Annotated in this window: 56 protein-coding genes and 1 pseudogene (2 of these 57 cut by a window edge); 23 read left to right on the forward strand and 34 right to left on the reverse strand. The window is 73.5% G+C overall.

The features are described from left to right. The 6 genes from O7618_RS13740 to O7618_RS13765 all read right to left on the reverse strand — a co-directional run. Nucleotides 1–1,179, reverse strand: partial view of an ABC transporter substrate-binding protein gene (locus O7618_RS13740; RefSeq protein WP_278106475.1) — the 5' portion only. The gene continues 78 nt to the left of window position 1, outside the view; 1,179 of the gene's 1,257 nt are visible here — the first part of the coding sequence; its start codon is at nucleotides 1,177–1,179; its stop codon lies off the left edge, out of view. 42 nt (nucleotides 1,180–1,221) lie between these two features. Continuing rightward, nucleotides 1,222–1,914, reverse strand: a complete 693-nt coding sequence (locus O7618_RS13745; protein WP_091067300.1) for an ABC transporter ATP-binding protein — start codon at nucleotides 1,912–1,914, stop codon at nucleotides 1,222–1,224. Continuing rightward, nucleotides 1,901–2,662, reverse strand: coding sequence for an ABC transporter ATP-binding protein (locus O7618_RS13750; RefSeq protein ID WP_278106476.1), 762 nt, complete (start codon nucleotides 2,660–2,662; stop codon nucleotides 1,901–1,903). Before O7618_RS13750 ends, O7618_RS13745 begins: the two co-directional genes overlap by 14 nt. Nucleotides 2,663–3,006: 344 nt before the next feature. Further along, nucleotides 3,007–4,083, reverse strand: a complete 1,077-nt coding sequence (locus tag O7618_RS13755; protein ID WP_278106477.1) for a zinc-binding dehydrogenase — start codon at nucleotides 4,081–4,083, stop codon at nucleotides 3,007–3,009. Further along, nucleotides 4,080–5,522 (reverse strand): aldehyde dehydrogenase family protein, encoded by a 1,443-nt coding sequence (locus O7618_RS13760; RefSeq protein WP_278106478.1) that lies wholly within the window; start codon nucleotides 5,520–5,522, stop codon nucleotides 4,080–4,082. The genes O7618_RS13755 and O7618_RS13760 overlap by 4 nt, the downstream gene beginning before the upstream one ends. 41 nt (nucleotides 5,523–5,563) lie before the next feature. Beyond that, nucleotides 5,564–6,217, reverse strand: a complete 654-nt coding sequence (locus tag O7618_RS13765) for a TetR/AcrR family transcriptional regulator C-terminal domain-containing protein (RefSeq protein WP_278106479.1) — start codon at nucleotides 6,215–6,217, stop codon at nucleotides 5,564–5,566. Nucleotides 6,218–6,306: 89 nt separating this feature from the next. Between O7618_RS13765 and O7618_RS13770 the strand changes: the two genes are divergently transcribed. Then, complete coding sequence (locus O7618_RS13770) at nucleotides 6,307–7,479, forward strand: acyl-CoA dehydrogenase family protein (protein ID WP_278106480.1); 1,173 nt, start codon at nucleotides 6,307–6,309, stop codon at nucleotides 7,477–7,479. On the opposite strand, the gene O7618_RS13775 is transcribed toward O7618_RS13770, so the two are convergent. Then, a complete protein-coding gene (locus O7618_RS13775; RefSeq protein WP_278106481.1) occupies nucleotides 7,480–8,517 on the reverse strand; it encodes an aminotransferase class V-fold PLP-dependent enzyme in 1,038 nt (345 codons plus the stop codon). A 218-nt stretch (nucleotides 8,518–8,735) separates the two neighbouring features. Then, on the reverse strand, nucleotides 8,736–9,722 hold the full coding sequence (locus tag O7618_RS13780; RefSeq protein WP_278106482.1) for a LysR family transcriptional regulator: 987 nt from the start codon (nucleotides 9,720–9,722) through the stop codon (nucleotides 8,736–8,738). Nucleotides 9,723–9,907: 185 nt separating this feature from the next. Between O7618_RS13780 and O7618_RS13785 the strand changes: the two genes are divergently transcribed. Both O7618_RS13785 and O7618_RS13790 read left to right on the forward strand, forming a co-directional pair. Beyond that, on the forward strand, nucleotides 9,908–10,675 hold the full coding sequence (locus tag O7618_RS13785) for a hypothetical protein (protein ID WP_278106483.1): 768 nt from the start codon (nucleotides 9,908–9,910) through the stop codon (nucleotides 10,673–10,675). 9 nt (nucleotides 10,676–10,684) lie between these two features. Next, nucleotides 10,685–10,870: a hypothetical protein gene (locus tag O7618_RS13790; RefSeq protein WP_278106484.1), complete on the forward strand. Its 186-nt coding sequence runs from the start codon at nucleotides 10,685–10,687 to the stop codon at nucleotides 10,868–10,870. 81 nt (nucleotides 10,871–10,951) lie between these two features. Here the strand turns inward: O7618_RS13790 and O7618_RS13795 are convergent, their stop codons facing one another. Continuing rightward, nucleotides 10,952–11,845 (reverse strand): hypothetical protein, encoded by an 894-nt coding sequence (locus O7618_RS13795; RefSeq protein WP_278106485.1) that lies wholly within the window; start codon nucleotides 11,843–11,845, stop codon nucleotides 10,952–10,954. A 37-nt stretch (nucleotides 11,846–11,882) separates the two neighbouring features. Beyond that, on the reverse strand, nucleotides 11,883–15,416 hold the full coding sequence (gene dnaE, locus O7618_RS13800; RefSeq protein WP_278106486.1) for a DNA polymerase III subunit alpha: 3,534 nt from the start codon (nucleotides 15,414–15,416) through the stop codon (nucleotides 11,883–11,885). Nucleotides 15,417–15,600: 184 nt separating this feature from the next. On the opposite strand from dnaE, the gene O7618_RS13805 reads away from it, so the two are divergent. From O7618_RS13805 to O7618_RS13830, 6 genes and pseudogenes are all read left to right on the forward strand, one after another. Beyond that, the gene (locus O7618_RS13805) at nucleotides 15,601–15,942 is read left to right on the forward strand and encodes a PadR family transcriptional regulator (RefSeq protein WP_278106487.1); all 342 of its coding nucleotides are present in this window, start codon (nucleotides 15,601–15,603) and stop codon (nucleotides 15,940–15,942) included. Next, a complete protein-coding gene (locus tag O7618_RS13810) occupies nucleotides 15,939–16,883 on the forward strand; it encodes a permease prefix domain 1-containing protein (protein ID WP_278106488.1) in 945 nt (314 codons plus the stop codon). Before O7618_RS13805 ends, O7618_RS13810 begins: the two co-directional genes overlap by 4 nt. Nucleotides 16,884–17,035: 152 nt before the next feature. Further along, nucleotides 17,036–18,317: pseudogene (locus O7618_RS13815) on the forward strand (sensor histidine kinase). Further along, the gene (locus O7618_RS13820) at nucleotides 18,314–19,000 is read left to right on the forward strand and encodes a response regulator transcription factor (protein WP_278106489.1); all 687 of its coding nucleotides are present in this window, start codon (nucleotides 18,314–18,316) and stop codon (nucleotides 18,998–19,000) included. The pseudogene O7618_RS13815 and the gene O7618_RS13820 overlap by 4 nt, the downstream one beginning before the upstream one ends. 81 nt (nucleotides 19,001–19,081) lie before the next feature. Beyond that, nucleotides 19,082–19,975, forward strand: coding sequence for an ATP-binding cassette domain-containing protein (locus O7618_RS13825; RefSeq protein WP_278106490.1), 894 nt, complete (start codon nucleotides 19,082–19,084; stop codon nucleotides 19,973–19,975). Beyond that, entirely contained in the window at nucleotides 19,972–21,033 is a 1,062-nt protein-coding gene (locus O7618_RS13830; protein WP_278106491.1) for an ABC transporter permease, read from the forward strand. The genes O7618_RS13825 and O7618_RS13830 overlap by 4 nt, the downstream gene beginning before the upstream one ends. Before the next feature lie 66 nt (nucleotides 21,034–21,099). On the opposite strand, the gene O7618_RS13835 is transcribed toward O7618_RS13830, so the two are convergent. From O7618_RS13835 to pgsA, 7 genes are all read right to left on the reverse strand, one after another. Continuing rightward, nucleotides 21,100–21,849, reverse strand: coding sequence for a YebC/PmpR family DNA-binding transcriptional regulator (locus tag O7618_RS13835; protein WP_091067368.1), 750 nt, complete (start codon nucleotides 21,847–21,849; stop codon nucleotides 21,100–21,102). Between the two features lie 123 nt (nucleotides 21,850–21,972). Beyond that, on the reverse strand, nucleotides 21,973–22,578 hold the full coding sequence (gene pdxT / locus O7618_RS13840; RefSeq protein WP_278106492.1) for a pyridoxal 5'-phosphate synthase glutaminase subunit PdxT: 606 nt from the start codon (nucleotides 22,576–22,578) through the stop codon (nucleotides 21,973–21,975). A gap of 76 nt (nucleotides 22,579–22,654) precedes the next feature. Then, complete coding sequence (pdxS, locus tag O7618_RS13845; RefSeq protein WP_278106493.1) at nucleotides 22,655–23,575, reverse strand: pyridoxal 5'-phosphate synthase lyase subunit PdxS; 921 nt, start codon at nucleotides 23,573–23,575, stop codon at nucleotides 22,655–22,657. Nucleotides 23,576–23,720: 145 nt separating this feature from the next. After that, nucleotides 23,721–24,224, reverse strand: coding sequence for a hypothetical protein (locus O7618_RS13850; RefSeq protein ID WP_278110003.1), 504 nt, complete (start codon nucleotides 24,222–24,224; stop codon nucleotides 23,721–23,723). A 32-nt stretch (nucleotides 24,225–24,256) separates the two neighbouring features. Then, a complete protein-coding gene (locus tag O7618_RS13855; protein WP_278106494.1) occupies nucleotides 24,257–25,417 on the reverse strand; it encodes a glycosyltransferase family 4 protein in 1,161 nt (386 codons plus the stop codon). A 9-nt stretch (nucleotides 25,418–25,426) separates the two neighbouring features. Further along, the gene (locus O7618_RS13860; protein WP_278106495.1) at nucleotides 25,427–26,362 is read right to left on the reverse strand and encodes a phosphatidylinositol mannoside acyltransferase; all 936 of its coding nucleotides are present in this window, start codon (nucleotides 26,360–26,362) and stop codon (nucleotides 25,427–25,429) included. Further along, nucleotides 26,359–26,979: a phosphatidylinositol phosphate synthase gene (gene pgsA / locus O7618_RS13865; protein WP_278106496.1), complete on the reverse strand. Its 621-nt coding sequence runs from the start codon at nucleotides 26,977–26,979 to the stop codon at nucleotides 26,359–26,361. The genes O7618_RS13860 and pgsA overlap by 4 nt, the downstream gene beginning before the upstream one ends. A gap of 254 nt (nucleotides 26,980–27,233) precedes the next feature. Between pgsA and O7618_RS13870 the strand changes: the two genes are divergently transcribed. After that, on the forward strand, nucleotides 27,234–29,390 hold the full coding sequence (locus tag O7618_RS13870; RefSeq protein WP_278106497.1) for an elongation factor G-like protein EF-G2: 2,157 nt from the start codon (nucleotides 27,234–27,236) through the stop codon (nucleotides 29,388–29,390). A 4-nt stretch (nucleotides 29,391–29,394) separates the two neighbouring features. Here O7618_RS13870 and O7618_RS13875 read toward each other — a convergent pair whose 3' ends face one another. After that, entirely contained in the window at nucleotides 29,395–30,453 is a 1,059-nt protein-coding gene (locus O7618_RS13875; RefSeq protein WP_278106499.1) for an aldo/keto reductase, read from the reverse strand. 228 nt (nucleotides 30,454–30,681) lie between these two features. Then, nucleotides 30,682–31,374 carry a hypothetical protein gene (locus O7618_RS13880; RefSeq protein WP_278106501.1) on the reverse strand — a complete coding sequence of 231 codons (693 nt, stop codon included), beginning with the start codon at nucleotides 31,372–31,374 and terminating at the stop codon, nucleotides 30,682–30,684. Nucleotides 31,375–31,455: 81 nt separating this feature from the next. Here O7618_RS13880 and O7618_RS13885 point away from each other — a divergent pair, with 81 nt between their 5' ends. After that, entirely contained in the window at nucleotides 31,456–31,992 is a 537-nt protein-coding gene (locus O7618_RS13885; RefSeq protein WP_278106502.1) for a hypothetical protein, read from the forward strand. A gap of 1 nt (nucleotide 31,993) precedes the next feature. On the opposite strand, the gene O7618_RS13890 is transcribed toward O7618_RS13885, so the two are convergent. After that, nucleotides 31,994–32,539, reverse strand: coding sequence for an HIT domain-containing protein (locus O7618_RS13890; protein ID WP_278106503.1), 546 nt, complete (start codon nucleotides 32,537–32,539; stop codon nucleotides 31,994–31,996). Between the two features lie 50 nt (nucleotides 32,540–32,589). Next, nucleotides 32,590–34,599: a threonine--tRNA ligase gene (thrS, locus tag O7618_RS13895; RefSeq protein WP_278106504.1), complete on the reverse strand. Its 2,010-nt coding sequence runs from the start codon at nucleotides 34,597–34,599 to the stop codon at nucleotides 32,590–32,592. A gap of 199 nt (nucleotides 34,600–34,798) precedes the next feature. On the opposite strand from thrS, the gene O7618_RS13900 reads away from it, so the two are divergent. Then, nucleotides 34,799–35,701 (forward strand): DUF1775 domain-containing protein, encoded by a 903-nt coding sequence (locus O7618_RS13900; RefSeq protein ID WP_278106505.1) that lies wholly within the window; start codon nucleotides 34,799–34,801, stop codon nucleotides 35,699–35,701. Between the two features lie 151 nt (nucleotides 35,702–35,852). Here the strand turns inward: O7618_RS13900 and O7618_RS13905 are convergent, their stop codons facing one another. After that, complete coding sequence (locus O7618_RS13905) at nucleotides 35,853–36,782, reverse strand: ADP-ribosylglycohydrolase family protein (protein WP_278106507.1); 930 nt, start codon at nucleotides 36,780–36,782, stop codon at nucleotides 35,853–35,855. Nucleotides 36,783–36,855: 73 nt separating this feature from the next. Between O7618_RS13905 and O7618_RS13910 the strand changes: the two genes are divergently transcribed. From O7618_RS13910 to O7618_RS13920, 3 genes are all read left to right on the forward strand, one after another. Further along, on the forward strand, nucleotides 36,856–37,545 hold the full coding sequence (locus O7618_RS13910; protein ID WP_018784999.1) for a response regulator transcription factor: 690 nt from the start codon (nucleotides 36,856–36,858) through the stop codon (nucleotides 37,543–37,545). A 29-nt stretch (nucleotides 37,546–37,574) separates the two neighbouring features. After that, nucleotides 37,575–38,963: a HAMP domain-containing sensor histidine kinase gene (locus O7618_RS13915; RefSeq protein WP_278106508.1), complete on the forward strand. Its 1,389-nt coding sequence runs from the start codon at nucleotides 37,575–37,577 to the stop codon at nucleotides 38,961–38,963. Between the two features lie 229 nt (nucleotides 38,964–39,192). Beyond that, entirely contained in the window at nucleotides 39,193–39,468 is a 276-nt protein-coding gene (locus O7618_RS13920; RefSeq protein ID WP_278106509.1) for a hypothetical protein, read from the forward strand. Between the two features lie 191 nt (nucleotides 39,469–39,659). Here the strand turns inward: O7618_RS13920 and O7618_RS13925 are convergent, their stop codons facing one another. Beyond that, a complete protein-coding gene (locus O7618_RS13925) occupies nucleotides 39,660–40,679 on the reverse strand; it encodes an adenosine deaminase (RefSeq protein ID WP_278106510.1) in 1,020 nt (339 codons plus the stop codon). Then, a complete protein-coding gene (locus tag O7618_RS13930) occupies nucleotides 40,676–41,467 on the reverse strand; it encodes a trans-aconitate 2-methyltransferase (protein WP_278106511.1) in 792 nt (263 codons plus the stop codon). The genes O7618_RS13925 and O7618_RS13930 overlap by 4 nt, the downstream gene beginning before the upstream one ends. 86 nt (nucleotides 41,468–41,553) lie before the next feature. On the opposite strand from O7618_RS13930, the gene O7618_RS13935 reads away from it, so the two are divergent. Together O7618_RS13935 and O7618_RS13940 are read left to right on the forward strand one after the other, a co-directional pair. Then, nucleotides 41,554–42,537: an aldo/keto reductase gene (locus O7618_RS13935; RefSeq protein WP_278110005.1), complete on the forward strand. Its 984-nt coding sequence runs from the start codon at nucleotides 41,554–41,556 to the stop codon at nucleotides 42,535–42,537. A gap of 73 nt (nucleotides 42,538–42,610) precedes the next feature. Next, nucleotides 42,611–42,799, forward strand: a complete 189-nt coding sequence (locus O7618_RS13940; protein WP_278106512.1) for a hypothetical protein — start codon at nucleotides 42,611–42,613, stop codon at nucleotides 42,797–42,799. An 85-nt stretch (nucleotides 42,800–42,884) separates the two neighbouring features. Here the strand turns inward: O7618_RS13940 and O7618_RS13945 are convergent, their stop codons facing one another. The 7 genes from O7618_RS13945 to O7618_RS13975 all read right to left on the reverse strand — a co-directional run bounded on the left by O7618_RS13945 (nucleotide 42,885) and on the right by O7618_RS13975 (nucleotide 47,249). Beyond that, nucleotides 42,885–43,088, reverse strand: a complete 204-nt coding sequence (locus O7618_RS13945) for a cold-shock protein (protein ID WP_030338233.1) — start codon at nucleotides 43,086–43,088, stop codon at nucleotides 42,885–42,887. Nucleotides 43,089–43,376: 288 nt separating this feature from the next. Then, the gene (locus O7618_RS13950) at nucleotides 43,377–43,649 is read right to left on the reverse strand and encodes a DUF4235 domain-containing protein (RefSeq protein WP_278106513.1); all 273 of its coding nucleotides are present in this window, start codon (nucleotides 43,647–43,649) and stop codon (nucleotides 43,377–43,379) included. Then, nucleotides 43,646–43,999, reverse strand: a complete 354-nt coding sequence (locus tag O7618_RS13955) for a DUF3618 domain-containing protein (protein WP_278106514.1) — start codon at nucleotides 43,997–43,999, stop codon at nucleotides 43,646–43,648. The genes O7618_RS13950 and O7618_RS13955 overlap by 4 nt, the downstream gene beginning before the upstream one ends. Further along, nucleotides 43,996–44,430: a phage holin family protein gene (locus O7618_RS13960; protein ID WP_043325014.1), complete on the reverse strand. Its 435-nt coding sequence runs from the start codon at nucleotides 44,428–44,430 to the stop codon at nucleotides 43,996–43,998. The genes O7618_RS13955 and O7618_RS13960 overlap by 4 nt, the downstream gene beginning before the upstream one ends. Before the next feature lie 285 nt (nucleotides 44,431–44,715). Then, nucleotides 44,716–45,912: a mechanosensitive ion channel family protein gene (locus O7618_RS13965; RefSeq protein ID WP_278106515.1), complete on the reverse strand. Its 1,197-nt coding sequence runs from the start codon at nucleotides 45,910–45,912 to the stop codon at nucleotides 44,716–44,718. A 76-nt stretch (nucleotides 45,913–45,988) separates the two neighbouring features. Beyond that, nucleotides 45,989–46,810 (reverse strand): DUF1206 domain-containing protein, encoded by an 822-nt coding sequence (locus O7618_RS13970; protein WP_278106516.1) that lies wholly within the window; start codon nucleotides 46,808–46,810, stop codon nucleotides 45,989–45,991. Nucleotides 46,811–46,889: 79 nt separating this feature from the next. Further along, the gene (locus O7618_RS13975; protein WP_278106517.1) at nucleotides 46,890–47,249 is read right to left on the reverse strand and encodes a hypothetical protein; all 360 of its coding nucleotides are present in this window, start codon (nucleotides 47,247–47,249) and stop codon (nucleotides 46,890–46,892) included. A 129-nt stretch (nucleotides 47,250–47,378) separates the two neighbouring features. Here O7618_RS13975 and O7618_RS13980 point away from each other — a divergent pair, with 129 nt between their 5' ends. Beyond that, nucleotides 47,379–48,605, forward strand: coding sequence for a cysteine desulfurase-like protein (locus O7618_RS13980; protein WP_278106518.1), 1,227 nt, complete (start codon nucleotides 47,379–47,381; stop codon nucleotides 48,603–48,605). Continuing rightward, complete coding sequence (locus tag O7618_RS13985) at nucleotides 48,602–48,889, forward strand: GNAT family N-acetyltransferase (RefSeq protein WP_278106519.1); 288 nt, start codon at nucleotides 48,602–48,604, stop codon at nucleotides 48,887–48,889. Before O7618_RS13980 ends, O7618_RS13985 begins: the two co-directional genes overlap by 4 nt. Before the next feature lie 46 nt (nucleotides 48,890–48,935). On the opposite strand, the gene O7618_RS13990 is transcribed toward O7618_RS13985, so the two are convergent. Further along, a complete protein-coding gene (locus O7618_RS13990) occupies nucleotides 48,936–50,423 on the reverse strand; it encodes a glycoside hydrolase family 3 N-terminal domain-containing protein (protein ID WP_278110006.1) in 1,488 nt (495 codons plus the stop codon). A 158-nt stretch (nucleotides 50,424–50,581) separates the two neighbouring features. Here O7618_RS13990 and O7618_RS13995 point away from each other — a divergent pair, with 158 nt between their 5' ends. Continuing rightward, on the forward strand, nucleotides 50,582–50,704 hold the full coding sequence (locus O7618_RS13995) for a hypothetical protein (protein ID WP_278106521.1): 123 nt from the start codon (nucleotides 50,582–50,584) through the stop codon (nucleotides 50,702–50,704). A 35-nt stretch (nucleotides 50,705–50,739) separates the two neighbouring features. On the opposite strand, the gene O7618_RS14000 is transcribed toward O7618_RS13995, so the two are convergent. After that, the gene (locus tag O7618_RS14000) at nucleotides 50,740–51,180 is read right to left on the reverse strand and encodes a hypothetical protein (RefSeq protein ID WP_278106522.1); all 441 of its coding nucleotides are present in this window, start codon (nucleotides 51,178–51,180) and stop codon (nucleotides 50,740–50,742) included. Between the two features lie 85 nt (nucleotides 51,181–51,265). Between O7618_RS14000 and O7618_RS14005 the strand changes: the two genes are divergently transcribed. From O7618_RS14005 to O7618_RS14015, 3 genes are all read left to right on the forward strand, one after another. Continuing rightward, nucleotides 51,266–52,897: a RecQ family ATP-dependent DNA helicase gene (locus O7618_RS14005; RefSeq protein WP_278106523.1), complete on the forward strand. Its 1,632-nt coding sequence runs from the start codon at nucleotides 51,266–51,268 to the stop codon at nucleotides 52,895–52,897. 63 nt (nucleotides 52,898–52,960) lie between these two features. Continuing rightward, nucleotides 52,961–53,464, forward strand: coding sequence for a hypothetical protein (locus O7618_RS14010; RefSeq protein ID WP_278110007.1), 504 nt, complete (start codon nucleotides 52,961–52,963; stop codon nucleotides 53,462–53,464). Between the two features lie 137 nt (nucleotides 53,465–53,601). Next, nucleotides 53,602–54,627 (forward strand): helix-turn-helix domain-containing protein, encoded by a 1,026-nt coding sequence (locus tag O7618_RS14015; RefSeq protein WP_278106524.1) that lies wholly within the window; start codon nucleotides 53,602–53,604, stop codon nucleotides 54,625–54,627. Between the two features lie 169 nt (nucleotides 54,628–54,796). Here the strand turns inward: O7618_RS14015 and O7618_RS14020 are convergent, their stop codons facing one another. After that, nucleotides 54,797–55,590: the 3' portion of a DNA topoisomerase IB gene (locus tag O7618_RS14020; RefSeq protein ID WP_278106525.1), read on the reverse strand. Its footprint extends 196 nt past the window's final position; 794 of the gene's 990 nt are visible here — the last part of the coding sequence; its start codon lies off the right edge, out of view; it ends in the stop codon at nucleotides 54,797–54,799.

The following is a 55,590-nucleotide window of genomic DNA, read 5'->3' on the forward strand; positions in this document are numbered from 1 at the left end:
CGGCTCCTTCACCTCGGCCTGCGGCTTCACCTGGGCCAGGTAGGCGTCGTGCACGACCCGGTGGTCCTCCGCGCGGATCTTGCCGTTGCGCAGGAAGAGGTCGTTGACGTCCTTGCCCTCCAGCTGCTTGACCACGGCGTCCGCGTCGTCGGTACCGGCGGCCTGCACCGCCTCCAGGTACTGCATGGCGGCGGAGTAGTTCGCCGCGTGCGCGAACGACGGCCGGGTGCCGGTCTCGGACTGGAACCGGTCCGCCCACTCCCGGTTCTGCTGGTCGAAGTTCCAGTACCAGGCGTCGGTGTAGGTGGTGCCGGCCAACGCGTCCGGGGTGAGCGAGTGGATGTCGGTGATGAACATCAGGCCGACCGCCAGCCCGACGCCCTTCTCCCGCAGCTTGAACTCGTTGTACTGCTTGACCACGTTGACCAGTTCGGCGCCGGCCTGCATGGTGCCCAGCACCTGCGGCTTCGGGTTCAGCGTCGGCGCCTTGAGCAGGAACGACGAGTAGTCGCCGCTGGTGTTCGGGAACGGCGCGCCGTCGGAGCCGACCACCTTGCCGCCGGCCGCGGTGATGGCGGTGGAGAAGCTCTTCTCCATGTCCTGCCCGAACGCGTAGTTCGGGTAGAGGATGTACCAGTTCTTGCCGACCTGCTCGGTGGTCACCGTGCCGGTGCCGTGGGCCAGCATGTAGGTGTCGTAGGCGTAGTGGAACGTGTACCTGTTGCAGCTCTTGCCGGTCAGGTCGGTGGTCGCCGCGCCGATGTTGAAGTAGAGCTTCTTCTTCTCCTTCGCCACGTCGGCGACCTTCAGCGCGGCCGATGAGGTCGGCACGTCCAGGATGGCGTCGACGCCCTTGCGGTCGTACATCTCCTGGGCCTTGCTGTTCGCCACGTCCGGCTTGTTCTGGTGGTCCGCGGTCTCCACGGTGATGTCCTTGGTCACCGCGTCGTCGCCGTGCTTGGCCTTGAAGTCGGCGATGGCCATCTCCACGGCCTTGACCGAGTTGCGCCCGGACAGCTCCGAGTAGGCGCCCGACTGGTCGTTGAGCACGCCCAGCACGATCTTGTCGCCGGTCAGCTTCTCCTCGCCGCCGGACTGCGGACCACCGCCGCCACAGCCGGCCACCAGCAGCGCCACCGCCGAGGCGGCGGCCACACCCACGCTCCTACGCATGTTCATCCCCTTCGTACCGCGCGGTCCGCGCGGGTCAGCCGTCGGAATTCAGATGCCGAGGTACGCCAGCAGCTCGCGTTCCCGCGAGCGCACCTCGGCGTTCTCCATCGCCTCCGCGATCCGTCCCTCGGCCAGCAGGTAGTGCCGGTCGGCGACGCCGGTGGCGAAGTGCAGGTTCTGCTCGACCAGCAGCACTGTCACACCGTGCTTCTTGGCCTCCCGCAGCAGGTCGCCGACCTGCTGCACGAGCAGCGGCGACAGCCCCTCGGTGGGCTCGTCGCAGAGCAGCAGCCGGGCGCCCATGCGCAGCACCCGGGCCAGCGCGAGCATCTGCTGCTCGCCGCCGGAGAGCATGGTCGCGGCCGAGTCGCGCCGCTCGTACAGGGCGGGGAACGCCTCGTACACCCGCTCCAGCGGCCACGGGTCGGGGCCGACCCGCGGCGGCAGCGTCAGGTTCTCGGTGACGGTGAGCGTGGCGTACGCGCCCCGGTCGTCGGGCACCCAACCGAGTCCGGCCCGCGCCCGCTTGTACGCCGGCAGTCGGCTGATGTCCCGGCCGTCGAGGCGCACCGCGCCACGCTGGTCGGGGTGCAGCCCCATCACGCACCGCAGCAGCGTGGACTTGCCGGCACCGTTGCGCCCGACCAGGGTGACCACCTCGCCGGCGGCCACCTCCAGGCTCACCTCCCGCAGCACCTGGGCCTCGCCGTAGGCGGCGGAGAGGTTGTCAATGCGCAGCATCCGCGGCTCCCAGGTAGGCGGTGATGACCCGCTCGTCGGCGCGGACCTGCTCGTACGGCCCCTCGACCAGCACCGTGCCGGCCTGCAGGACGGTGACCGTGTCGGCGAGGCGGCCCACCACGCTCATGTTGTGCTCCACCATGACCACGGTCCGGCCGGCGCGGACGGTCGAGATCAGCTCGACGGTGCGGTCGACGTCCTCCAGCCCCATCCCGGCGGTCGGCTCGTCGAGCAGCAGCACCTTCGGGTCCAGCGCCAGCGCGATGGCCAGCTCCAGGGCCCGCTTGCGCCCGTACGCGAGCGCCTCGGCCGGCGCCTCGGCGAGGTCGGCGAGGCCGACCATGGCCAGCAGCTCGTCGGCCCGTGCCCGGTAGCGGCGCATCAGCTTCGCCGACCGCCAGAACCGCCAGCCCAGCCCGCTCGACGACTGCAACGCCAGCTCCACGTGCTCGCGCGCGCCGAGCTGCGGGAAGAGGCTGGTGATCTGGAACGACCGGGCCACGCCGAGCCGGGCCACCCGCTCCGGCGGCAGCCCGGTGACGTCCCGGCCGTCCAGCTCGATCCGCCCGCCGCTGGGCGGCAGGAAGCCGGTGAGCAGGTTGAACAGTGTGGTCTTGCCGGCGCCGTTCGGGCCGACCAGGGCGTGCACGGTCTCCGGCGCCACGTCGAGGTCGACGCGATCGACGGCCCGGAAGCCCCGGAAGTCCCGGGTCAGCCCACGGGCCGACAGGATCGCTTGCCCGGCCATCGCCTCACCCTCCGCAGGTCCGCACGCCCCGGCCAGGTCGGTGACCGGGGTCACAGGGCCGTCGCGTGCAGGAAACCTACGGGGCGTCGAAGTGGTCGAGCCATGTCGATGTGCCACACATTCCCCCGGAACACCACGGGGCCGACCTCCACACGGGTCGGCCCCGTGCCGCCGGATCCGAACGGATCGGCACCTGTCGACATGTGGCCCGGCACCGTCACCGGTCTGCGGCGCACTCCGGCAGGTCGAGCCCGGTGCAAGGAGGGGCCCCCTGTTAACGCCTCCGGTAGAGAAGGGCACCCCTCTCACGCCTGACCGGCGCGCGGCGCCGGCGCAGGGGCCGGTCAGTCAGGGAAGGCGACCACCCAGCGGGCGCCCTCGCCGCGGGCCAGCCGCGCCAGCGCCGCGGGCGCCTCGGCCAGCGACACCGTGCCGCTGACCAGCGGCTTCAGGTCGAGGTCACCGGCGGCGAGCGCGGCGGCCAGCTCCGGCACCTCCCGATCCGGGTCGGTCGAGCCGTAGACCGAGGACCGCAGCGTGCGCGCCGAGTGGAAGATGTCCAGCGCGGAGAGGCTGAGCAGGTCGTCCTTGCCGCCCATGCCGACCACGGTGACCGCTCCCCCGCGCCGCGTCGCCCGCCAGGCGGCCCGGATGGTGGCGGCCCGGCCCACGCACTCGAAGGCGTGGTCGACCCCGCGCCCGCCGGTGCGGGCCCGGACCTCCTTGCCGAGCGTGTCGTCGGAGCGCAGGAAGTCGGTCGCGCCGGCGGCCAGCGCCAGCTCCCGCTTGGCCTCCACCACGTCCACGGCGAGGATCGGCGCCGCGCCGGCCCGCTTGGCCGCGGTGAGCACCGCCAGCCCGACGCCGCCCAACCCGATCACCGCCACCGACTCGCCCCGGGCGACCCGGGCGGTGTTGCGGACCGCGCCGACGCCGGTGAGCACCGCGCAACCCAGCAGCGCCGCTTCGGCCGGCGGCAGCCCGGACGGCACCGGCACGGCCGCCCGCTCCGGCACCACCACCTCCTCGGCGAGCGCGCCCAGCCCCAGCGTGACGTGCAGCGGTTCCCCGGCGGCGGTCTCGCCCCGGGCCGCCGAGGCGGCCGTGTTCGCGGCGCAGAGCCAGGGCTCACCGTGCCGGCAGTGCCAGCAGTCGCGGCAGGCCGGCGCCCAGTTGAGCACCACGGGCGTGCCCACGGCCACCCCGGTGCCCGGCCCGGCCTCGGCCACCACGCCGGTCGCCTCGTGCCCCAACACCAGCGGATACCCGGGTGCCAGCGTGCCGTCCACCATGGCCAGGTCGGAATGGCAGATGCCGGCGGCACGGATCCGGACCCGCAGCTCACCGGGGCCGGGCGCGGGCAGGCGCACCTCCTCGACGGCAGGCGTGCCGCCCTGACCGCGCACCACGAGCGCCCTCATCGCTGGATCGCCTTGACCTCGGTGAACTCCTCCAGCCCGTAGGTGCCCAGCTCACGGCCGAGGCCGGACTGCCGGTAGCCGCCGAACGGGGCGAGCGGGTTGAACGCGCCGCCGTTGACGTCGACCTGCCCGGTGCGCAGCCGGCGGGCCACGGCCAGCGCCGCGTCCTCGTCGGCGGACCAGACCGCGCCGGCCAGCCCGTACCGGGAGTTGTTGGCGATCGTGACCGCCTCGTCCGCGTCGGCGAACGGGATCACCGCGAGCACCGGCCCGAACACCTCCTCCTGCGCCAGCGCGCTGTCCGGATGCACGTCGGCGAGGACGGTGGGCGCGACGAAGTGGCCGCGCGGCGGCACCGGCGCGTCCGGTCCACCGGCGACGAGCCGGGCGCCGTCGGCGAGCGCCCGGTCCACGTGCCCGCGTACCCGATCGACCTGCGCGGCCGAGACCAGCGGGCCGAGCCGGGTGGCCGGGTCGAACGGGTCACCGAGCCGGTAGCCGGCGACCACCGACGCGGCCAGGTCCAGCGCCTCGTCGTAGCGGTCGCGGTGCACCAGCATCCGGGTCCAGGCGGTGCAGGTCTGGCCGGAGTTGACGAGCACGTTGCCGACGCCGACCTTGACCGCGGTGGGCAGGTCGGCGTCGGCCAGGATCACGTTCGCCGACTTGCCGCCCAGCTCCAGCGCGACCCGGGCGATCCGGTCGGCGGCCAGGTGCGCGATCCGCCGGCCGGTCGCGGTGGACCCGGTGAACGAGACCAGGTCGACGTCGGGGTGCGCGGCGAGCGCCTCGCCGACCACCGGGCCGGTGCCGGGCACCAGGTTGACCACCCCCGGCGGCAACCCGGCCTCGGCCACCGCGTCGAAGAGCAGGTAGGCGGTGAGTGGCGTCAGCTCGCTGGGCTTGAGCACCACCGTGCAGCCGGCGGCGAGCGCCGGGGCGACCTTGGCGACCACCTGGTGCAGCGGGTAGTTCCACGGGGTGATCGCACCGACGACGCCGACCGGTTCGCGGACCACCAGCGAGTTGCCGACGACCTGCTCCGCGACCGGCCGGGCGGCCAACTCGACCATGCTGCGCAGCACGATCAGCGGCAGGCCGGCCTGCACCCGGGTGGCCAGCTTGAGCGGGGCGCCCAACTCCGTCGCCACGGTGCGGGCGACCTCGCCGGCGCGGGCGGCGAGCGCGGCGTGCAGCCGGTCCAGGTGGCCGGCCCGCTCGGCGGGGTCGGTCGCCGCCCAGCCGGGGAACGCGGCCCGGGCGGCGGCCACCGCCCGGTCGACGTCGGCCGGGGCGCCGGCCGGCACCACGCCGATTGTCTCCCCGGTGGCCGGGTTCTCCACGTCGATCGTGTCGCCCGACGACGGGTCGACCCAGTCGCCGGCGACGTGCAGGTGGCGGCGCGTCAGCGGGGCGGGTGGCGCGGCGACGAGATCCATGGCGTCCTTCGAAGCGGAAACTAGCGGTGGGAGTTTCGACGCTACCCCGGACCGTCCGCCCGTTCCAGCGGGCCGACGGTGGCCGCGTGCTCGGCGGCGAGGCCGTGCAGCAGCGCGTCCAGGCCGAGCGCGAACGCGCCCTCGTCGACGCTGCGCTGGTGGCCGGCGAGGCGGTGGGCCTGGGTGAGGTGCGGGTGCGCGGCGTAGAGCGACGGGTCCTCGACGAAGCCGCGGGCGAACGAGCCGAGCGCCGAGCCGGCCACGAAATAGCGCATCGCCGCGCCGATGTGGGTGGCTCGGGCGGGCGGCCAGCCGGCCCGGACCAGGGCGCCGTAGACCGCGTCGGCCATGGTGAGCGCCGCCGGCCGGCGGCCCGGCCCGCGGGCCAGGTACGGGACGACATGGGGGTGCGCGGCCAGCGCGGCCCGGTAGGAGCGGGCCCAGCGGCGCAGGGCCTCCTGCCAGTCGCACCTGTCGAACGCGCCCACGTCGACGGCCGCCGTGACGCTGTCGGCCACCGCGTCCAGGATCTCCTCCTTGGTCGCGAAGTGGTTGTAGAGCGACGGGCCGCGGACGCCGAGTGCGGCGGCGAGCCGCCGGGTGGAGAGCTTGTCCAGCCCGTCCGCGTCGATCAGCGCGAGCGCGGTCTCGACGATCCGGTCCCGGGTGAGCAGGGCCTGTCGGGGTCGTGGCACGTCGTCATCATCCCTCCTTCCGCCTCGGGTCTGGACGGCGGAAAACTTCCAGCGCTAGTTTAGAGCGGACACCGACCCGAGGGGGCACCGTGGACTTCGCACTGTCCGAAGAGGAACGCGCGGTCCGGGACACCGTCCGCGCGTTCGTCACCCGAGAGGTGATGCCGCTGGAGCCGGAGCTGCTGCGCCGCGAGCGCGCCCACCAGCCCGGCCTGGACCGCTCCGAGCTGCGCGAACTCCAGCTCAAGGCGAAGAAGTTCGGCTTCTGGGGGTTGGCCACGCCACCGGAGTACGGCGGGATGGCCCTGCCCGCCGTGATGCAGTCGCTGATCTGGACCGAGCTGGGCCGCAGTTTCGTGCCGTTCCGCTTCGGCGGCGAGGCGGACAACATCCTGTTCCACGCCACCGAGGAGCAGAAGCGGGAGTTCCTGCTCCCCACCATCGAGGGGGAACGGATCTCCTGCTTCGCCATCACCGAGCCCGGCGCGGGTTCCGACGCGGCGAACATCAAGCTGCGCGCCCGCCGCGACGGCGACGACTGGATCCTCGACGGCGAGAAGACGTTCATCACCAACGGCAACGACGCCGACTTCGCCATCGTGGTGGCGGTGACCGACCCGGAGAAGGGCGCCCGGCACGGCGGCGCCACCGCCTTCCTGGTCGACCGGGCGATGGGCTGGCGGTCGGAGTTCATCCAGACGATGGGCGAGGGCGGCCCCGCCTCGCTGGTCTTCGACGGCGTACGGGTGCCGCACCGCAACATCCTCGGCGAGATCGGGCAGGGCTTCACGCTGGGCATGGAGTGGATCGGCAAGGGCCGCTACACCATCCCCTCGCACGCGGTCGGGATCGCCGAGCGGGCCCTGCAGATGGCGATCGACCACGCCACCACGCGGGAGACGTTCGGCGCGCCGATCGCCACCAACCAGGCCATCCAGTGGATGATCGCCGACTCGGAGACCGAGCTGGAGGCCGCCCGCTGGCTGATCCTGCGCTCGGCCTGGACGGTCGACGCGGGGCTCGACCCCCGGCACGCCTCGTCGATGGGCAAGCTCTACGGCGCCGGCATGGTCAACCGGGTGGTCGACCGGGTGCTCCAGATCCACGGCGGCATGGGCTACACCCGCGAGCTGCCGATCGAACGCTGGTACCGGCAGGTGCGCCTGTACCGGATCTTCGAGGGCACCGACGAGATGCAGCGGCTGATCATCTCGCGCGACCTGCTGCGCGGCTACACGAAGATCGGCGGCCACCTGGCCTGATCAGCCGGTCAGCGCGTCCAGGGCCAGGTCGACGTCCGCCTCGGTGGTGTAGAGGTGGAACGAGGCACGCACCCGGCCGGCCCGGACCGCCGCCCGCACCCCGGCCGCGGCCAGCTTCTCCTGCGCGCCCGGCACCTCGACGCTGACGATCGCGCTGTCGCCGGGCGGGCGGCCCAGCCCGGCGAGGAACCGGTTGGCCAGCGCCACGTCGTGGTCGCGCACCGCGGCCAGGTCCAGGTCGGCGAGCAACTCCAGCACCGGGGCCGCCCCGGCGTAGCACAGCCACGACGGGGAGAGGTCGAAGCGCCGGGCGTCGTCGGCGAGCCGCAACGGGGTGCCGTAGTAGGAGGAGTGCGGGTCCTTGCCGGCGTACCAGCCCGCGGCGTCCGGGCGCAGCCGCTCGCGCAGCACCGGCGCCAGGTAGGCGAAGGCCGCGCCGCGCGGCGCCATCAACCACTTGTACGCCCCGACCAGCACCGCGTCCGCCCGGGCCGCGTCGAACGGAAGCCACCCGCAGGCCTGGGTGGCGTCGACCACCACCAGCGCGTCGTGCGACCGGGCCGCCGCGACGATCTCGTCGTACGCCGCGACCGTGCCGTCGGCGGACTGCACCAGGCTGAACGCCACCAGGTCGGTGCCGGCGTCGATGGCGTCGACCAGGCCGTCGAGCGGGACGGCGCGCACCCGCACGCCACGCTCCTCCTGCACCAGCCAGGGGAACAGGATCGAGGTGAACTCCCCCTCGGGCACCACCACCGTGGCACCCGGCGGCAGCGCCGCCGCGATCGGCGCCACCAACTGGGAGACGGCCGCGCCGATGCTCACGTCGGCCGGGTCCACGCCGACCAGCCGGGCGAACGCGGCCCGGGAGCGGTCGACCGCGGCGTCCCACACCTCGAACGACACCCCGCCGCTCCGCCACTCGGCGAGCACCTGCTGCACCGCCGTCCACACCGGATCGGGCGGCAACCCGTAGGTCGCCGTGTTCAACCATCCCGGCTCCACCTGCCACAACTTCCGCGCCTGCGCCAGCTCCATACCCTCGACGCTAGCCACCCCCACCCCCACCCGACACCGCCAATCCCACCCCCGCGGCCCTCCCCCGCCCCACCCTCTCGCCGATCTTGCGGTTTCTGCCCCGGCGGGGCAGAAACCGCAAGATCGCGCCAGGGGGTGGGGCGGGGACGGGCGGTCGCCATCGGTCAGATGGATCGCGGCGCCGTCGAGGTCGAACGAGTAGCCGGTGGTCAGTGCGCCTACCCGTGGCGCGGCTGCCCGCATGACTCGTCGAGCAGGTGACGTTCGTCGGCGATGCCCGGGAACCGGAGGGGACGGCCACTGATCCATTCCCAGTAGGCGGGTGACCGGCGCGCCTGACCACGATAGAAGTCGAGCCGGGCGCCCCGGAGACGGTCCACCAGGACCGACGCCGCCAGCTCCGGTTTCCAGGCGAGATAGAGGTGACGGTCACCGTTTGCCAGACCGGTCAACGGAATCACCCGGAACCCGTCATTCGCGCGAACGAGCGCGCTGCTGAAAGCCACCGCCCCTCTTTTGTCGATCATGTGTCGGCCGGTGACCTGGGACGCCGGCACCACCCGGGCGCGGGGCAGGCCGGCGAGCGTCCGCGTCTCCCAGCGGTGCGGGCTCTGGCTCGGCGGGCTCACCACCCAGCGCTCGTCGCCGAGATCTGCGATGTCGAGACTGGCGGCGTCGGCGAGCGGGTGGACGCGACTGATCTGCAGCCAGATCGGCTCGCGGACGACAGTGACCACGTGCGCACCCGGTGGCAGGGGCGCGACCTCTCCGGGAAAGTCGGCCACGAGCACGACGTCCAGCCGACCCTCGCCCAAGCGGGTGAGCAGCGCCGGAGAGTCGTCGACGGTCCAGTCCAGTTCGACGTCCGGCAGCGCCGCCTCGAAGTGCTCCACCATCAGCCGGCTGTACAGGTCGATCGTGCCCAGCCGCAGCCGTTTCCGCGCCGCCGGGGCCGCGACGACAGCGTTCACCGCCTGCTCCCACCGACCCAGCAGGTCCGGGAGGAGCAGGGCGAGCCGAACCCCCGCCGGGGTCATCGCGACCCGGACGGTCGAGCGGTCCAGGAGACGCACGCCGACGGCACGCTCCAGACGTTGGATCCGGCGTACCACGGCGGAGTTGGTGAGATGCAACCGCTCGGCGGCGCGACTGAACGACAGGGTCTCGGCGACGACGGCGAACGTGTGGAGATCAACCCACTGCACGCCTCAGTTCTACCGGAAGTCGCGTGGCCGGACCATCACCCGACGTTGACCTGACCTTCTGCGCGGCCGACAGCAGTCGGTCCCTGATGCTGCCGAATCGTCACTTCCCCGGTTTCGGCCGCTGCCGGAGGCTCTTCTCACGGCGGCCGACACCCGGCGGCCGGACAATCACCCTGAGGTGGCCCATGCGAACCACCCCGCGATCCGCCCGGCAGCGGCGGACCTCCCGACTGTTGACCCTGCTCCTGGCAGCCGTCCTCGGCGCCGTCGGCACGGCCACGCCGGCCGTCGCCGGCCCGAACACCCTCACCATGACCAGGACCACCAACCAGACGCTGCAGTTCGGTGGCGCGAACAACGCCTACTCCACCGGGTGCTACCGCGTCGACCTCACCGGGCAGGGCAACCAGAGCCTGATCGGCACCAACACCTTCTGGATCCCGGCGAACTACTTCATCGCCGGCAACCGCGGGCTGGGCCTGCGGTTCACCTACCAGAGCGCGTACGGCTGGGTCAGCCTGAACACGGACGGTGGCGCCGTGCTCCTGCCGAACGGCTCGACGCCGAGCGGCTCCCTGGCCCGGCTGGCGGTGGGCTCCATCGTCACCATCACCCCGGTCACCAGCCTGCCCTACACCGGGCAGGGCTTCACCTGCACCCTGCCGCCGCCAGCGGGCGAGTACTGCCGCCAGTTCACCATCACCGGGCGCTACGGCCAGGTGACCATGGGGCAGATTCTGGGCACTTCCGACAACAGGGTGGTGGTGGGGGCGCTGGCCTACGCGCAGCTCAAGGGAAAGTACTGCTGGAACGGCAACCGGGTCACCACCAAGCAGACCTCGGCGATCCAGTACAGCTTCACCAGTTCCCCGGTCCCGGCCGGGCTCGCGTTCGGGTTCAGCAACCCACGCAATGGCGTCAGCCAAACGTACCAGAGCCACTTCAGCGTGTAACAGTCCGGCGTGGACATCCGGCTGGACGTGCGACCCGGAACGGTCGTCAACGGAGTGCCCATCCCGGAATTCGCGAACCGCTACATTGACAAAATCAACTTTGACACCCTGCTCTACGCCGGCGGCAACGTGGAGGCCACCTCAGGCGCCGAGGTCTGGCAGGGCGCCATCGGCCCAGGGCCCATCGACCGCTGAGACGAGCGGCCCGTTCGGCCGGCCGTGCCCTGCGGCCGGCCGAGCGGCTCCGTCCGTTTCCGGCGCACCGACGGCGAACGGTCAGGCAGGCGGTGCAAGGTCCGCGAGGACGCCGCGCATCTCCGCGCCGACCCGGCGCAGCGACCAACCGGCCAGCTCGGGCAGGGGATGCCGCGCCCGCAACCGCCGCACCGCCGCCAGGCCGACCAGATAGCCACAGCGCCGGGGCAGGTCACCCCGCAACGGCGAGGCCCGCATCAGGAAATACGCCGCGTGGTGGTCCGGGTCGGTGGCGTCCAGGTCGGCCCGGACCCGGCCCACGATCTCCGACCACCGGCGGCGACACTCGTCCAGCCAGGCCCGGTGGTCGGGCCGGCCGAACCAGAGGTACGCCTCGACCGGCCGGCCGGGATCCAGCTCGGCGGTGACCTGGGTGGCCAGCCCCTCGGCGAAGAGCTGGTTCGCCACCCCGTGCGACGGCCAGTCGCGGATGCCGGCCCGCCGGTCGTGCACCACGTGCGCGGCCTCGTGCCGCACCAGCAGCGCGTCGTCGTCGGGCTCGCGCCCCTCCACGGCGAGGAAGAGCGCGTAGCGACCGCCGAGGTCGTCGGCCCAGCCGTTGGCCTGGCGCAGCCCGACGAGCACCACGCACTCGACCGGCCCGCCCTCGCCGGACCAGCCCAGCGCGCCGGCCGCATCCGCGACGCCGGTGGGCAGCAGCTCGCGTACCGCCTCGGCGCGGGCGGCCAGGTCGGCGACCCGGTCGCGGAGGCCGGCCACGGCGGCGGTCACCGCCTCCGGGTCGGACCAGTCGCCGCCGCGGTCCAGCACACCGAACACGCCCGGGTGCCGGGCCAGGTAGCGGGACCGCCAGGCGTGCGGCCAGCGTTCCGCGTCGACGGACCGGCACTCGCCGAGGGCGGCCAGCGCGTCCGGCACGAGGTCGCGCACGCGCAACAGGTCCGTCGGGGGCATGCCCCGATGCTGCCCGATCACCGACCGGCCCGCACGGTCAGCTCACGTTGGTCGGGCCCAGGACGCTCTTCAGGTCGCCCATGAGGGCGGTGGTCGCGGCGACCCGGAACGGGCCGAGGCGCAGCGTGGTGACCTTGCCGCCGTTGAGCAGCTTGACGTGCACCTCGGTGTCGCCGGGGTGCAGCACCAGCGTCTCCTTCAGCCGCTCGACCAGCGGCGGGGTGCAGCGGTGCACCGGGATGGTGAGCGTGACCGGCTTGTTCGCCGGATTGCTGGTGACGTCCGGCATGGACATGTCCATCGCCATGATCCGGGGGGTGTCGTCGCGGCGGTCCACCCGGCCCTTGACCACCACGATCGCGTCCTCGGCGATGTACTGCCCGATCACCTCGTAGGTGTTCGGGAAGAACAGCGTCTCGACGCCGCCGGCGAGGTCCTCCAGGGTGGCCGAGGCCCAGGCCCGGCCCTGCTTGGTGACCCGGCGCTGCACGCCGGAGAGGATGCCGGCGAGGGTGACCACCGCGCCGTCGGGCACGGTGCCCTCCTCGGACAGCGCGGCGATGGTGGTGTCGGCCGCCGCGCCGAGCACGTGTTCCAGGCCGAACAGCGGGTGGTCGGAGACGTAGAGGCCGAGCATCTCGCGCTCGAACGCCAGCTTGTCGCGCTTGTCCCACTCCCCGTCGCCGATGACCGGCATGACGGTGGTGCTGCCGCCGGCGTCGGCGTCGCCGAACCCGGCGCCGAAGAGGTCGTACTGGCCGACCGCCTCCTTGCGCTTGACGTCGGCGTACGCGTCGATGGCGTCGGCGTGCACGGCCAGCAGGCCCTTGCGCGAGTGCTTCAGCGAGTCGAACGCGCCGGCCTTGATCAGCGATTCGATGGTCTTCTTGTTGCAGGCCACCGCGTCCACCTTGGACAGGAAGTCGTAGAAGTCGGCGTACTCGCCCTTCTCCTCACGGCAGCGCATGATCGAGGCGACCACGTTCGCGCCGACGTTGCGCACCGCGCCGAGACCGAAACGGATCTCCTTACCGACCGGGGTGAACGGGCCGGCGGAGGTGTTCACGTCCGGCGGGAGGACCTGGATCCGCATCCGGCGGCACTCGGACAGGTAGAGCGCCATCTTGTCCTTGTCGTCGCCGACGGAGGTGAGCAGCGCCGCCATGTACTCGGCCGGGTAGTGCGCCTTCAGGTAGGCGGTCCAGTACGACACCAGGCCGTACGCGGCGGAGTGCGCCTTGTTGAACGCGTAGCCGGCGAACGGCACCAGCACGTCCCACACCGCCTGGATGGCGTCGTCGGGGTAGCCGTTCGCGCGGCAGCCGTCCCGGAACGGGACGAACTCCTTGTCCAGGATCTCCTTCTTCTTCTTGCCCATCGCCCGACGCAGCAGGTCGGCCTGGCCGAGCGTGTAGCCGGCGAGGATCTGCGCGGCGCGCTGCACCTGCTCCTGGTAGACGATCAGGCCGTGGGTGGGGGCGAGGATCTCGCGCAGCGGCTCCTCCAGCGCCGGGTGGATCGGGGTGATCTCCTGGAGGCCGTTCTTGCGCAGCGCGTAGTTGGTGTGCGAGTCGACGCCCATCGGGCCGGGCCGGTAGAGCGCCAGCACGGCCGAGATGTCCTCGAAGTTGTCCGGCTTCATCATCCGCAGCAGCGAGCGCATCGGCCCGCCGTCGAGCTGGAACACACCGAGCGTGTCGCCCCGGGCGAGCAGTTCGTACGCGGCCTTGTCGTCCAGCGGCAGGCCGAGCAGGTCCAGCTCCTTGCCGTGGTTGAGCCCGATGTTCTTCACCGCGTCGTCGATGATGGTCAGGTTGCGCAGGCCGAGGAAGTCCATCTTCAGCAGCCCGAGCGACTCGCACGTCGGGTAGTCGAACTGCGTGATGATCACGCCGTCGGCGTCGCGGCGCATCAGCGGGATGTGCTCGATGATCGGCTCGGCGGACATGATGACGCCGGCCGCGTGCACGCCGGTCTGCCGGATCAGCCCCTCGATGCCCTTCGCGGTCTCGATGACCTTCTTGACGTCCGGGTCGGAGTCGTAGAGGCCGCGGATCTCGCCGGCCTCGGCGTAGCGCGGGTGCTTCGGGTCGAAGATGCCGGACAGCGGGATGTCCTTGCCCATCACCGCCGGCGGCATGGCCTTGGTGATCCGGTCGCCGACCGCGTACGGGAAACCCAGCACCCGGGCCGAGTCCTTGATCGCGGCCTTCGCCTTGATCGTGCCGAACGTGGCGATCTGCGCGACCTTGTCCTCACCCCACTTGTCGGTCACGTACTTGATGACCTCGCCGCGCCGACGCTCGTCGAAGTCGATGTCGACATCCGGCATCGAGACCCGCTCGGGGTTGAGGAACCGCTCGAAGATCAGGCCGTGCGGGATCGGGTCCAGGTCGGTGATGCCCAACGCGTACGCGACGAGCGAGCCGGCGGCCGAGCCGCGACCGGGGCCGACCGCGATGCCCTGGCTCTTCGCCCACTGGATGAAGTCGGCGACCACGAGGAAGTAGGACGGGAAGCCCATCTGGATGATGACGCCCAGCTCGTACTCCGCCTGGACGACGTGGCCCTCCGGGATGCCGCCGGGGAAGCGGCGCTTGAGCCCGGCGAACGTCTCCTTGCGGAACCAGGACTCCTCGGTCTCGCCCTCGGGGATCGGGAACCGCGGCATCAGGTTGTGGAAGGTGAACATCCCGGTCGGGTCGACCTTCTCGGCCACCAGCAGGGTGTTGCGGCAACCCTGCTGCCACAGCTCGGAGGAGTCGACCGCGCGCATCTGGTCGGCGGACTTGACGAAGTAGCCGCCGCCCTCGAAGCGGAACCGGTTCGGGTCGGCGACGTTGCTGCCGGTCTGCACGCAGAGCAGCACGTCGTGCGCCTCGGCCTGCGCCTCGTGGGTGTAGTGCGAGTCGTTGGTGACCACCGGCGGGATGTCGAGCTTGCGGGCGATCTCGGTGAGCCCGTCGCGGACCCGGCGCTCGATGTCGAGGCCGTGGTCCATGATCTCCAGGAAGTAGTTGTCCTTGCCGAAGATGTCCTGGTAGGCGGCGGCGACCTTGAGCGCCTCGTCGAACTGCCCGAGCCGCAGCCGGGTCTGCACCGCGCCGGAGGGGCAGCCGGTGGTGGCCATGATGCCCTCGGCGTGCTCGGCGATCAGCTCCATGTCCATCCGGGGCCACTTGACGTAGTGGCCCTCCATCGAGGCGCGGGAGTTGAGCCGGAACATGTTGTGCAGGCCGGTGCGGTTCGCCGCCCACATGGTCATGTGGGTGATGGCGCCGTTGCCGGAGACGTCGTCGCTCTTCTGCTCGGGGCGCCCCCACTTGACCCGGGCCTTGTGGAAGCGCGACTCCGGCGCCACGTACGCCTCGACGCCGAGGAGGGGCTTGATCCCGGCGGCCATGGCCTGCTTGTAGAAGTCGTTCGCGCCGTGCATGTTGCCGTGGTCGGTGATCGCCACCGCCGGCATGCCGAGGCGCGCCGCCTCGGCGAAGAGGTCCTTGAGCCGGGCCGCACCGTCGAGCATCGAGTACTCGGTGTGTACGTGCAGATGCGCGAACGAATCGCCCATGCGTGGCGCCCCCCGGGTTGTGGATCGAGCTGCGTCGGAGTCGACCGACCCACCCTACCGAGGTGATCTCGCCGCCTCCACCGTCCGCGCCGGAGGTGGTCCGCGTCTCTCCCACGGCCTGGTGCGTGACGCACGATGCTGTATGGGCTTGCAATGGTGTGTGGCACACACTATCGTGTGACGCATGGTCAGCGACGAGGTTCTCCGGACCCACCTCCAGGAGCTGCGACGCGGCACGATCGTCGTCGCCGGCCTGGTGGCGCTCCGCCGTCCCGACTACGGCTACGCCCTGCTGCAACGGTTGGCCGCGCACGGCTTCGCGGTCGACGCCAACACGCTCTACCCGCTGCTGCGTCGCCTCGAGGACCAGGGGCTGCTGACCAGCGAGTGGAACACCGACGAGAGCCGGCCGCGCAAGTTCTACCGCACCAGCGACGACGGCGAGGCGGTCCTGACCCGCCTGCTGGACGACCTGTCCGCGGTGCAGGCGTCCATGACCCAGCTGATCGAAGGAGCGGGACGATGAGTTCCCTGACCGACCGTTACGTGGCGGCCACCCTGCGGACCGTGCCGGCACCCCGCCGGGCCGAGCTGTCCGAGGAACTGCGCGCCTCGATCGCCGACATGATCGACGACCGGACCGCCGGCGGGCAGGACCACGCCGCCGCCGAGCGCGAGGTGCTCACCGAGATGGGTCGCCCCGAGGCGCTCGCCGCCCGCTACAGCGACCGCACGCTCCAGCTCATCGGCCCGCGCTACTACCTGATCTGGTGGCGGGTGCTGCGGATGCTGCTGACCTGGATCCCGGCGCTCGCCGGCACGGCCACCGGTCTCGTCAAGGCCACCGTCGGGGGCGAGCCCGGCGGGGCCATCGGCGCGGCGATCTCGGTCGCCATCCAGACCGCCGTGCAGATCGCGTTCTGGGTCACGCTGAGCTTCGCCGTCCTGGAACGCGCCCAGGCCCCGCTGGGCCTGCCCGACTGGACCGTCGACCAACTCCCCGAGGAGACCGGCGACCGGCAGATCAGCCAGCCGGACTGCTTCGCCTCCATCGCCTTCCTCCTCGGCACGATCGCGGTCATCGTCGGGCAGCACTTCCAGCGCTGGAGCACCGACGACGGCTCCCGGCTGCCGGTGCTCGACCCGGCACTGTGGAGCTTCTGGCTCCCGGCCCTGATCGCGGTGCTGGTCGCCACCGTCGGCCTGGAGGTGGCGAAGTACCGGGCCCGGCGCTGGACCTGGCCGCTGGTCGCGGTCAACGCGCTGCTCAACCTGGCGTTCGCCGCGCCGGTGGTCTGGCTGCTGCTCACCGACCGGCTGCTCAACCCCGAACTGGTCGACCGGTTCGCCTGGCTGCGCGACGGCGGCGCGGACGACGTCACCCGCATCGCCGCGGTGGTGACCCTGGTGGTCGCGGTCTGGGACGTGGTCGACAGCGTGGTCAAGGCGCGGCGCGCGGCCCGATGAGACCCGGTCCCGGTCCGGCGCACACGGGGGTGCCGGACCGGGACCCGACGGGTACGGCGGGTGGCGGCGTTCAGGCCGCCGCCCGCCGCACCAGGCCCACCCGTACCGGCCTTCCCGGCCGGCCGGGGCGGCCCGGATGGCATGGTCGTACGGTGAGCACCACACCCACGACCGACTGGCGACGGCCCGGGCCCACGGCCGAGCAGCGCGGCACCGACCTCTGGATCGGCCTCGGCCTCACCGTGCTGGCCCTGTTCGAGCTGACGCTGGCCCGCAGCACCGGCGCCTTCCTGCTGGGGCCGCCGCCGAGCCTGGCCGAGCAGCTCTGGTGGACCGTCGCGGCCACCGCGCCGTTGGCGGTGCGACGGCGGTGGCCCGCCGCGGTCGCGGTGCTGATCTCGATCGCCTTCATCGCCGGGCAGGCCCGGGCGATCCCGGTGTCCGGGCTGCCGTCGGCGGCCCTGTTCGCCGCGCTCTACACCCTCGGCGCCTGGGGCACCGACCGGCGGCTGGCCGGACGCGTCCGGATCGGCATCATCGCCGCGATGTTCGGCTGGCTGGCGCTCGCGCTGGCGCTGCAGATGGAGCAGTTCTCCGCGGACGCCTTCACCGGGGCGGCCGGGCCGGTGCCGCCGGTGCTCGCCGCCGTGATCAACGGGGTGCTCTGGAACGTGCTGTTCTTCGCCTTCGCCTACTATTTCGGGCAGACCGCGTGGGTGGCCGCGCAGGGCCAGCACGAGCTGCGGGAACAGGCCGAGCAGCTGCGCCGGTCGCAGCACGAGGCGCGCGAGCGGGCGGTGATGGGCGAACGGGTCCGGATCGCCCGCGAACTGCACGACGTGGTCGCCCACCACGTCTCGGTGATGGGCGTGCAGGCCGCCGCCTGCCGGCGGGTGTTCGACCGCGACCCGGACAAGGCCCGGACCGCGCTGAGCGCCATCGAGGAAAACCGCCCGCACCTCGGTGGACGAGCTGCGCCGGATGCTCGGCGTGCTGCGCGACCCGAGCGTCGGCGCGGACCCCGCGCAGGTGGACGCCGCCGGCATCGACCAGCTCGGCACGCTCGTCGACCGGGCCCGCGAGACCGGGCTGCGGGTCGAGCTGGGGGTGTACGGCGACCCGGCGCCGCTGCCGCGCTCGGTGTCGCAGGCGGCGTACCGGATCGTGCAGGAGGCGGTGACCAACGTGGTGAAACACGCGTCCGCCACGTCGCTGGACGTGCGGATCCGCTACCTCGCCCGGGAACTGGAGGTGGACGTGAGCGACGACGGGCGCGGGGGCATCCCGGGCGGCGACGGCCTCGGCCTGATCGGCATGCGGGAGCGGGCCGCCGTGCACGGCGGCGAGCTGGAGGCCGGGCCGCGTGCCGGCGGCGGCTTCCGGGTCCGGGCCCGCCTCCCGTTGACCGTCGAGACCGCCGGGCGGGCGACGTGACCGCGCCGGAGCCGCCGGTGCGGGTGCTGCTCGTCGACGACCAGCACCTGGTTCGCGTCGGCTTCCGGGTCATCCTCGAGGTGGAGGACGACATCGAGGTGGTCGGCGAGGCCGCCGACGGGGAACGGGCCGTGGCGATGGCGTCCGCGCTGCGGCCGGACGTGGTGCTGATGGACGTGGAGATGCCGGTGCTCGACGGGTTGGCGGCCACCCGGCGGATCACCTCCGTCGGCGCCGGCGACGGGCCGGCGGTGCTCATCCTCACCACGTTCGACCGGGACGACTACCTGTTCGCGGCGTTGCGCGCCGGGGCGAGCGGTTTCCTGCTCAAGAACGGCACCCCGGAGGACCTGCTCGACGCGGTGCGGGTGGTGGCGCGCGGCGAGGGGCTGATCGCCCCGGCGCTCACCCGGCGGGTGATCTCCACGTTCGCCCGGCCCGGCGCGGCGCCGCCCGACCCCCGGCACGACGCCGCGACCGCGGAGCTGACCCCGCGCGAGCGGGAGGTGCTGGCGCTCGTCGCCCGAGGGTCCAGCAACGCGGAGATCGCGGCCGGGCTGCACGTCGGCGAGGCGACAGTGAAGACCCACGTCAGCCGGGTGCTGGCGAAACTCGGCCTGCGGGACCGGGTCCAGGCGGTGATCTTCGCGTACGAGCACGGGGTGGTCCGCCCCGGCGGGTGATCGGGTCCCCCGCGCGACGGACCCGGATGATCAACCCGTGGTCGGACGCCGCCGCACCCGGACGGCCGTAGCGTCGCGGGCATGACCAGCGTGCTCCGCCTGGACGGCGTCGACCGAAGCTTCGGCGGTCGCCAGGTGCTCAAGGATGTCTCCTTCGACGTGACCGCCGGGCGGCTGACCGGGTTCGTCGGCGGCAACGGCGCCGGCAAGACCACCACCATGCGGATCGTCCTCGGCGTGCTCGCCCCGGACGCCGGGCAGGTGACCTGGCGGGGGCACCGGCTCACCCGCGACGGCCGCCGGCGCTTCGGCTACATGCCCGAGGAACGCGGCCTCTACCCCAAGATGACGACCCGTGAGCAGGTGGTCCACCTCGGCCGCCTGCACGGGCTCGCCCCGGCGGCGGCCCGCCGCCGAACCGACGCGCTGCTGGAACGCATCGGCCTCGGCGAGCGCGGCGACGACCTGCTGGAGACGCTGTCGCTCGGCAACCAGCAGCGGGCACAGATCGCCGCCGCGCTGGTGCACGACCCGGAGGTGCTGATCCTGGACGAGCCCTTCTCCGGGCTCGACCCGATGGCCGTCGACACGGTCGTCGCGGTGCTGCGGAAACGGGCCGCCGCCGGGGCGCCGGTGCTCTTCTCCAGCCACCAGCTCGACGTGGTGGAACGGCTCTGCGACGACCTGGTGCTCATCGCCGGCGGCACGATCCGGGCGGCCGGATCCCGCGCGGAGCTGCGCGCCGCGTACACCCTGCCCCGCTTCGAGCTGGTGGTGGACGGCGACGCCGGCTGGCTGCGGGACCAGCCCGGGGTGGAGCTGGTCGACCTCGACGGTGCGCGCGCCGTGGTCGACCTCGCCCCCACGACGGACGACCAGTCGGTGTTGCGCGCCGCGCTGGCCCGAGGCCCGGTGCGGGCCTTCGGACCGGTCACCCCGTCCCTCGCCGAGATCTTCCGAGAGGTCAACCAGTGAACACCTACCAGGCCACCCGGCTGGTCGCCGCGCGCGAGATCAAGGTCAAGCTCCGGGACAAGACCTTCCGGTACGGCACGCTGATCTTCCTGCTCATCGCGGTCGCCTCCACGGTGCTCCCGGCGATGTTGCGCGGCGGACCGTCGACGGTGGCGGTCGCCGTGGCCGACGCCGCCCCGCTGCGCGCGGCCGGGCTGGACGTCCTCCTGGTCGCCGACGACGCGGACGCCGAACGTGCGGTACGTGACGGCGACGCGGACGCGGCGGTCGTCGCCGGGCCGACCGTGATCGGCGACGACCGGGCCCCGGACGACGTGGTGCGGGCGCTGAGCGAGGCGCCGGCGGTACGGCTGCTCGACCCGGATGCGGTGGACCCGTTCACCGCCTACCTGGTGCCGTTCGCGTTCGCGTTCGTCTTCTTCTTCATGTCCCAGACGTTCGGGGTGCAGGTGGCGCAGAGCGTCACCGAGGAGAAACAGACCCGGATCGTGGAGATCCTGGTGGCCGCCGTGCCGGCACGGGCGCTACTCGCCGGCAAGATCGTCGCCGCCGGCACGTTGGCGCTGGGCCAGGTGGCGCTGATCGCGGCCACCGCGCTCGTCGGGATGCGGCTGACCGGCGGCGGGGAACTGCTCGGCCTGGTCGCCCCCGCGCTCGGCTGGTTCGTGCCGTTCTTCCTGGCCGGCTTCCTGCTCCTGGCCGCGATGTGGGCGGCCGCCGGCGCGTTGGTCAACCGGCAGGAGGACATCGCGGCCGTGTCCACGCCGGTGCAGTTGGCGGTGATGGCGCCGTTCTTCGCGGTGGTGTTCCTCAACGACAACGCCACCGCCATGCGGATCCTGTCCTACCTGCCGCTCTCCGCGCCGACCGCGATGCCGGCCCGGCTGTTCACCGGTGACGCGGCGGCCTGGGAACCGCTGGTGTCGCTGGCGCTGCTGCTGCTCACCGCCGCCGCCTTCCTGGCCGCCGGGGCGCGCGTCTACGAGGGTTCGCTGTTGCGCACCAACGGGCGGACGTCGGTGCGCACGGCCTGGCGGCAGCGGGAGCCGATCGGCTGAGACCCGGACGGCAAGCGCCGGGCACCCGTGCTCACGGGTGCCCGGCGCCCGGCCCGGCCTGCGCGGTCAGCCGACCGCGGCCATCACCTCGTCGGAGACGTCGAAGTTGGCGTAGACGTTCTGCACGTCGTCGCAGTCCTCCAGGACGTCGATCAACTTGAAGATCTTGCGCGCGCCCTCCTCGTCCAGCGGCACGTTCACGCTGGGCACCAGGGAGGACTCGGCCGACTCGTACTCGATGCCGGCGTCCTGCAGCGCGGTGCGCACCGCGATCAGGTCGCCCGGCTCGGAGATCACCTCGAACGCCTCGTCGAGGTCGTTGACCTCCTCGGCGCCGGCGTCGAGGACGGCCATCATCACGTCGTCCTCGCTGGTGCCGGCCTTCGGCACGATCACCACGCCCTTGCGGGAGAACATGTACGACACCGAGCCGGCGTCGGCGAGCGAGCCGCCGTTGCGGGTCAGCGCCGTGCGCACCTCGGTGGCGGCGCGGTTGCGGTTGTCGGTCAGGCACTCGATCAGCATCGCCACGCCGCTGGGTCCGTAGCCCTCATACATGATCGTCTGCCAGTCGGCGCCGCCCGCCTCCAGGCCGGAGCCGCGCTTGACCGCGCGGTCGATGTTGTCGTTCGGGACCGAGTTCTTCTTCGCCTTCTGGATGGCGTCGAAGAGGGTGGGGTTGCCGGCCGGGTCGCCGCCGCCGGTGCGGGCCGCCACCTCGACGTTCTTGATCAGCTTGGCGAACATCTTGCCGCGCTTGGCGTCGATCACGGCCTTCTTGTGCTTGGTGGTCGCCCACTTTGAGTGGCCGGACATCTGAGTACCTCCGTTAGTGATCCACGCCTGCGTCGACAGCCCACGCCGGAGCCGAACCCGGCAATCCTACCGAGCGGACGTCACCGCGCGTCACTCCCGTCACCACGACCACGCGGCGGCCGGTCAGCCGGCGGCCCGGACCACGTCCACGAAGAGGCGGTGCAGGCGCAGGTCACCGGTCAGCTCCGGGTGGAAGGAGGTGGCCAGCAGACCACCCTGGCGGACCGCGACGATCCGGCCGGCGGCCGGCCCGTCGGTCACCCGACCCAGCACCTCGACGTCCGGGCCGACCCGCTCGACCCACGGCGCGCGGATGAACACCGCGTGGAACGGGTCGCCGTCGACCCCGGCGATCGACACCGGCGCCTCGAACGAGTTCACCTGGCGGCCGAAGGCGTTGCGCCGGACCGTCATGTCGATGCCGGCGAAGCCGCGCTGGTCGGGGCGGCCGTCCAGCACCTCGGCGGCCAGCATGATCAGGCCGGCGCAGGAGCCGTAGACCGGCATGCCGCCGGCGATCCGCTTGTCGATCGGCTCGCGCATCTCGAAGATGTCGACCAGCTTGCTGATCGTGGTGGACTCGCCGCCGGGCACCACCAGGCCGTCGACCGCGTCCAGCTCACCGGGGCGGCGCACCGGGCGGGCGTCGGCGCCCGCGCCGGTCAGCGCCGCGACGTGCTCGCGTACGTCGCCCTGCAGCGCCAGCACCCCGATCACGGGTACGGTCACCGGTCGCTCCTCTCGCAGGTGTGAGAAGGGGCCCCTTCTCTACCGGAGGCGTTAACAAGGGGCCCCTCCTTACCGCTCACCAGCCGCGGTCGGCCAGGCGGTGCGGGACCGGGATCTCGTCGACGTTGAGGCCCACCATCGCCTCGCCCAGGCCGCGCGAGACCTTCGCCAGCACGTCCGGGTCGTCGTGGAAGGTGGTCGCCTTGACGATCGCGGCGGCCCGCTGCGCCGGGTTGCCGGACTTGAAGATGCCCGAGCCGACGAAGACGCCCTCGGCGCCGAGCTGCATCATCATGGCCGCGTCCGCAGGGGTGGCGATGCCACCGGCGGTGAACAGCACGACCGGCAGCTTGCCCCGCTCGGCCACCTCCTTGACCAGCTCGTACGGGGCCTGCAGCTCCTTCGCCGCGACGTACAGCTCGTCGGCGGGCAGCGTCTGGAGCCGGCGGATCTCCTGGCGGATCCTCCGCATGTGGGTGGTGGCGTTGGAGACGTCACCGGTGCCCGCCTCGCCCTTCGAGCGGATCATGGCGGCGCCCTCGGTGATCCGGCGCAGCGCCTCGCCCAGGTTGGTCGCACCGCACACGAACGGCACGGTGAACGCCCACTTGTCGATGTGGTTGGCGTAGTCGGCCGGGGTCAGCACCTCGGACTCGTCGACGTAGTCGACGCCGAGCGCCTGCAGGACCCGCGCCTCGACGAAGTGGCCGATCCGGGCCTTGGCCATCACCGGGATCGAGACGGCGGAGATGATGCCGTCGATCATGTCGGGGTCGCTCATCCGGGACACGCCGCCCTGGGCGCGGATGTCGGCGGGCACCCGCTCCAGCGCCATCACGGCCACGGCGCCGGCGTCCTCGGCGATCTTCGCCTGCTCCGGGGTGACCACATCCATGATCACGCCGCCCTTGAGCATCTCGGCCATCCCCCGCTTGACGCGGGCGGTGCCGACGGCGGGATCGGTGGCGTCGGTGGTCGGGGCGGTGGATTCAGACACGGGTCATCGCTCCTCGGCGTGCGGTCACGGTGGCTGCGCAGAATGCTACGACCGGCGCCGGCCAGCTCCGACAGCCAATCGCACCCCCGGTGGCCTGCCGTGTGTCCGCCGTCACGCCCACCCAGGGCGGCCGCCGACCGCGGCGTCAGCCGGTGGCGACGTCCGCGCGCGGGGCCAACGTCGGGTCGTCGACGTCGAAGTAACGGGGCCACTCCCGCCCGCGCCCCATCCGGAACAGGCGTACCACCGGTCGCCCGCGCGCCGAACGGGCGTCCCGCACCAGGTCGGTGTGCACCTGCCGGGCCAGCGCCAACCGCCGGCTGGCCGCGATCACCGCCCCGCAGGCCGGATCGTCCGGATCCAGCCGCACCCCCCGCAACTGGCGGGTCAGGTCGTTCTCGGCCGCCTCACGCTCCTCCGGGACGGCGTCCAGCGCGATCCGGGCCGCGGCGTACAGCTCCACGCCGTACCGCTGCTCGGCCAGCACCGCGGCGGCGGCCGCGCGGCGCAGCAGGTGGGCGTCGAGCGCCCGGGCCGCCGACTCCGCACGGACCTGGAGCCGCTGCACCCGGCCGGCGGTCCAGATCAGGTACGCCGAGACCAGCCCGAGCACCAGCGCCGCGCCCACCACCCACCACATGCCCGGCATCGTAGTGCTGCTCCTCATCCCGGCCGGCCTGGTCAGCCCAGCCCCGCCCATTCCTGGTCCATGACCCGGCCGTCGGTGGCCTCGATCGCGGCTGCGTATACCTCCAGAACGCGCCGGGCAACCACGGGCCAGTCGAAATTCGCCACCACCTGGTCGCCGGCGGCGGTCAGTCCGGCCCGCTGGCCGGCGTCGTCGAGCAGCTCGGTCAGCACCTCGCGCAGCGCGACCGCGTCCCCGGTCGGGAAGAGCCGCCCGGCCCGCCCGCCGTCGAGCACCCGACGGAACGCGTCCAGGTCGCTGGCGACCACGGTGGTGCCGGCGGCGAGCGCCTCGGTGAGGATCATCCCGAACGACTCCCCGCCGGTGTTCGGCGCGACGTAGAGGTGCACACTGCGCAGCATGCGCGCTTTGTCCGCCTCGGAGACCAGGCCGAGGAACGTGACCCGGTCGCGCAGGTCGGCCGGGAACCGGCCGAACAGCTCGTCGGCGTCGCCCGGGCCGGCCACCAGCAGGCGCAGCCCGGGGCGGTGCGGGGCGAGCGCGACGAACGCGTCGCGCAAGATCGGGAAGCCCTTGCGGGGTTCGGTGAACCGGCCCAGGAAGCCCAGCGTGCCGCCGCCGCCCGGCGCGCACTCCCCCGGCCAGCCGGGCAGCGGCGCCACCCCGGCGAACTTCGCCACCGCGACCCCGTTGGGGATCTCCACGGCGCCGCCGTCCATGTGCTCGACCTGCACCTTGCGGGCCAGCGCGCTGACCGCGATCCGGGCGGTGATCCGTTCGAGGAGGATCTGCAGCACCCCCTGCGCCGCGGAGAGCACCCGGGAGCGGGTCATCGCGGTGTGGAACGTGGCCACCACCGGGCCGCGGGCGCAGAGCACCGCCAGCATCGACAGGCTCGGGGTGAGCGGCTCGTGCACGTGCAGCACGTCGAAGTCGCCGCGGTTGATCCACCGGCGGACCCGGGCGGTGGACACCGGGCCGAACGCGATCCGGGCCACCGACCCGTTGTAGGGCAGCGGCACCGCCCGCCCCGCCGACACCACGTACGGCGGCAGCGCCGAGTCCTCGTCCGCCGGGGCCAGCACGCTCACCTCGTGACCGAGGCCGAGCAGCGCCTCGGCGAGGTCCATGACGTGGTTCTGCACCCCGCCCGGGACGTCGAAGGAGTACGGGCACACGATGCCGATCCGCATGGCGTCCCCCTAGACCGTCCCGGTGGTGGCCGGTGGCTGCGCCGACGTCGGCGCCCCGCCCGACCCCTGGTCCAGCCACATCCGCTGCAACATGTGCCAGTCTTGCGGATGCCGGGCGATGCCCGCCGCCAGGCCGTCGGCAATCCGCTGGGTCACCACCCGGACCCGGGCGTCCAGCGGGGCGCTGTCCTCCGCCGGCAGTTCCAGCGGGCCGTCGATCGAGGCGCAGGCGGCGTCCGGCTCGTACCACATCGAGGCCACGTAGAGCGGGGCGCCGGTGCGCAGCGCGAGCAGCGCGGGGCCGGCCGGCATCCGGGTGCGGCCACCGAAGAAGTCCACCTCCACGCCCCGGGCGGAGAGGTCCCGGTCGGCGAGCAGGGGCACCACGGCGCCGGCGCGCAGCCGGTCCACCAGCACGTCGAACGCGGGACGGGGGCCGCCGTGGGTGGGCAGGATCTCCATCCCCAGCCCCTCCCGGAACGCGACGAACCGCTCGTAGACGCCCTCCGGCTTGAGCCGCTCGGCGACCGTGGTCATCGGCCAGCCGGTGGCCGCCACCCAGGCGCCGGCGGCGTCCCAGTTGCCGGCGTGCGGCAGCGCCACCACGGCCCCGCGCCCGGCCGCCACGTCCGCGGCGAGCTTCTCCGCGCCGTCGAGCCGGAACCCGGCGAGGATCTCCCTCCGGCTCAGGCCGGGCAGCCGGAACGCCTCCAGCCAGTACCGGGCGTACGAACGCAGGCCGGCGCGGACCAGCGCGTCCAGCTCCGCCTCGGGCAGCTCCGGGCCGACCACCCGGCGCAGGTTGGCGCGCAGTCGACGGGTACCCCCGCCGTCCCGGCGGTGGGCGCGGTCGGCGCCCGCCCGGAAGGCCGCGGCCGCGACGGGCCGGGGCAGCGCCCGGACCAGCCGCCAACCCGCGACGAAGCCCGCCTCGGTGAGGTTCACTCGACGCCGACCCGCTGGGCCTGCCGGTAGACGTGCGCCATCCGCTGCCCCACCGTGAAGATCGAGACGGCGGCCAGCAGCCAGAGCGCGACCTCCAGGGCCCGTTCCAGGCCGAGGCCGGTGAGCACACCGCCGACACCGACGATGAGCAGCCGCTCGGTGCGCTCGGCGATGCCCACGTTGCAGGTCATGCCGAGCCCCTCGGCCCGGGCCTTGACGTAGGAGACCAGGCCGCCGGCGGCCAGGCAGAGCAGCGCGGCGGCCACGCCGGAGTATTGGTGCTCGGTGGCCAGCCAGAAGGCGACCGCGCCGAACACCGCGCTGTCGGCGACCCGGTCCATGCTCGAGTCGAGGAACGCCCCGAACCGGGTGGAGCCGCCGCTCATCCGCGCCATCGTGCCGTCGAGCAGGTCGGTGAGGGCGAAGACCGTGACGATCAGCGCGCCGGCGACCAGATGGCCACGCGCGCCGAAGCCGAGCGCGCCGACGAGCACGCCGACCGTGCCGGTCACGGTGACCGCGTTGGGGGACACACCCGCGCGGAGCAACCCGCGCGCGATCGGCTCCACGACGCGGGTCATGCCCGCCCGGGCCGTCACTTGGAAGATCTTCGCCATGGCGGTCCCACGATAACGGCCGGCAGCGGCCGGGGACACAGCCGGGCGGACGACCCGCCCGACAAGCCTTGTGCCGGCACCGGCTCGGGTGTGAGATCGAACCGTGGGAGGTGAGCCACTTCACCGGAACACCGGTCGGCGTGCCCGTCCCGCAGGAGTCCACCGGAAGATATCGCCGCGGCGCCCCACCGGGGCCCGCTCCCCCGTCGCCCGCGGCGGTCGCCACCACCACCGGTTGAGGGAGGTGCGCCGCGATGGCGCAGAAGAACGAGAAGGGTGTCACCGGCGCGCCGGTGGTGACCGAGCCCGGCGGGGTTCGCAACGTGGTGCTCGTCGGGCACTCCGGCGCCGGCAAGACCACACTCGTCGAGGCGCTGCTCGCGGCGAGCGGCACGATCGGCCGGGCCGGGTCGGTCACCGAGGGCACCACGGTCTGCGACCACGACCCGGCGGCCGTGCGCCAGCAGCGCTCGGTGAGCCTGGCCTGCGCCCCGCTGGTCCACCGCGACGTGAAGGTCAACCTCTTGGACACGCCCGGCTACGGCGACTTCGTCGGCGAGCTGCGCGCCGGGCTGCGCGCCGCCGACGCGGCGCTGTTCGTCGTCTCGGCGGTCGACGGGATGGACGCCGCCACCGCCGCCCTCTGGGAGGAGTGCGCCGCGGTCGACATGCCGCGCGCGGTGGCGGTCTCCCGGCTGGACCACCCGCGCGCCGACTTCGACGAGGCGGTGGCGCTCTGCCAACGCGTCTTCGGCGACAACGTGCTGCCGCTCTACCTGCCCATGCTCGGCGACGACGGCGAGTCGGTGGCCGGCCTGATGGGCCTGATCACCCGTCGCGTGTTCGACTACTCGGCCGGGCTGCCGGCGGCGGTGCGGGAGCCGGACCCGCAGCACCTGCCGGCCATCCGGGAGAGCCGCGACGAACTGATCGAGGGGATCATCGCGGAGAGCGAGGACGAGACCCTGATGGACCGCTACCTCGGCGGCGAGGAGATCGACCCCGAGGTGCTCGTCACCGACCTGGAGACGGCGGTGGCGCGCGGCCACTTCTATCCGGTGGTGCCGGTGTGCGCGGAGACCGGCGTCGGCCTGGACGCGCTGCTGGACGGCCTGGTCGCGGCGTTCCCGTCGCCGCTGGAGCACGAGCTGCCGGCGGTCACCGGCCTGGACGGCTCGCCCCGCCCACCGCTGACCTGCGACCCGGACGGCCCGCTGGTCGCCGAGGTGGTCAAGACGACGGTGGACCGGCACGTCGGGCGGGTCTCGCTGGTGCGGGTCTTCTCCGGCACGCTCCGCCCCGACCAGGTGATCCACGTGTCCGGTCACGGCCTGGCCGAGCGCGGCCACCCCGACCACGACGCCGACGAGCGGGTCGGGCACGTCTACACGCCGCTCGGCGCGACGCTGCGGGAGGTGTCGGCGTGCGTGGCCGGCGACCTCTGCGCGGTCACCAAGTCGGGCAGCGCGGAGACCGGGGACACCATCTCCGCCAAGGACGAGCCGCTGCTGATCGCGCCCTGGGGGATGCCGGAGCCGCTGCTGCCGGTGGCGATCGTGGCCCGCAGCCGGGCCGACGAGGACGCGCTGGCCCGCAACCTGTCCCGGCTGGTCGCCGGCGATCCGACGCTGCGGCTGGAGCGCAACGCGGAGACCCACCAGCTGGTGCTCTGGTGCATGGGCGAGGCGCACGCCGACGTGGTGCTCGACCGGCTGCGTGGCGGCGGGGTCGAGCTGGACACCGAACCGGTCCGGGTGTCGCTGCGCGAGACGTTCACCGCGGCCGCCCGGGGGCACGGCCGGCACGTCAAGCAGTCCGGCGGCCACGGCCAGTACGCGGTCTGCGACATCGAGGTGGAGCCGCTGCCCCGGGGGGCCGGCTTCGAGTTCGTCGACCGGGTGGTCGGCGGCGCGGTCCCGCACAACTACATCCCGTCGGTCGAGAAGGGCGTCCGGGCGCAGATGGAGCGCGGCCTGGTCGCCGGCCACCCGGTGGTGGACCTGCGGGTGACGCTCGTCGACGGCAAGGCACACAGCGTCGACTCGTCCGACGCCGCGTTCCAGACCGCCGGGGCGCTGGCCCTGCGCGACGCCGCCGAGAAGGGCCAGCCGACGCTGCTCGAACCGGTCGACGAGATCACCGTACGGGTGGCCGATTCCTCGGTCGGCGCGATCATGGGTGACCTGTCCGGCCGGCGCGGCCGGGTCCTCGGCACCGAGCCGGACCCGGAGGCCGAGGGCCGCACCCTGGTCCGCGCCGAGGTGCCCGCCACCGAACTGCTGCGGTACGCGGTCGAGCTGCGCGCGATGACCGCCGGCACCGGCACGTTCCGCCGCGAGTTCGCCCGCCACGACCCCATGCCCGCGCACCTGGCCGACCAGGTCCGCAAGGAGGCCACCACCCACCCCTGAACTGTCAGGGGCGGACTGCGGGGACCGGGGGCATCGGCCAGTGCGGGCGGTCGGCGTCCCGGCGGGCGGCCGAGCGTACGGCCGCGAGCTGCCGCTCCACCTCGGCGAAGTGGTCCGGTGCGAGCGGGCCCCGGGCCAGCGCGGCGGCGTTCTCCTCGACCTGGGCGACCGTGCGGGCGCCGGGGATCGGCACCGCCCGGTCGCTGCGCGTCCAGATCCAGCCGAGCGCGCCCTGCGCCGGCGTGCGCCCGTCGGCGGTGAGCGCGCCCCGCACCGCGGCCGCCCGGCGCAACCACTCCGGGGCCGGGCGGCCGCTGCGGAACCACTCCAGCCAGGTCGACCCGAGACCGCGCACGTCGTCGCGGGGCAGCGTCGACTCCGGCCGGTACTTGCCGGTGAGCAGCCCCATCCCGAGCGGCCCTCGGGCGAGGCTGGCCAGGTCGTGCTTGTCGCAGGCGGCCAGCATGGCCGGGGCGTCCCGGAGCACCGACAGCGTGTGCTGCACGGCGGCGGCGCCGCGGGCGACCTGGGCGAACGCGGCGGCCCGGTCGGCCCGGTCGGTGCTCCACCCGTAGGCCCGGATCAGGCCGTCGGCGACCAACTCGTCGAGCGTGCCGATCAACGCCTCGACCCGGGGCAGCGGCAGGTCGCCCAGGTGCAGCTGGTAGAGGTCGATCCGGTCGGTGTCCAGCCGGCGCAGCGAGTCGGCCACCGCCCGGCGCAGGTATTGCGGCGACGCGTTCTCCCCGGTGGCCTGCCGGCTGCGCTCGTCGAACGTGTAGCCCCACTTGGTGGCGACCACCGCCTCGTCGCGCCGGCCCGCGAGCGCCCGCCCCAGCACCCGCTCACCGTGCCCGGCCCCGTAGGTGTCGGCGGTGTCGAAGAGCGTCACCCCGAGGTCGAGCGCGCGGCGGACCGCCCGCACCGACTCCTCGTCGTCGACCGCCCCCCACCCGAGGGGACGGGCGCCCTCGGCCCACGGGCCGCCGATCGCCCAGCACCCCATGCCGAGGGCGCTCACCTCGATGCCGCTGCGGCCCAGCGACCGCGTGCTGACTGCCATCGCCGAATCCTGTCACCTCCGCGGCTGCGGTGGGCGAATTCGTCACCCCGCGCCCCCCTCTGTCATCACTCTCCGTGATAGAGGTGGGCGGCTGTCGAGGTAAGAGCGGTATGCGCAGAGTCATAATTATGACTCCTGGTCATGTCGCTCCGCAGCGATGTGCCGCCCGGCCGGCGACACGCCGACACGCCGACCCCTCGGCCGGCCCGCGCCGGCAGCACCCGGACCTCAGCGGGCGAAGGCCAGGAGCACCTCGACGTCCTGCCCCGGCCACGCGCCGGTGAGCCGGCCCACCTCCGGGAGATCCGCCGTCCCCGCGCGGCGACCGCCACCCACCGGCGGGGCGCCGGCCGACGCCGCCCCGACCTCGGACGGCATCGCCGCGACGGGGCGACGGACCAGGGCCAGCTCGACGCCGCCGGCCCGGATCAGCGTCGGGTCGCCGTCCACCACCTCGTCGGCCGGGCCGGCCGGCAGCGCCCGGTCGGTGCGGCTGCCCGCCACCGTCATGGTCGGCTCACGCACCTGCCGCTCGCCGTCGACCTCGAAGTACTCCTCCGCCTGGCCGGCGTCGGCCAGCACCGCGGCGGCCAGCGCCGGCGGGTAGACCGGATCACCGGCGGCGTCGTACACCCAGCGGCGCCCGAGCACCGAGTGCTCCACGACGCCGACCAGGAAACGGTCCGCGCCGGCCAGCGGCGCGCCCCGGTAGGTCAGCGGCACCTGCAGCACCGGACCGTTCCCGGCCCGCACGAGCAGCGTCTCGATGCCGACCTCACCGGCCGGATCGTCGAACCGGTAGGCCGCCACCCGGCTGACCGCCGCACCCACCTCCCCCGCGAACCAGGGCTGGCCGGGCAGCCAGGGCACGAGCAGTTCCAGCTTCGAGGGGCGCAGTTCCGCGCGATGCAGCAGGGCCATGCGCAAGATCGTACTGTCGGAGGGTGGCCGTCGGGTTTGCCGAACCCGGTGGCGGGGGCACCACCGGGGCCGGAGGCGCGGATGGAGACGTCGGTGGAACAGGTCGACCAGGCGGCCCGGGTACGCCCGGCGCCGCGCTGGGTGGCGCCCACGTTCGTGGCGCTGGCCGTGCTCACCCTGCCCTGGATCGGATACCTGGCGTTCACCCTGCCCCGGCACCAGGTGACCGTGCACTACCGGGCCGCCTGGGTCGGCTTCGACCTCGGTCTGGTGGCGTTGCTCGGGCTGACCGCCTGGCACGCGTACCGGGGAAACCGGCAGGTGGTGCTCGCGGCCGCCGCCACCGCGACCATGCTCGCGGTGGACGCCTGGTTCGACGTGACCACCACGCCGCCCGGCCCCGACCTGGTGGTGTCGATCGTGCTGGCGGCGCTGGTCGAGCTGCCGTTGGCCGGGGTGTGCCTGTGGATCGCCCGGCACGGCGACCGGATGGTGCAGCGGCGGCTGCGTCAGCTCGCGGTCCGCGCGGAACTCGCCGCCGACCGGGCCGCGGCCGCCCAGCGGACCGCCACCGGCGCCCGCCGCCGGCTCGCCCGGGTGCGGGGCCGGCTGCGCTGAGTCAGGCCGGCCACACCTTGGCGAACAGGTCACGGGTGTCGGTGAGCAACTGCGGCAGCACCTTGGTGCGCCCGATCACCGGCATGAAGTTGGCGTCGCCGCCCCAGCGCGGCACCACGTGCTGGTGCAGGTGCGCGGCGATGCCCGCGCCGGCCACGCCGCCCTGGTTCATGCCCAGGTTGAACCCGTGCGCGCTGGACACCTGCCGGACCACCCGCATGGCGGCCTTGGTGAACGTGGCCAGCTCGGCCGTCTCCGGCGCGTCCAGCTCGGTGTAGTCGGCCACGTGCCGGTAGGGGCAGACCAGCAGGTGCCCGGGGTTGTAGGGGTAGAGGTTGAGCACCGCGAACACGTGCTCGCCGCGGGCGACCACCAGGCTCTCCTCCGCCGGGCGGCCGGGGGCCAGGCAGAACGGGCAGCCGGTCGGCTTCTCGTAGCCGCCCTCGGGCCGGTCCGCGCCGGAGATGTAGGTCATCCGGTGCGGCGTCCAGAGCCGCTCCAGCCCGTCCGCCAGACCACTGTCCGCGTGCCGCTCCACCCCTGTCACACCGGCGATCCTACGATCCGCGCCCCCCGCCCGCCGAACCGCGCCGGCGCTCAGGCGGCGGAGGGGCCCCCGTTGGTGCGGGACTCGACCACCTCGCGGACGTGCGCCACCGCCTCGTCGACTGGCACGCCGTTGCGCTGCGACCCGTCCCGGTAGCGGAAGGAGACCGTGCCGGCGGCCACGTCGTCGTCCCCGGCGATCACCATGAACGGGATCTTCTGCTGCTGGGCGTTGCGGATCTTCTTCTGCATCCGGTCGTCGCCCATGTCGACGTCGGCCCGGACCCCGTTGCGGCGCAGGGTGGTGACGAAGTCCTGGAGGTAGTCGGCGTGGTCGTCGCGGATCGGGATGCCGACCACCTGCACCGGGGCGAGCCAGGCCGGGAACGCGCCCGCGTAGTGCTCGGTGAGCACGCCGATGAACCGCTCGATCGAGCCGAACTTCGCGCAGTGGATCATCACCGGCTGCTGCCGGGTGCCGTCGGCCGCCTGGTACTCCAGCCCGAAGCCCTTCGGCTGGTTGAAGTCGTACTGGATGGTCGAGAGCTGCCAGGTGCGGCCGATGGCGTCCTTGGCCTGCACGGAGATCTTCGGGCCGTAGAAGGCCGCGCCGCCCGGGTCCGGCACCAGGTCCAGGCCGGTCTCCCGGGCGCACTGCTCCAGCACCGCGGTCGCCGTCGCCCAGTCCTCGTCGGACCCCACGAACTTGTCCAGCCGGGCCTCGTCGCGCGTCGACAACTCCAGGTAGAAGTCGTCGATGCCGAAGTCCTTCAGCAGGCTCAACACGAAGCCGAGCAGGTGCTTGATCTCGGCCGGCGCCTGCTCCCGGGTGCAGTAGGAGTGCGAGTCGTCCTGGGTCAGGCCGCGCACCCGGGTCAGCCCGTGCACCACGCCCGACTTCTCATACCGGTAGACCGACCCGAATTCGAACAGCCGCATCGGCAGCTCGCGGTAGGACCGCCCGCGCGAGCGGTAGATCAGGTTGTGCATCGGGCAGTTCATCGCCTTGAGGTAGTAGTCCGCGCCCTCCAACTCCATGGGCGGATACATGCCGTCGGCGTAGTAGGGCAGGTGGCCCGACGTGTGGAAGAGACCCTCCTTGGAGATGTGCGGCGTCCCGACGTACTGGAAGCCCTCCTCGATGTGGCGGGTGCGGACGTAGTCCTCCATCACCCGCTTGAGCACGCCACCCTTGGGGTGGAAGACGGGCAGGCCGGAGCCGATCTCGTCGGGGAAGCTGAACAGGTCGAGGTCGGTGCCGAGCTTGCGGTGGTCGCGCCGGGCGGCCTCCTCCAACAACCGCAGGTACGCCTTCAGCTCGTCGCGGGTCGGCCAGGCGGTGCCGTAGACGCGCTGGAGCTGCGGGTTCTTCTCCGACCCGCGCCAGTAGGCGGCGGCGGAGCGCATCAGCTTGAACGCGCCGATCAGCCGGGTGTTCGGCAGGTGCGGGCCCCGGCACAGGTCCGACCAGCAGACCTTGTCCTCGTTCGCGGCGAGGTTGTCGTAGATGGTCAGCTCGCCGCCGCCCACCTCCATCACCTCGGAGGAGTCGAGCCCTTCGCCCTTGACCTCGATCAGCTCCAGCTTGAACGGCTCGGCGGCCAACTCTCCCCGGGCCTCGTCGAGGCTGGCGAAGCGGCGCCGGCGGAACCGCTGGCCGGACTTGACGATCTCCTGCATCCGCTTCTCGAGCTTCGCCAGGTCCTCCGGCTGGAACGGCTTGTCCACGCCGAAGTCGTAGTAGAAGCCGTTCTCGATCGGCGGGCCGATGCCGAGCTTCGCCTCCGGGAAGACGTCCTGCACGGCCTGGGCGAGCACGTGCGCGGTGGAGTGCCGCAGCACCTCCAGACCGGCCGGGCTGTCCAGCGGCACCGGCTCGACCGAGGTCTCCTCGGCCGGCTTCCAGTCGAGGTCGCGCAGCTTGCCCTGCGGGTCGCGGACCACCACGACGGCCTTCGGCCCGCTCGTGGGCAGGCCGGCCGCGGCCACCGCGTCGGCCGCCGTGGTCCCGGCGGCGACGACGACGGGGTCGGCCACGACGGGGATACGGGGTGCGGACACGGTGACTCCTGACGTCGACGGTACGGATCTGCCGGTGACCGGCCCTGCGATGGTATCGGTCGCCCGGATCCGAGCCGTCGGCGACGCGGCCCACCGGTCACGAGTTCCCCGCCCTGTTGAACCTTTCGACCGTCCGGTCCGAACTACCAGATGGGGCCGGAGCCGGTACCGACCCCGCTCGAGAAGGATGGGGACGACGATGAGGATGACCCGTCAGGGCAGGTGGGCGGCGGCGCTGCTGGCCGCCGCGCTCGCCGGAGCGGTGGCTTGGCCGGGCCCGGCCAGCGCCGCCGGCGTGACCGTCACGACCTCCCCCGGTGAGGTGCACCAGGGCGACGCGATCGAACTGTCCGTGGTGGTGCCCGCGGATCGACCCGGTACCCGGACCACGAAGATCGAGCTGACCATGCCGCCGGACGCCCCGATCGGGGAGGTCTACCCGCTGTCCGTGCCGGACTGGGGGCCGACCATCACCACCCGTGACCTGGATCAGCCGGTGGCGGGCATCCACACCTCCGAACTGAACCAGGTGACCGAAGCCGTGACCTGGCTACGGGCGCCCGGCGCCGGCACCGGCGCGGCCCGGCTGCCGCTGGGCATGGGTCCGATGCCCGCCACCGACCTGCTCACCTTCACCGTGGTGCAGACGTACGCCGACGGCACGGTGGTCCGCTGGACGGACCCGGCCGGTGGCGCGCACCCGGCGCCGGCGGTGCCGTTGCTGCCGCCGCTGCCGGGCACCGCCTCGCACGGCGGCGACGCCGGTGCGGGCGCCGGGGGTCACGGCGGCCACGGCGCGGTGGGCGGCGCCCCGGGTGGCACGGCGCCGGCCGGGAACTCCGCCGGAGCGCCGGCGGTCGACGACGGACCGAGCGCCGATCTGCTGCTCGGTGGCGGCCTGCTCGCCGGCCTGGCCGGCGGGGCGGCGATCGGTTGGCTGCTCAGCCGCCGCCGGCGCGGCACCATGACCCTCCCGCCGGACACCGCCGATTCCCCCACCACCACCGTCTCCGCGCCCACCGACTCCGTCCAGGTGCCCGCGACCGGCGCCCCGGCCTCCGGCGAACCCGTCACCGCCGGCACCGCCCCCGCACGCCCCTGACTGCCGGCCGGCCACCCCGAACGCCACATGCTCCCGGTAACTGGAACCGTCTTCCACTGAGTGAGAACGTCGAAGATCTTGGTAGGAATGCGCTCCCAGGGGGCCGTTTCGTACCAAGATCTCGTGCGGCTCGCGCCGCGAGGCGGACCGGTCAGGCGGAAGCGGTGAGCCAGCCGGGCAGCGGTTCGCGGGCGGTCAGCCAGCCCTCGGGCACGCCGCCCGGGGTGCCGACGCCGGTGAACGCGGCGACGATCCCGCCGACGATCGCCGCCGTGGTGTCCACGTCGCCGCCCGCCTCCACGCACGCGCGGATCGCGGCCGGGTAGTCGTGCAGCAGCGTGGCGGCGACCCAGAGCGTGAACGGGACGGTGTCCTGCGCGGTGACCCGCGAGCCGTTGCCCACCGCCTCGACCACCTCGTCGGCCGGGCGGCCGAGCAGCGCGGCGGCCCGGCGTACCCCGCGGTGCACCTCGCCGGCCGGGTCGAGCATGCCGGCCACCGCGCCGAGCAGGCGGGCCGGCTCGGCGCGGTGGCCGTCGAGCCGGGCGCGGGCGGCCAGCGAGGCGGCCACCGCGACCGCCACCGCGCCGGCGACGCCCTCCGGATGGGCGTGCGTCACCTCGGCCGAGGCGCGGGCCTGCTCGGCGGCGCGCCCGGTGGAGTCGGCGTGCCAGGCGCCGAGCGGGGCGACGCGCATGGCCGCGCCGTTGCCGCACGAGCCCTGCCCGTCGAAGGCCGACGCGGCCGCCACCGGCCAGGGCGTGCCGGTGCGGATCAGCCGCAGGATCGTCACCGCGCCCGGGCCGTAGCCCCGGTAGGGTTCGCACCGCCCGGCGAAGGCCAGCGCCAACCGGTCGGGGTCGATCCGACCGGCGGAGGCCAGCTCGGCCACCACCGAGCAGGCCATCTCGGTGTCGTCGGTCCACTCCCACGGCGGCGCGGGCAGTCGCCCCGCGGCCAGGTCGGCGGGGTGGCGGCCGGGGACGAAGAACTGGGAGCCGAGGGCGTCGCCCACCGAGAGGCCGGCCAGCGCGTCGCGGGCGAGCGTGAGGCGGGTGTCGGGAAAGAGGGTGAACGTCATCGCCGTTCCAGCTTGCCCGGTTCCCCGGACCGTCGCAACGCGATCGACTTGCCACGCCGAGTACGGTGCTGACGTGGCAACCGTCCTGCTGGTCGAAGACGACCACGTCGTGCGTGGCGCCATGCTGCGGTCGCTGACCGACCGGGGGCACGCGGTGCACGCCGTCGGCACCGCGCTGGACGCGCTGCGGCGGGTCGCCGCGGAGACGCCCGACCTGGTGGTGCTCGATCTGGGCCTGCCGGACCTGGACGGCTCGGACGCGCTGCGCATGCTGCGCGGCATCACCGACGTGCCGATCATCATCGCCACCGCCCGCGACGACGAGCAGTCGGTGGTCCGGCTGCTGCGGGCCGGCGCGGACGACTACATGGTCAAGCCGTTCACCGGCGCGCACCTGGACGCCCGGATCACCACCGTGCTGCGCCGGGCCGGTCGGGCCAGCCGTACCGTGCAACCGGCCGTGCACACGGTCGGCGGTCTGCGGGTGGACGTGGGCGAGCGCAGCGCGGTGCTGGACGGGGAGTCCCTGGCCCTGACCCGCAAGGAATTCGACCTGCTGGCGTATCTCGCCGCTCGTCCCGGCCGGGTAGTGTCCCGGCGGGAACTCTTGGAGGAGGTATGGCGGCAGCCATCGGTCGGCGAGGACCAGACCATCGACGTTCACCTGTACTGGCTCCGCCGCAAAATGGGCGAGTCCGCGGCGAAACCACGCTACCTGCGCACCGTGCGGGGGGTCGGCTTCCGGCTGGTGGCGCCGGACTGAGGCCGGCGCTGGCCTGGCTCACCGCCGGCATGTGCAGCCTGGTCGCGCTCGCCTTCCTCATCCCGCTCGGCATCACCCTGGCCGACCAGTCGCGCGAGGAGAAGCTGGCCGACGCCGCCCGGCGCGGCGCGCTGGTCACCGGTGCGCTGGCGGTCAGCACCGACGCCGAGGTGGTCAAGCGGGCGGTGGCGGCCAGCGGTGACGACCCCGCGCTGCGGCCGGTCGTGCACGGCATCGGCGCCGACGAGTCGGGCGGTCGCGCCGACTCCTCCGCGATTGACGACGCCGCAGCGCAGCGGCGCTCGGTGGTGACCGAGGTGGACGGCGGGGTGCTGCGGCTCGACCCGGTGGTGCTCGGCGACCGGGTGGCCGTGGTGGAGGTCTTCGTCCCCGACGAGGTGCTCGACGAAGGCAGCGGTGGGCGGTGGCTGCTGCTGCTCGCGGTGGCGCTGGCCCTGGTCGGCGCCGCGGTGGTCGTGGTCGACCGGGTGGCGGCCCGGGCCGTGGACGCCACCGGCGACCTGGTCAAGGCGGCGCTCGCGGTGGGCGACGGCGAGCTGGGGGTACGGGTCGAGCCGGCCGGCCCGCGGGAACTGGCCGAGGCCGGGCACGCGTTCAACCGGATGGCGGAACGGCTGGTGGCGCTGCGCGCCGACGAACACGAACTCGTCGCCGACCTGTCGCACCGGCTGCGTACCCCGCTGACCGCGCTACGGCTGGACGCGGAGGCCCTGGAGTCCGACGACACCAGCATCGGCACGTTCAGCGAGGCGGAGCTGGACCGCCGGCGCGGCATCCGGCGGATCCGGCAGGCCATCGTCACGTTGGAGGGCGAGGTCGACCAACTGATCAAGACCACCCGCAAGGCGGTCAGCCAGGAGACCGCGCCGGCGTCCTGCGACGTCAGCGAGGTGGTGCGGGACCGGATGGTCTTCTGGTCGGCGCTGGCCGGCGACCAGAACCGGCCGCACCGGGTGGTCGGGGCGCAGTTGCGCATCCCGGCGCCGGTGCCGCGCGCCGAGCTGGCGGCCGCGCTGGACGCGGTGATCGGCAACGTCTTCCGCTACACCCCGCAGGGCACCGCGTTCGAGGTGGCGGTGAGCCGCCGCGACGGCTGGGTGGCGATCCGGATCGACGACGCCGGGCCGGGCATCGCCAACCCGGACCGGGCGTTGCGCCGGGGCGAGAGCGACCAGGGCTCCACCGGGCTCGGGCTGGACATCGCCAAGCGGGTCGCGTTGCAGGCGAACGGTTCGGTGAGCCTCGACCGGGCGCGCCTCGGCGGGGCCAGCGTGGTGATGCTGCTGGCCGATCCGGACGCGGCGCCCCGGCCGGTCAACCGGTTCGGGCTGGTCGGCCGGATGACGCGGGAGGCCCGCGAGCCGCGCGCCGGGCGGCGCTGGCCGCGTCCGCGCTGACCCGTGACTGTGCGGCGGCGCAAGTTCTCCTTAGGAGTGTTTTAACGACCCCCGCCACGGGGTCGCGAAATGCCAGGATCTTCCCCAGAACCCATCAGTTCCGTCGGCCGGGACGCCCCGTAACACCTTCCGGCCGGCGGATCCGTGCGCGCGGCGGGAGTCCGGTCCCCCCACACCTCGCTCCCGTCGCGCGCCGCTCTCACCGTGGAGTCGGGCGGAGGTGACCGTGGTGACGCCGACCGTCAGCCGCCTGCTCCGGTGGGGCGTCGTGATCGGCCTCGGCATCGCCCTCACCCTCGCCGTCTGGCAGGACCCGGTGCTCGCGCACGGCCCGGGCCGCGCCGCCGGGAACATGTCTGGTTGCGCCGTCGCACTGCTCGCGCCGGCCGCGCTCGGGGTGCTCCTGGCCACCCGGCGCCGGCCGCCCCGGCTGTCCCGGCGGCCGGCGCCCGTGCGACCGCTCAGCGCCCCCGCCCGGCATGGGCGAACGCACCGAACGACGTGAGGGCCGTGAGCCCATGCCCAGCCAGCACGGCATGGGCGAACGCACCGAACGACGTGAGGGCCGTGAGCCCATGCCCGGCCAGCACCGCATGGGCGAACGCACCGAACGACGTGAGGGCCGTGAGCCCATGCCCGGCCAGCACGGCATGGGCGAACGCACCGAACGACGTGAGGGCCGTGAGCCCGTGCCCGTCAGGCGCTCGCCAGGTACGCGTCGATCTCGGCGCTGATCCGGGCCTGCTCGGCCGGTGCCAGGAACGCGGCGGCCACCGCGTCCCGGGCCAGCGCGGCCACCCCCTCCGCGCCGATGCCCAGCAGCCGGGCGGCGACCGCGTACTCGTCGTTGAGCGTGGTGCCGAACATCGGCGGGTCGTCGGAGTTGATGCTGACCGGCACGCCCGCCTCGATCAGCTGCGGCAGCGGGTGCTCGTCGAGGCTGGCCACGGCCCGGGTGCGCACGTTGGAGGTCGGGCACACCTCCAGCGGGATCCGGCGCTCGGCCAGGTGGGCCAGCAGGTCCGCGTCGAGCGCGGCGGAGATGCCGTGGCCGATCCGCTCGGCGCCCAGCTCGCGCAGCGCGTCCCAGATCGTCTCCGGGCCGGTGGTCTCGCCGGCGTGCGGCACCGAGCGCAGACCGGCGGCACGGGCCTGGTCGAAGTACGGCTTGAACTGCGGCCGGGGCACCCCGATCTCGGGGCCGCCCAGGCCGAAGCTGATCAACCCGTCCGGCCGCTCGTCGAGCGCGATCCGCAGGGTCTGCTCGGCGGCCGGCAGCCCGGCCTCGCCGGGGATGTCGAAGCACCAGCGCAGCGCGATGCCGAAGTCGGCCTCGGCCCGCTTGCGCGCGTCCTCGATCGCCTCGCAGAACGCCGGCGCCGGGATGCCCCGGTGCACGTGCGAGTAGGGCGTGACGGTCAGCTCGGCATAGCGGACCTGCTGGCGGGCCAGCTCGCGGGCCACCTCGTGGGTGAGCAGCCAGACGTCGTCGGCGTCGCGGATCAGGTCCACCACGCTCAGGTAGACCTCGATGAAGTGGGCGAAGTCGCGGAACGCGAAGTAGTCGGCGAGCGCCTCCGGGTCGGCGGGGACGGGGCTGCGGCCCTCGTGCCGGGCGGCCAGCTCGGCGACGATCCGGGGCGAGGCGGAGCCGACGTGGTGCACGTGCAGCTCCACCTTGGGCAGTCCGGCGATGAAGGTGGGCAGGTCGGTCACGAGTTCTCCTCTGCGCGGGCGCCGGTGCGGGCCACCACGAAGATCCGGCGGAACGGGAAGTACACCTGACCCTGCCGCACCGGATACGCCTCGGCGAGCCGCACCCCCAGTTCGGCGCGGAAGGCGGCCCAGCCGGCGGTGTCCAGCGCGGCGTGGACCGGGCGCAGGGCCGTGCCCTCCATCCAGGCCAGCACCGGGTGGTCCGGGCCGGCGGCCGGCAGCAGGTGCACGTAGGTAGTCTCCCAGGCGTCCACCGCGCAGCCCGCGCCGGTCAGCAGCGTGGCGTAGTCGGCCGGGTCGTCGACCGGGGCCTCGCGCAGCAGCCCGGCGAGGCGGTCGCGCCACCGGTCCCGCCCGGCCACCTCGCGCAGTGCCCGGTGCGAGGGCGCGGCGAAGTTGCCCGGCACCTGGCACGCCAGCCACGCCCCGCGCGGCAGCTCCGCGGCCCAGCGGGTGAGCAGTTCACGGTGTTCCGGCACCCACTGGAGCACCGCGTTGCCGATGAGCACGTCCACCTCCGGCGCCGGCCGCCAGTCGCGCAGGTCGGCGACCGCGAAGTCGACCGGGGAGTCGAGGGTGTCGGCCCGGGCGATCATCTCGGGCGAGGAGTCCAGGCCGGTGATCCGGCTGCCGGGCCAGCGCCGGGCGAGCGTGGCGGTGAGCGTGCCGGGGCCGCAGCCGAGGTCGACCACCGCGCGCGGGTGGCTCGCGCCGACGCGGGCCAGCAGGTCGACGAAGGGCCGGGAACGCTCGTCGTCGTAGCGCAGGTAGGTGCCGGGATCCCACATGACAGCCTCCAAACCGTACGTACGTCTTGTTGACGACCGTACGGCCCGACGGGCGCGACGGCAACCCGCTGACTAGGCTCGACCGGATGGAACAGCGCAACTTCGACCGGCTCGGCCGGCACGTCGGCATCATCGGACTCGGTGCGTGGCAGCTCGGCGCCGACTGGGGCGAGGTCAGCGAGGACGCGGCGCTCGGCGTGCTCGCCGCCGCGGTGGACGCCGGCGTCACCTTCCTGGACACCGCGGACGTGTACGGCGACGGCCGCAGCGAGCAGCTGATCGGCCGCTTCCTGCGGTCCCGCCCGGACCACGGGCTGACCGTGGCCACCAAGATGGGCCGCCGGGTGCCGCAGACGCCCGAGGCGTACACCCTGGAGAACTTCCGGGCCTGGACCGACAGGTCCCGGGCCAACCTCGGCGTCGACACGCTCGACCTGGTCCAGCTGCACTGCCCGCCCACCGCGGTCTTCGCCGACGACCGGGTCTTCGACGCCCTGGACACGCTCGTCGCCGAGAAGCGCGTCGCCGGTTACGGGGTCAGCGTGGAGACCTGCGAGCAGGCCCGCACCGCCATCGCCCGGCCCGGCGTGGCCAGCGTGCAGATCATCCTCAACGCGGTGCGGCACAAGCCGCTGGAGCGGGTGCTCCCGGCCGCCGCGGCGGCCGGGGTCGGCGTCATCGCCCGGGTGCCGCTGGCCAGCGGGTTGCTCTCCGGCCGCTACGACGAGCACACCACCTTCCCGGAGAACGACCACCGCACGTTCAACCGGCACGGCGAGTCGTTCGACGTCGGCGAGACGTTCTCCGGCGTCGACTACGACCTCGGTCTGGCCGCCGTACGCCGGCTCGCGCCGCTCGTCGGCGACGACCGCACCATGGCGCAGTTCGCGCTGCGCTGGATCCTCGACCAGCCGGGCGTGACCGTGGTGATCCCCGGCGCCCGCTCGGCCGAGCAGGCCCGGCGCAACGCCGAGGCGGCCGGCCAGCCGCCACTGACCGAGGTGGAGCTGACCTCGGTGCGGGCCACCTACGACGAGCTGATCCGGCCGCAGGTGCACGACCGGTGGTGACCGGCGCGGCGCCACCGGCGTCGGAGACGGGCGGGCATGCTGGACCGGGGTGGACGTCGGTGGAGGGGGCGCGATGAGGGGTTGGTTCCGGCTCACCGTGGGGCTGCTGGCCGTGGTGCTGGGTGTTCTCTGGACCGTGCTGGGGCTCGGCTACGTCGAGGGCAGCGCGCTGACCGACCAGCGGCTCTGGGCGGTGATCGGCCCGGTGGTCGTCCTGATCGGACTCGTCACGCTCTGGTACGGCATGCGGGCCCGCCGCTGAGCCCCGACGGGCATGGAGAAGCCCCGCCTCCCGTGCGGGATGCGGGGCTCCGTACGCCGACCCGCCCGGCCGGCGCCTTGTCAGCTCAGATGGGGCGGACCTGCTCGGCCTGCGGACCCTTCTGACCCTGGGCGATCTCGAACTCCACCCGCTGGTTCTCCTCCAGCGAGCGGTAGCCGCTGGTCTGGATGGCCGAGAAGTGGACGAACACGTCAGCACCCCCGCCGTCGACGGTGATGAAGCCGAAGCCCTTGTCAGCGTTGAACCACTTCACGGTTCCCTGCGCCATGTGCAACTCCTTCTAAAACTGGCGGCCGAGCACGCCGTGCGGCCGATTGGCCGTTTTCGAGCAGCGGCGCCTGAGGTGGCCCCCCATGCAGGGAACGTCTCTCAACCCACGCGTCTCGCAACAGCGTGAGAAAGCAAACCACGTACGCAAAAACTTCGCACAGCCTACCGGACGAAATTCTCCGACATGTGACCTGAAGGTTGTCCGATGATCGACGGGCGGGCCGGTTCCGCCGTGCGAAAGACCCCTTCCCCGGCTGGCGGGAAAGGGGTCCGTCGACGTGTCGGATCAGTCGGGCCAGTGCCCGGTCAGCCGGCGCACGCCGGCCGCGCCACCCCGGTCCACGGCCGCCCGGACCGCTGAGAAGATCGCCCCCTGCAGGGCCGCGGCGGCGAGCACCTCGCCCCAGCGGCGGTCCTCGTCGGTGGCGCTGGGCGCGTCGTCGTCGCCCGCCGCCAGCTTCCACACCTGTCGGAAAACCATCCCGGCGACCGCGCCGGCGGCCAGACCGAGCAGCACCCCCACCGGCTTGTACGCCGCCTTACCGATCCTGCCGCTCACCGACGCCTCCCTCGGACCACCAACAGCACCACCACGGTCGCCACCGCACCGGCCGCGACCACCGCCCACGGCAACGGGCCGCGCGCGAGGGCGCCCGGCTCGTACACCGCCTGCGCCCGGACCAGCCGGGCCCGCTCGGCCGCCCGGCTGCGCACCCGGGCCACGGTCGTCGCCGCCTGCTCCCGCATCCGCGCCTTCGCCTGCTCGGCGGAGTGCCGCATCAGCGCCTTCGGGTCGGCCCGGGCCGCCAGCAGCTCCATCGTCTCACCGAGTTCCACCCGGGTCCGGCGGATCTCCTCCCGGAGCGCCGCCACGTCCCCGGTCCCGTTGCCGGCTCCGTTGCCGGTCATGCCCGCCTCCCGTCCTTCACCGCGGCGGTGACCGTGTCGACGTCCGCCCGGACGCTGCGGACCGCCGCCTCCGGCACCGGCGGGACGGCACGGCTGACCTGCTTCTTGCCCACGAGCGCCAGGATCCCGGCGAGCAGGAACAGCGCCACCGCCACGATCAGCGCGGCCAACCACGCCGGCATGACCAGCGCCAGCAGCAGGATCACGGTGGCGACGAGCGCGCCGGCGCCGTAGAGCGCCATCACCCCGCCACCGCCGAACAGACCGATCCCGATCCCGGCGTGCTTGCCCTTCTGGGTCAGCTCCGCCCGGGCCAGGGCCAGTTCGTCCCGCACCAGGCGGGTGACCTGTTCGGTGGCCCGTTGCACCAGTTCCGCGGTGGACGGCTCGTTCCCGGTCCGGGACGTGCTGCGACTCGCGACGTCAGCCATGCTGTCCTCCTTTCATCATCACCGCGCTGTATGCCCGGAGTCGCCGCCCGTCAATCCTGCGCGGAGCGACCGGTCGGGCCGGCCGCGCACCGCCGGAATCCGGGGCATGCGCAGCAGGTCCCCCGGAACGCGCCGATCAAACCCACTCGGCCCGACACTCCGCGAACGGAACCGGCCGGACGCGTGCCGTCCCGGCCGGGACAACGCGCCGCCCGGGCGCCGGGTCACGCACGGAGCCCCCGGCGCCGCGGGCGGCGGCCGGGGGCTCCGATCGGGGTACGCGGGTCAGCGCCGGGCCTCGGCGTGGTCCTCCCGGCCCACGAACACCTCGCTGCGGGCGTCGCCGTCGTCGCTGCCGCCGAAGACCCGCGCGTCGTCGGGCGCCTCGGTGTCGGTCGCCCGGCGGACCGGGCGGCGCTGCTGGATCGACTGCCACGACATCGGGCCGGTGACGTCGCCCACCTCGGTGCGCAGCCGGGGCAGTGCGGTCGGGCGGTGGTCGCGCACCCAGGTCACCAGGTGCTCACGGACCAGACAGCGCAGGTCCCACAGGCTGCCGGCGTCGGCGGCGCTGACCAGCGCGCGCACCTTGACCATGCCGCCGGTGGCGTCGGTCACCTGGAGCACGCAGACCCGGCCGTCCCACAGCTCGGTGCCCTCGCACAGCCGGCGCAGCTCCCCGCGCATGGCCTGCGCCGGGATGGCCCAGTCCAGGTCGAACTCGGCGGTGCCGAGCACCTTCGCCTCGGTGCGGGTCCAGTTCTGGAACGGCGTGCTGGTGAAGTACGAGGTGGGCAGGATCAACCGGCGGTCGTCCCAGACCTGCACGACCACGTAGCTGAGCGTCAGCTCCTCGATCCGGCCCCACTCCCCCTCGACCACCACCACGTCGTCGAGGCGGACCGCGTCGCTGAAGGCGAGCTGGAGGCCGGCGAAGACGTTGCCGAGCAGGCTCTGCGCGGCCAGCGCGGCGACGACACCGACCACCCCGGCGGAGGTGAGCACGCCGGCGCCGATACCGCGTACGGCGGGGAACGTCATCAGCATCACGCCGACCGCGAGGATCACGATCACCGCGATGGTCAGCCGGCGCAGCAGCACCACCTGGGTGCGCACCCGGCGGGCGTGCCGGTTGTTCGGCACGTCCACCCGGAACCGGGCCAGCGCGGTGTCCTCCGCCACCACCAGCAGCGCGGCCACCAGCCAGGCGATCGCGGCGATCATGGCCAGCCCGAGCGTGTGCAGGACGAACTTGCGCCACGGGCTGCCCACCGCGTAGAGCGTGGTGAACCGGACCGCGAGCTGCACGGCGATCACGGTCACGGCGACCTGGAACGCGCGGTGCGCGTGCTCGGTCAGCTCGGTCATCAGCAGCGACCGGCGGCCGAGGCGCCGGGTCATCCGGTGCACCACCGCGACCAGCACCAACGCGACCGCCGCCGCGGCCAGCGCGGCGGCAACGGTCACCAGATAGCTCTGCACGTGCTCTCTCCCTCCGGCCCGGGCGGGAATCGGGCAAAGGCCCAATGGTGCCCGGCGGTCCGGATATCGACCAGGCTCAGACCTTGCGGAACCGGGACTGGAAGAAGCAGTAGACGCCGAAGGCGGCGATGCCGAGGGCCATCAGTGACAGCAGCCACGGACCGTACGCCTGGTCGCGCAGCGTGCGCAGGGCGGCGTCCAGGCCGCGCGCCTTCTCCGGGTCGTACTTCACGGCGGCGACCACGATGAGCAGGCCGGCCACGGCGAAGACGGCGCCCCGCGCGGCGTACCCGGCCATGCCGAGACGACGGATCAGCTTGTGCGTCTTCGGGTTCATCTCGCCGGTCTTGAGCTTGCGCTCGAACTTCTTCCTCAGGCCGTAGATCACCATGCCGACGCCGACCGCGGCGAGCACCAGACCGGCCAGCCCGACCAGCCACCGGCCGCCGTCGTTGGCCATCAGCTTCTCGGTGAGCTGTTGCTGCCGGTGGGAGGAGTTGGAGCTGGCGTCCTGAACCACCTTGATCGCGGTCCAGCCCAGCCAGACGAAGAGGATCACTCGCACGACGGAGGCGATCCGCTCGAACGTCCGCTCCTTGCCGGTCTTCGACTGGTGGCCGACCAGCGCCTCGGAGGCCTGCCAGATGGCCATGGCGAAGAACCCGATCGCGATCACGACCAGCATGAACTTGCCGAGCGGCTGCTCGCCGAGGGTGCGCAGGGCACCGTTCTGGTTGCCCTCCTCCCCGGACTTGCCGAAGGCGATCTGCAACGCCAGCCAGGCGAGGAGAAGATGCACGATTCCATAGCCGATGAAGCCGGCGCGGGTCAATAGTTCGAGCCACCGGCTGTTCTTGGCCTGGGCGGCGGTGGCTCCGGCGTTCCGGGTGAGAGACATGGGGTCCTCAATCTCCCGACGTGCGGTTTTCCAAACGTCCGGAGGCCGGAGACCGCCACGCCGCCCCGGCCGAGGGACATCAGCCGTTGGGGTTGCGGGCCACCCGGAGCACGACCTGTTGGTCGGTCACGCTGTCCAGGCTGACCTGGAGGCCACCGACCTCGGTGGCCTGCTGGCCGGTGGTGAGCGAGAGCTGCTCCCCGGCCACCTCGACGGTGACCTGGTCGTCCTGCGCCCCGATCAGCTTGGCCTCGATGCCGAGGATGGTGGCGCTGGCGTTCACGCCACGGTCGAACGCGACAGTGCAGGCGTCCAGGCCGCAGTCGGTGTCGGCGCCGTTCGAGCTGCAGCCGGCGAGCAGCGCGACACCGAGGGCGAGACCGGCGAGCAGCCCGGCGGCGCGGCGGGCGGGGGCGAAGGTGGCGCGTCGGTTCGTCACCTTCCCCACGGTACCGCCCGCCGGCCACGCCCCGGCTGGTCGCTCGCTCGCCACCGGGCGTTGAAAGGGGCCCCCGCCTCTACCGAATGCGTTAAGAGGGGGCCCCGCCTTGCGCGCTAGGGTGCGGGAATGGCTTTCGACGTGGCCCGGGTGCGGGGGCTCTATCCCGCGCTGGGCGAAGGTTTCGTCCACTTCGACGGCGCCGGCGGCACCCAGACCGCCGCCGGGGTGATCGGGGCGGTGGCCGACGCCATGCGCGTCGCGATGGGCAACCGCAGCACCGCCTTCGCCCCCGGCCGGCGCGCGCTTGAGCTGGTGGCCGGGGCCCGGACCGCGGTCGCCGACCTGCTCGGCGCGGACCCGGCGGGCGTGGTGCTCGGCCCGAGCGCCACCGCGCTGACCTACACGCTGGCCCGGACGCTGGGCGCGACGTGGCGGCCCGGCGACGAGGTGGTGGTGTCCCGGCTGGACCACGACGCCAACGTACGCCCCTGGGTGCAGGCCGCCGAGGCGGCCGGCGCGGCGGTGCGCTGGGCCGAGTTCGACCCGCTCACCGGCGAGCTGCCCGCCGGCCAGTACGCCGAGCTGGTCACCGATCGCACCCGGCTGGTCGCGGTGACCGCCGGCAGCAACGCGATCGGCACCGCGCCGGACGTGGCGGCGATCGCCAAGACCGCGCACGCCGCCGGCGCGCTGGTCTGCGTGGACGGGGTGCACTCGGTGCCGCACGGTCCCACCGACCTGGCCTCGCTCGGCGCGGACGTGCTGGTCACCAGCGCCTACAAGTGGTCCGGGCCGCACCTGGCGGCGATGGTCGCCGACCCGGCGTGGTGGGCGACGCTGCGCCCGGCCAAGCTGCTGCCCTCCGCCGACACGGTCCCCGACCGGTTCGAGTACGGCACCCCGAGCTTCCCGCTGCTGGCCGGCGTGACCGCCGCGGTGGACCACCTGGCCGCGCTCGACCCGGCCGCGACCGGCGACCGCCGGGAACGGGTACGCGCCGGGCTGGCCGCCGCGCAGGCGCACGAGGAGGTGGTCTTCGACCGGCTGCTCGCCGGGCTGGCGGCCCGCCCCTTCGTCACGGTCCTCGGCTCGCCGGCCCGGCGCTGCCCGACGGTGTCGTTCCGGGTCGCCGGGCGCACCCCGGCGCGGACCGCCACGGCGCTCGGCGAGGCGGGGTTCTGCCTCTCCTCGGGCGACTACTACGCCTACGAGTACTTCGAGGCGATGGGGCTGCGCGACTCCGGTGGGGCGGTGCGGGCGAGCGTCTACCACTACAACACCCTCGACGAGGTGGACCGGCTGCTCGCCGAAATCGACCGGCTGGCCGACGACCGGGGGACGATGGACCGATGAATGCCCTGGTCGAGGAGAACCCCGCCAAGCACCGCTTCGAGATCCTGGTCGACGACGCGCTGGCCGGCTTCACCGCCTACCTGCCGCGCGGTGAGGTGCTGGTTTTCACGCACACCGAGGTCGACGACCGCTACCAGGGGCAGGGCGTGGGCGGCGCGCTGATCCGGGGCACCCTGGACCAGGTCCGGGCCCGCGGCGGCCGGGTGGTGCCCCGGTGTCCGTTCATGGCCGCGTTCATCGAGCGCCACCCGGGCTACGCCGACCTGGTCGTCGACGCGCCCTGAGGCCCGGCCCGACCGGGGGACCTCCCCACCCGGCCGGGCCGGGAGTTCAGCGGACGCCGGCCAGCAGCTCGGCGGCGGCGCGGGCCGCCGCGGCGGTGGCGCCGTGGGTGGCCAGGTGCACCCGGCCGGTGGCCAGCTCGGGCACCCCCAGCTCGACCACCACCGCGTCGGGGCGGGCGACCAGGGCCCGGTCGACCGCGTCGCGCATCCAGCGGTGCCGGTGCAGGTCGCGCACGACCAGCACCAACGGCCGGTCGGCCGAGCCGGTCGCCGGATCGGCCGGAACGGCGTCGGCGGCGTACCGGGCGGTGGTGGTGCCGGGCGCCAGATGGGTCAGCGGTGCGGCGATCCCCCACGGCGTCTCCTCGCCGATGGCGATGTTGCGCGGTGGCGCGAACTCCACCACGTGTGCCGGTCCGGCCAGCGGCAGCAGCCCGGCGTCACCGGTGACGCGCAGCGCCCGGCGGGCGGCGGCCAGACCGATGGGTGACCCGTCCGGCGCGGCGGGGGCGGCGCCCCGGTTCGCGCGGGCGGCCACGCTCCACTCGGCGAGCTGACCGACCCGCTTGGCCGCCTCGGCCAGCCGTTCCTCGGGCAGTTCCCCGCCGACCACGGCGGCGACGATCGCGTCGCGCAGCTCGCGCGCGTCGGCCTCGGTGGCCCGCTCCCCGCCCACGCAGATGGCGTCGGCGCCGGCGGCGAGCGCGCGCACCGCCGCCCCGGCGAAGCCGTAGCGGTCGGAGACCGCCCGCATCTCCACCGCGTCGGTCACCACCACGCCGTTGAAGCCCAGCTCCTCGCGGAGCAGCCCGCCCAGGATCCGCGCGCTGAGCGTGGCGGGCAGCTCCGCGTCGAGCGCCGGAACCAGCAGGTGGCCGGTCATCACCGCCTGCGTCCCGGCCGCGATCGCGGCCCGGAACGGGGCCAGCTCGACCGCGTCGAGGCGGGCCCGGTCGGCGCCGATGCGCGGCAGGTCGTGGTGGGAGTCGACGCGGGTGTCGCCGTGCCCGGGGAAGTGCTTGGCGCAGGCGGCCACGCCGCCGGCCTGGAGACCGCGTACCCAGGCGGCGGTGTGGCGGGCGACCAGGTCCGGCTCGGCGCCGAACGAGCGCACCCCGATCACCGGGTTGGCGGGGTTGGAGTTGACGTCGGCGTCCGGCGCGTAGTCGAGGGTGACGCCGACGTCGGCCAGCTCGGCACCCAGGTCGCGGGCGACCTCCTCGGTCAACGCCGGGTCGTCCACCGCGCCGAGGGCGAAGTTGCCGGGCCGCGAGCTGCCCCGGGCGGACTCGATCCGGGTGACGTCGCCGGCCTCCTCGTCGATCGCCACGATCACGTCCGGCCGCTCCGCCCGCAGGTTGGCGGTGAGCGTCGCGACCTGCTCGTGGTCGACGACGTTGCGGGCGAAGAGAACGACCGAGCCGAGCCCTTCGCCGAGCCAGCGGCAGACCCACGGTGGCGGTGTGGTGCCGACGAACCCGGGTTGCAGGACGGCGGCGGCGAGCGCCGCCAGGTCTCCGGTCGCTCCGACGATCCGCTCGCTCCTCGCGCTCACCCTGTCGTACCCCCGTCTCCCCCACGGACCCGCCACGGCCGGCGGGTGCTGACATGGTCACACCGCGCAGCTAAATAGTCAACAATCCTTACTGTTAGGTGCTGGCCTCCGGCCGTCCACCGTGGGAGAGTTCAGGCATGCCCGTCCCGCCGCTCGCCGACGCCACCGGCGCCGCCGACATCCCCGGCGTACGCCTGCTCGGCCTGGTCGTCGGCGCCCTGTTCCTGCTGATCGCGATCCGGGCGATGTTTCGCCGCTGACACCGGCCCGCACCCCGGCTGCGGTGATCGCCGGCTCAGCCGGAACCGGCCGCCGCCACCCCGCGCAGCAGCGTGTCGACCAGGGCGTCCACCAGCTCCGGGTCGGTGCGCGGCGGCGCGCCGGCCGGGTCGAGCAGCCGGCCGAGCACCAGGTCGTGGCAGACGCCGACGAGCAGGGTCGCCGCCGCCCGCGGGTCGGCCGTCGGCGCCACCCGACCCAGGCGCTGCTCGGCCCGCAGGTAGTCGGCGAACTCGGCGCGCACGCCGGGGTCACCGCCGGGCAGGGCGGGCGACTCGGCGAGCCGGGCGAGCAGCTTCGGCTGGGTGGTCAGGCCGGCGAGGGCGGGCAGGATCGCCGCGTGCAGCGCCAGCGCCCGGTCCAGCCAGGCCCGGAGGTTGCCGGCCAGGCTGCCCTCGCCGGGCAGCGGGAGCATGCCCGGAAGCGCCGCCTCGACCGCGCGTACGTGCGCGTGCATCGGGCGGCCGACCCGAGCGGCGCGAGCGTACGTCAACCCGCGTCCCGGTTTCGGGCCGAAAGCGCGGGGGTAGCTGTGGCCGTTGATGAGACTGACCACGCACGCCACCAACCTGCGCCGCGCGGCGAAGAACCTGTTCGGCTGGACCGCGCTGCGGCCCAACCAACTGGCCGCCATGCGCGCCGTCATGAAGCGCCACGATGCCCTGGTGGTGCTGCCCACCGGTGCCGGCAAGTCGGCGATCTACCAGATCCCGGCCAGCCTCATCCCCGGGCCGACCGTGGTCATCTCGCCGCTGCTCGCGCTCCAGCAGGACCAGATCGCCGCCCTCAACGAGCGGCAGCGGCCGGAGCTGCGCGCCGTGCGGATCAGCTCGGACGAGAGCGCCACGCAGCAGGCCGAGGCGATCGAGGAGATCCGGGCCGGCCGGGCCGAGTTCCTCTTCATCACGCCGGAGGCGCTGAGCAATCCGGACCGGCTCGCCGAGGTCCGCTCGCTCTCCCCGGCGCTGGTCGCGATCGACGAGGCGCACTGCATCTCGTCCTGGGGCCACGACTTCCGGCCGGACTACCTCGCGCTCGGGCACCTCATCGACGGCCTCGGCCGGCCGCCGGTGGTGGCGCTGACGGCCACCGCCTCCCCGCCGGTGCGCGACGACATCATCGCCCGACTGCGGCTGCGCGAGCCCGAGGTGGTGGTCTCCGGGCTGGACCGGCCCAACCTCTTCCTCGAGGTGGCCTACTGCCCGACCGACGACTACCGGTGGCGACGGCTGATCGCGCTGCTGCGCGACGACGAGCGCCCCGGCATCATCTACGTGCCGACCCGGCGGGCGGCCGAGGAACTGGCCGAGCGACTGACCACCGCGGGCTTCCCGGCGAAGTTCTACCACGGCGGCATGCCCACCGCGGCGCGGCACGAGCTGCACGAGGCGTTCCTCGCCGACCAGGTGCCGATCATGGTGGCCACCTCGGCGTTCGGCATGGGCATCGACAAGCCGAACATCGCCTGGGTGGTGCACATGGCGCTGCCCGACTCGCCGGACAGCTACTTCCAGGAGATCGGCCGGGCCGGGCGGGACGGCTCACCGTCGCGGGTGCTGCTGCTCTGGCGCTCCGAGGACATCGGCCTCCAGCGCTACTTCAGCGGCGGCCTGCCGGACGAGAAGGAACTCGCCGACCTGGCCGCGGTGCTGCGGAGCAAGGCCCGCACCCGCAAGGAACTGCGCGAGCTGACCGGCCTGGGCCCGCGCAAGCTCGGCCAGTACCTGTCCCTGCTGGAGCAGATCGGCGCCGCCGAGCCGCGGGCGCGCCAGCGCGTCGGCGCCCCCCGCTACGCCCCGGACGCGGTCGAGTCCGGTCGGGCCGCGCGCGCCGAGGCCGAGCGACAGCAGACCGTGACCCGGTCGCGCACCGACATGATGCGCGCCTTCGCGGAGACCACCGGCTGCCGCGGGCAGGTTCTGCTGGCCTACTTCGGCGAGCAGATGACCGAGGTCTGCGGCCACTGCGACAACTGCCACGCCGGCACCAGCGTGGCGAACGACGGCGCGGTCGGGCCGTTCCCGGTGCACAGCCAGGTCCGCCACCCCGAGTGGGGGTCCGGTCTGGTGCTCAACTACGAGGAGGACCGGATGACGGTGCTCTTCGACGAGGTGGGCTACAAGACGCTGTCCGTGCGCGTGGTGTCCGAACAGGGCCTGCTGGAGCTGGACTAGCCTGACCCGGGCACCGTGACGGTGCCCGTCGACAAGACGTACCACGGCGAAAGGAACCTGATCGTGATCGAGCAGCCGGCGTACACCCGGTTCGGCGTCTCGGACGAGGAATGGGGGCTGCTGGTGGGTCTGCCGCAGGCGGTGCTGACCGCCGCGGCCGCGGCCGAGTCCGACGGCACCCGGCGGACCATGGCCGAGAACGCCGCCGGTCTGGAGACCATCGCCGCCGGCCGGGAGTCGGCCAGCCCACTGGTCGCGGCCGTGGCCGGCGAGATCGTCTCCCGGGTCGGCGACCCGGAGACCGGCGCGGAACTGCCGGTGATCACGCCGGCGGATCCGGAGGCGATGATCGAGGACGTGCTCGCCCGCGCCGGGCAGGCCTCCGCCCTGCTCACCGGCAGGGTGGACGAGGGACAGTCCGGGGCGTACCGGTACTGGCTGGTGGAGATCGCCGAGCAGGTGGTGAGCGCGGCCTCCACCGGCGGCATCCTCGGCATCGGCGGCGACGTGGTGAGCGACTCGGAGCGCCGGTTCCGGGACCGGCTGTCCCGGGTGCTCAACGACTGAATGGACGCCTAACAGAAGGTTTCACGTCCGTCAATGACGGAGGTCACGCCCCACGGGCTGCCGCTTTTCGGCCCCGTGGGGCGTCCTGTTTGTGGAGGGATGTCGAGTGACCACGGGGGTCGTTGATGGACACACCGATGCAACCGCAGATTTTCGACACGGCGCCGATACCCGCCGGCGACCGGTTCGGGTTGTGGTTGGAGATGCTCGCCCGGACGCCGACGCTCATGCGGATCCGCACCGAGCACGCCGACAACTTCCTGGCCCGGGCGGAGTTCCTCGACCTGGGTGCGATGCAGCTCATCCGGCACCGCTACCGGCCGCTGGACGGGGTCCGGACCCGAAAGCTGATCCAGCGCTCCGACGCGGACTGCTATCTGCTCGCCGTGACGCTCAACGGCGTCGGCGTCGCCGACCAGGACGGCCAGCGTGGCGTCTGCCCGCCCGGCGACATCACCTTCTACGACTGTGCCCGGCCGCAGGAACTCAGCCACTACGCCGACGAGAACGACCGGGCCGCCTCGATCGTGGCGCTCATCCCGTACGACGCGCTGCCGTTGCCGCACCGGCGGCTCACCCCGCTGTTCGCCAGCCGGATGTCCGGCCGCGAGGGCATCGGCGCGCTGCTCGCCGACTACCTCGTCCGGATCACCAGTCATCCGGAGCAGTACCACGCGGTCGACGCCGAGCGGCTGGGCGGCGTCGGCCTGGACCTGGTCACCACGCTGCTCGGGCGCCACCTGCTCTCCGAGGAGGCGGTCCCGACCGAGGTCCGGCGCCGCGCCCTGCTGGCCCAGGTGCAGTCGTACGTGCGGCAGCACCTCGGCGACGCGATGCTCGATCCCCGCACGATCGCCGACGCCCACCACATCTCGGTCCGCTCCCTGCACCGGCTCTTCGAGGTCGAGGAGACCACGATCGCGGCCTACATCCGCGACGAGCGGCTGGCCCGGTGCCGCCGCGACCTCGCCGACCCGGCGTTGGGCGACCGCCCCATCCAGCTCATCGCCGGCCGCTGGGGCTTCCGGGACAAGGCCCACTTCAGCCGCGCCTTCCGGGCCGCGCAGGCGGAGACACCGCATGCCTACCGGGCGCGTCATCTGGAACAGGCACGGAACGTCAACAGCGCGGCGTCCGAAGTCAACTCGCCGCGTACAGAATGAAACCCGGGCCGGCGCCGGCACGCCGACGGCGGCCCGCTGGTAACGGGGGGCCGTGGCGTGGCACCCGCGGCGGTCCCGCCGCGGGTGGCCCGCCCCGGTGGCCCCGGCGACGCACGACTCCGGTCTCCGGCCCCGCCGCTTCCCCCCAGGACCGACGGGGCCGGTCGGGTCAGCCGGTCTCCTCCTCCAGCAGCGTCAGCACGAACCTCTCCACCGCGTCGCGCGGCATCTCCGGGCGCACCGGCGCCAGCACCCCGTCGTGGTAGAGATCAACCACGCGCGGATCCACGTAGGACGTCCGCGCGACCGTCGGGGTGTTGCCGAGCAGCTCGGCGACCGAGCGCATCACCGCGGCCACGGCCCGCCTGCGGGCGGTGGCGGACCGCTGCGGGCCCACCGTGGCCAGTTCCGCGGCGGCCAGCACGGTGGCGTGCCAGGTGCGAAAGTCCTTCGCGGTCATCTCCCCGCCGCTGGCGTCGCGCAGGTAGTCGTTCACCTCGTCGCTGCGCACGTCGCGCCACGCCCGCCCGTCCCAGTAACCGAACAGCCGCTCCTGGGCGCGCCGCCGGCGCCGCAGGTTCAGCAGCACCTGACACAGCTCGGCGTCCTCGATCCGGCGGACCTGGTCGATGCCGCCCTTGGCCGGGAACTCGAAGACCACGCACCCGCCGCGCGACCGGGCGTGCTCCGGGCGCAGCGTGGCCACGCCGAAGGTGGGATCGTCGCCGGTCGCGTACTGGTCGCTGCCGACCCGGAACGCGCCCATGTCGAGCAGCCGGGCCACGGTGGCCAGCACCCGTTCCCGCCGCAGCCCGCGCAGCCCCAGGTCGTGGGCGACCCGGTCACGCAACGCCGGCAGCCGGTGCGCCACCTCCAGCACGTGGTCGAACTTGGCCTCGTCGCGCTTGCGACGCCACTGCGGGTGGTAGAGGTACTGCTTGCGCCCGGCCGCGTCGATGCCGG

This window comes from Micromonospora sp. WMMD980, assembly GCF_029626035.1.
Taxonomy (GTDB): Bacteria; Actinomycetota; Actinomycetes; order Mycobacteriales; family Micromonosporaceae; genus Micromonospora.

Coding starts and splice junctions, on each gene's coding strand:
- O7618_RS13760 (WP_278106478.1), bottom strand. CDS start 5,522: ATGGATCTCGTCGCCGCGCCACCCGCCCCGCTGACGCGCCGCCACCTG.
- O7618_RS13785 (WP_278106483.1), top strand. CDS start 9,908: ATGCGAACCACCCCGCGATCCGCCCGGCAGCGGCGGACCTCCCGACTG.
- O7618_RS13955 (WP_278106514.1), bottom strand. CDS start 43,999: ATGACCGGCAACGGAGCCGGCAACGGGACCGGGGACGTGGCGGCGCTC.
- O7618_RS13870 (WP_278106497.1), top strand. CDS start 27,234: ATGGCGCAGAAGAACGAGAAGGGTGTCACCGGCGCGCCGGTGGTGACC.
- O7618_RS14015 (WP_278106524.1), top strand. CDS start 53,602: ATGCAACCGCAGATTTTCGACACGGCGCCGATACCCGCCGGCGACCGG.
- O7618_RS13900 (WP_278106505.1), top strand. CDS start 34,799: ATGAGGATGACCCGTCAGGGCAGGTGGGCGGCGGCGCTGCTGGCCGCC.
- O7618_RS13835 (WP_091067368.1), bottom strand. CDS start 21,849: ATGTCCGGCCACTCAAAGTGGGCGACCACCAAGCACAAGAAGGCCGTG.
- O7618_RS13750 (WP_278106476.1), bottom strand. CDS start 2,662: ATGGCCGGGCAAGCGATCCTGTCGGCCCGTGGGCTGACCCGGGACTTC.
- O7618_RS13980 (WP_278106518.1), top strand. CDS start 47,379: ATGGCTTTCGACGTGGCCCGGGTGCGGGGGCTCTATCCCGCGCTGGGC.
- O7618_RS13855 (WP_278106494.1), bottom strand. CDS start 25,417: ATGCGGATCGGCATCGTGTGCCCGTACTCCTTCGACGTCCCGGGCGGG.
- O7618_RS13850 (WP_278110003.1), bottom strand. CDS start 24,224: ATGCCGGGCATGTGGTGGGTGGTGGGCGCGGCGCTGGTGCTCGGGCTG.
- O7618_RS13930 (WP_278106511.1), bottom strand. CDS start 41,467: ATGTGGGATCCCGGCACCTACCTGCGCTACGACGACGAGCGTTCCCGG.
- O7618_RS13880 (WP_278106501.1), bottom strand. CDS start 31,374: ATGGCCCTGCTGCATCGCGCGGAACTGCGCCCCTCGAAGCTGGAACTG.
- O7618_RS13945 (WP_030338233.1), bottom strand. CDS start 43,088: ATGGCGCAGGGAACCGTGAAGTGGTTCAACGCTGACAAGGGCTTCGGC.
- O7618_RS13795 (WP_278106485.1), bottom strand. CDS start 11,845: ATGCCCCCGACGGACCTGTTGCGCGTGCGCGACCTCGTGCCGGACGCG.
- O7618_RS13755 (WP_278106477.1), bottom strand. CDS start 4,083: ATGAGGGCGCTCGTGGTGCGCGGTCAGGGCGGCACGCCTGCCGTCGAG.
- O7618_RS13745 (WP_091067300.1), bottom strand. CDS start 1,914: ATGCTGCGCATTGACAACCTCTCCGCCGCCTACGGCGAGGCCCAGGTG.
- O7618_RS13940 (WP_278106512.1), top strand. CDS start 42,611: ATGAGGGGTTGGTTCCGGCTCACCGTGGGGCTGCTGGCCGTGGTGCTG.
- O7618_RS14005 (WP_278106523.1), top strand. CDS start 51,266: ATGAGACTGACCACGCACGCCACCAACCTGCGCCGCGCGGCGAAGAAC.
- O7618_RS13775 (WP_278106481.1), bottom strand. CDS start 8,517: ATGGAGCTGGCGCAGGCGCGGAAGTTGTGGCAGGTGGAGCCGGGATGG.
- O7618_RS13915 (WP_278106508.1), top strand. CDS start 37,575: ATGTGCAGCCTGGTCGCGCTCGCCTTCCTCATCCCGCTCGGCATCACC.
- O7618_RS13825 (WP_278106490.1), top strand. CDS start 19,082: ATGACCAGCGTGCTCCGCCTGGACGGCGTCGACCGAAGCTTCGGCGGT.
- O7618_RS13905 (WP_278106507.1), bottom strand. CDS start 36,782: ATGACGTTCACCCTCTTTCCCGACACCCGCCTCACGCTCGCCCGCGAC.
- O7618_RS13970 (WP_278106516.1), bottom strand. CDS start 46,810: ATGTCTCTCACCCGGAACGCCGGAGCCACCGCCGCCCAGGCCAAGAAC.
- pgsA (WP_278106496.1), bottom strand. CDS start 26,979: ATGGCGAAGATCTTCCAAGTGACGGCCCGGGCGGGCATGACCCGCGTC.
- O7618_RS13995 (WP_278106521.1), top strand. CDS start 50,582: ATGCCCGTCCCGCCGCTCGCCGACGCCACCGGCGCCGCCGACATCCCC.
- O7618_RS13810 (WP_278106488.1), top strand. CDS start 15,939: ATGAGTTCCCTGACCGACCGTTACGTGGCGGCCACCCTGCGGACCGTG.
- dnaE (WP_278106486.1), bottom strand. CDS start 15,416: ATGGGCGATTCGTTCGCGCATCTGCACGTACACACCGAGTACTCGATG.
- O7618_RS13875 (WP_278106499.1), bottom strand. CDS start 30,453: ATGGCAGTCAGCACGCGGTCGCTGGGCCGCAGCGGCATCGAGGTGAGC.
- O7618_RS13805 (WP_278106487.1), top strand. CDS start 15,601: ATGGTCAGCGACGAGGTTCTCCGGACCCACCTCCAGGAGCTGCGACGC.
- O7618_RS13960 (WP_043325014.1), bottom strand. CDS start 44,430: ATGGCTGACGTCGCGAGTCGCAGCACGTCCCGGACCGGGAACGAGCCG.
- O7618_RS13885 (WP_278106502.1), top strand. CDS start 31,456: ATGGAGACGTCGGTGGAACAGGTCGACCAGGCGGCCCGGGTACGCCCG.
- O7618_RS13985 (WP_278106519.1), top strand. CDS start 48,602: ATGAATGCCCTGGTCGAGGAGAACCCCGCCAAGCACCGCTTCGAGATC.
- O7618_RS14000 (WP_278106522.1), bottom strand. CDS start 51,180: ATGCACGCGCACGTACGCGCGGTCGAGGCGGCGCTTCCGGGCATGCTC.
- O7618_RS13935 (WP_278110005.1), top strand. CDS start 41,554: ATGGAACAGCGCAACTTCGACCGGCTCGGCCGGCACGTCGGCATCATC.